The organism is Aureivirga sp. CE67 (assembly GCF_015767245.1).
Lineage (GTDB): Bacteria > Bacteroidota > Bacteroidia > Flavobacteriales > Flavobacteriaceae > Aureivirga.
In genome coordinates this window covers 57,672-115,342 of the sequence record NZ_JADOTV010000003.1, presented here as the reverse complement: position 1 = coordinate 115,342, position 57,671 = coordinate 57,672, and the positions used below count along the sequence as shown (strand labels likewise).

At 26.5% G+C, this 57,671-nt stretch carries 50 protein-coding genes and 1 riboswitch (2 of these 51 cut by a window edge); of the genes, 32 read left to right on the top strand and 18 right to left on the bottom strand.

Annotation, left to right across the window (positions count from 1 at the left end):
• A protein-coding gene (locus I0K12_RS06400; protein ID WP_196886314.1) for a peptidase crosses the window boundary here: on the top strand, nucleotides 1–296 show its 3' end. The gene continues 646 nt to the left of window position 1, outside the view; 296 of the gene's 942 nt are visible here — the last part of the coding sequence; its start codon lies beyond the left edge, outside the window; it ends in the stop codon at nucleotides 294–296.
• A 34-nt stretch (nucleotides 297–330) separates the two neighbouring features.
• On the opposite strand, the gene I0K12_RS06395 is transcribed toward I0K12_RS06400, so the two are convergent.
• The 4 genes from I0K12_RS06395 to glyA form a co-directional block, all read right to left on the bottom strand.
• Nucleotides 331–1,062: a DUF4476 domain-containing protein gene (locus I0K12_RS06395; protein WP_196886312.1), complete on the bottom strand. Its 732-nt coding sequence runs from the start codon at nucleotides 1,060–1,062 to the stop codon at nucleotides 331–333.
• Between the two features lies 1 nt (nucleotide 1,063).
• Complete coding sequence (locus I0K12_RS06390) at nucleotides 1,064–2,008, bottom strand: DUF4476 domain-containing protein (RefSeq protein WP_196886310.1); 945 nt, start codon at nucleotides 2,006–2,008, stop codon at nucleotides 1,064–1,066.
• A gap of 359 nt (nucleotides 2,009–2,367) precedes the next feature.
• Complete coding sequence (locus tag I0K12_RS06385; protein WP_196886308.1) at nucleotides 2,368–2,766, bottom strand: hypothetical protein; 399 nt, start codon at nucleotides 2,764–2,766, stop codon at nucleotides 2,368–2,370.
• 126 nt (nucleotides 2,767–2,892) lie between these two features.
• A complete protein-coding gene (glyA, locus tag I0K12_RS06380) occupies nucleotides 2,893–4,164 on the bottom strand; it encodes a serine hydroxymethyltransferase (protein ID WP_196886306.1) in 1,272 nt (423 codons plus the stop codon).
• A 463-nt stretch (nucleotides 4,165–4,627) separates the two neighbouring features.
• On the opposite strand from glyA, the gene I0K12_RS06375 reads away from it, so the two are divergent.
• From I0K12_RS06375 to I0K12_RS06360, 4 genes are all read left to right on the top strand, one after another.
• The gene (locus tag I0K12_RS06375; protein WP_196886304.1) at nucleotides 4,628–5,542 is read left to right on the top strand and encodes a hypothetical protein; all 915 of its coding nucleotides are present in this window, start codon (nucleotides 4,628–4,630) and stop codon (nucleotides 5,540–5,542) included.
• 249 nt (nucleotides 5,543–5,791) lie between these two features.
• Nucleotides 5,792–6,418: a hypothetical protein gene (locus I0K12_RS06370; protein WP_196886302.1), complete on the top strand. Its 627-nt coding sequence runs from the start codon at nucleotides 5,792–5,794 to the stop codon at nucleotides 6,416–6,418.
• Nucleotides 6,419–6,477: 59 nt separating this feature from the next.
• Nucleotides 6,478–7,170, top strand: coding sequence for a sensor histidine kinase (locus tag I0K12_RS06365; protein WP_196886300.1), 693 nt, complete (start codon nucleotides 6,478–6,480; stop codon nucleotides 7,168–7,170).
• Between the two features lie 3 nt (nucleotides 7,171–7,173).
• Nucleotides 7,174–7,842 carry a response regulator transcription factor gene (locus tag I0K12_RS06360; RefSeq protein WP_196886298.1) on the top strand — a complete coding sequence of 223 codons (669 nt, stop codon included), beginning with the start codon at nucleotides 7,174–7,176 and terminating at the stop codon, nucleotides 7,840–7,842.
• A gap of 540 nt (nucleotides 7,843–8,382) precedes the next feature.
• Here I0K12_RS06360 and I0K12_RS06355 read toward each other — a convergent pair.
• Nucleotides 8,383–9,522: a thioredoxin-like domain-containing protein gene (locus I0K12_RS06355; RefSeq protein WP_196886296.1), complete on the bottom strand. Its 1,140-nt coding sequence runs from the start codon at nucleotides 9,520–9,522 to the stop codon at nucleotides 8,383–8,385.
• An 83-nt stretch (nucleotides 9,523–9,605) separates the two neighbouring features.
• On the opposite strand from I0K12_RS06355, the gene I0K12_RS06350 reads away from it, so the two are divergent.
• Nucleotides 9,606–10,343 carry an SIMPL domain-containing protein gene (locus tag I0K12_RS06350; RefSeq protein WP_196886293.1) on the top strand — a complete coding sequence of 246 codons (738 nt, stop codon included), beginning with the start codon at nucleotides 9,606–9,608 and terminating at the stop codon, nucleotides 10,341–10,343.
• Nucleotides 10,344–10,377: 34 nt separating this feature from the next.
• Here I0K12_RS06350 and I0K12_RS06345 read toward each other — a convergent pair whose 3' ends face one another.
• The 3 genes from I0K12_RS06345 to I0K12_RS06335 are packed head-to-tail and all read right to left on the bottom strand — an operon-like array spanning nucleotide 10,378 to nucleotide 12,732.
• Nucleotides 10,378–11,559, bottom strand: coding sequence for a TlpA disulfide reductase family protein (locus I0K12_RS06345; RefSeq protein WP_196886291.1), 1,182 nt, complete (start codon nucleotides 11,557–11,559; stop codon nucleotides 10,378–10,380).
• Between the two features lie 7 nt (nucleotides 11,560–11,566).
• A complete protein-coding gene (locus tag I0K12_RS22215) occupies nucleotides 11,567–11,896 on the bottom strand; it encodes a TlpA family protein disulfide reductase (RefSeq protein ID WP_410548818.1) in 330 nt (109 codons plus the stop codon).
• On the bottom strand, nucleotides 11,878–12,732 hold the full coding sequence (locus I0K12_RS06335) for a DUF4369 domain-containing protein (protein ID WP_196886289.1): 855 nt from the start codon (nucleotides 12,730–12,732) through the stop codon (nucleotides 11,878–11,880). The genes I0K12_RS22215 and I0K12_RS06335 overlap by 19 nt, the downstream gene beginning before the upstream one ends.
• Before the next feature lie 92 nt (nucleotides 12,733–12,824).
• Here I0K12_RS06335 and I0K12_RS06330 point away from each other — a divergent pair, with 92 nt between their 5' ends.
• The 9 genes from I0K12_RS06330 to I0K12_RS06290 all read left to right on the top strand — a co-directional run bounded on the left by I0K12_RS06330 (nucleotide 12,825) and on the right by I0K12_RS06290 (nucleotide 20,549).
• Nucleotides 12,825–14,264: a hypothetical protein gene (locus I0K12_RS06330; RefSeq protein WP_196886287.1), complete on the top strand. Its 1,440-nt coding sequence runs from the start codon at nucleotides 12,825–12,827 to the stop codon at nucleotides 14,262–14,264.
• Between the two features lie 156 nt (nucleotides 14,265–14,420).
• Nucleotides 14,421–15,755, top strand: coding sequence for a hypothetical protein (locus I0K12_RS06325; RefSeq protein ID WP_196886285.1), 1,335 nt, complete (start codon nucleotides 14,421–14,423; stop codon nucleotides 15,753–15,755).
• Nucleotides 15,756–15,859: 104 nt separating this feature from the next.
• Complete coding sequence (locus tag I0K12_RS06320) at nucleotides 15,860–17,194, top strand: hypothetical protein (RefSeq protein ID WP_196886283.1); 1,335 nt, start codon at nucleotides 15,860–15,862, stop codon at nucleotides 17,192–17,194.
• A gap of 6 nt (nucleotides 17,195–17,200) precedes the next feature.
• Complete coding sequence (locus tag I0K12_RS06315) at nucleotides 17,201–17,710, top strand: GNAT family N-acetyltransferase (protein WP_196886281.1); 510 nt, start codon at nucleotides 17,201–17,203, stop codon at nucleotides 17,708–17,710.
• A 213-nt stretch (nucleotides 17,711–17,923) separates the two neighbouring features.
• Nucleotides 17,924–18,514 carry a hypothetical protein gene (locus tag I0K12_RS06310; protein ID WP_196886279.1) on the top strand — a complete coding sequence of 197 codons (591 nt, stop codon included), beginning with the start codon at nucleotides 17,924–17,926 and terminating at the stop codon, nucleotides 18,512–18,514.
• A 10-nt stretch (nucleotides 18,515–18,524) separates the two neighbouring features.
• Complete coding sequence (locus tag I0K12_RS06305) at nucleotides 18,525–19,220, top strand: DUF4919 domain-containing protein (protein WP_196886277.1); 696 nt, start codon at nucleotides 18,525–18,527, stop codon at nucleotides 19,218–19,220.
• Nucleotides 19,221–19,230: 10 nt separating this feature from the next.
• On the top strand, nucleotides 19,231–19,788 hold the full coding sequence (locus I0K12_RS06300) for an RNA 2'-phosphotransferase (RefSeq protein ID WP_196886275.1): 558 nt from the start codon (nucleotides 19,231–19,233) through the stop codon (nucleotides 19,786–19,788).
• A gap of 77 nt (nucleotides 19,789–19,865) precedes the next feature.
• A complete protein-coding gene (locus I0K12_RS06295; RefSeq protein ID WP_196886273.1) occupies nucleotides 19,866–20,126 on the top strand; it encodes a hypothetical protein in 261 nt (86 codons plus the stop codon).
• Nucleotides 20,127–20,129: 3 nt separating this feature from the next.
• On the top strand, nucleotides 20,130–20,549 hold the full coding sequence (locus I0K12_RS06290; protein ID WP_196886271.1) for a hypothetical protein: 420 nt from the start codon (nucleotides 20,130–20,132) through the stop codon (nucleotides 20,547–20,549).
• 89 nt (nucleotides 20,550–20,638) lie between these two features.
• Here I0K12_RS06290 and I0K12_RS06285 read toward each other — a convergent pair whose 3' ends face one another.
• From I0K12_RS06285 to aroB, 5 genes are all read right to left on the bottom strand, one after another.
• The gene (locus I0K12_RS06285; RefSeq protein WP_196886269.1) at nucleotides 20,639–21,166 is read right to left on the bottom strand and encodes a sigma-70 family RNA polymerase sigma factor; all 528 of its coding nucleotides are present in this window, start codon (nucleotides 21,164–21,166) and stop codon (nucleotides 20,639–20,641) included.
• A 78-nt stretch (nucleotides 21,167–21,244) separates the two neighbouring features.
• Nucleotides 21,245–21,424, bottom strand: a complete 180-nt coding sequence (locus tag I0K12_RS06280) for a hypothetical protein (protein ID WP_196886267.1) — start codon at nucleotides 21,422–21,424, stop codon at nucleotides 21,245–21,247.
• A gap of 125 nt (nucleotides 21,425–21,549) precedes the next feature.
• Nucleotides 21,550–22,323: a hypothetical protein gene (locus I0K12_RS06275; RefSeq protein ID WP_196886265.1), complete on the bottom strand. Its 774-nt coding sequence runs from the start codon at nucleotides 22,321–22,323 to the stop codon at nucleotides 21,550–21,552.
• Nucleotides 22,324–22,874: 551 nt separating this feature from the next.
• Nucleotides 22,875–25,028 carry a DNA helicase RecQ gene (gene recQ / locus I0K12_RS06270; protein WP_196886263.1) on the bottom strand — a complete coding sequence of 718 codons (2,154 nt, stop codon included), beginning with the start codon at nucleotides 25,026–25,028 and terminating at the stop codon, nucleotides 22,875–22,877.
• A gap of 129 nt (nucleotides 25,029–25,157) precedes the next feature.
• Entirely contained in the window at nucleotides 25,158–26,216 is a 1,059-nt protein-coding gene (aroB, locus tag I0K12_RS06265; protein ID WP_196886261.1) for a 3-dehydroquinate synthase, read from the bottom strand.
• Between the two features lie 86 nt (nucleotides 26,217–26,302).
• On the opposite strand from aroB, the gene I0K12_RS06260 reads away from it, so the two are divergent.
• The 7 genes from I0K12_RS06260 (at nucleotide 26,303) to I0K12_RS06230 (ending at nucleotide 37,783) form a co-directional block, all read left to right on the top strand.
• Nucleotides 26,303–27,472 carry a proline dehydrogenase family protein gene (locus I0K12_RS06260; RefSeq protein WP_196886259.1) on the top strand — a complete coding sequence of 390 codons (1,170 nt, stop codon included), beginning with the start codon at nucleotides 26,303–26,305 and terminating at the stop codon, nucleotides 27,470–27,472.
• 2 nt (nucleotides 27,473–27,474) lie between these two features.
• Complete coding sequence (locus I0K12_RS06255; protein ID WP_196886257.1) at nucleotides 27,475–28,722, top strand: metallophosphoesterase; 1,248 nt, start codon at nucleotides 27,475–27,477, stop codon at nucleotides 28,720–28,722.
• A gap of 236 nt (nucleotides 28,723–28,958) precedes the next feature.
• Nucleotides 28,959–30,314, top strand: coding sequence for a T9SS type A sorting domain-containing protein (locus tag I0K12_RS06250; RefSeq protein ID WP_196886255.1), 1,356 nt, complete (start codon nucleotides 28,959–28,961; stop codon nucleotides 30,312–30,314).
• 117 nt (nucleotides 30,315–30,431) lie between these two features.
• Complete coding sequence (locus I0K12_RS06245) at nucleotides 30,432–31,616, top strand: T9SS type A sorting domain-containing protein (RefSeq protein ID WP_196886253.1); 1,185 nt, start codon at nucleotides 30,432–30,434, stop codon at nucleotides 31,614–31,616.
• Between the two features lie 146 nt (nucleotides 31,617–31,762).
• Nucleotides 31,763–34,003 (top strand): T9SS type A sorting domain-containing protein, encoded by a 2,241-nt coding sequence (locus tag I0K12_RS06240; protein WP_196886250.1) that lies wholly within the window; start codon nucleotides 31,763–31,765, stop codon nucleotides 34,001–34,003.
• A 162-nt stretch (nucleotides 34,004–34,165) separates the two neighbouring features.
• Nucleotides 34,166–35,785 (top strand): T9SS type A sorting domain-containing protein, encoded by a 1,620-nt coding sequence (locus I0K12_RS06235; protein WP_196886248.1) that lies wholly within the window; start codon nucleotides 34,166–34,168, stop codon nucleotides 35,783–35,785.
• Between the two features lie 156 nt (nucleotides 35,786–35,941).
• Nucleotides 35,942–37,783 carry a T9SS type A sorting domain-containing protein gene (locus tag I0K12_RS06230; protein WP_196886246.1) on the top strand — a complete coding sequence of 614 codons (1,842 nt, stop codon included), beginning with the start codon at nucleotides 35,942–35,944 and terminating at the stop codon, nucleotides 37,781–37,783.
• A gap of 187 nt (nucleotides 37,784–37,970) precedes the next feature.
• Here I0K12_RS06230 and I0K12_RS06225 read toward each other — a convergent pair whose 3' ends face one another.
• Nucleotides 37,971–38,882 (bottom strand): M28 family peptidase, encoded by a 912-nt coding sequence (locus tag I0K12_RS06225; RefSeq protein WP_196886244.1) that lies wholly within the window; start codon nucleotides 38,880–38,882, stop codon nucleotides 37,971–37,973.
• Nucleotides 38,883–39,030: 148 nt separating this feature from the next.
• Here I0K12_RS06225 and lnt point away from each other — a divergent pair, with 148 nt between their 5' ends.
• The 3 genes from lnt to I0K12_RS06210 all read left to right on the top strand — a co-directional run bounded on the left by lnt (nucleotide 39,031) and on the right by I0K12_RS06210 (nucleotide 42,600).
• The gene (gene lnt / locus I0K12_RS06220; RefSeq protein WP_196886242.1) at nucleotides 39,031–40,632 is read left to right on the top strand and encodes an apolipoprotein N-acyltransferase; all 1,602 of its coding nucleotides are present in this window, start codon (nucleotides 39,031–39,033) and stop codon (nucleotides 40,630–40,632) included.
• Between the two features lie 136 nt (nucleotides 40,633–40,768).
• Nucleotides 40,769–41,692 (top strand): DMT family transporter, encoded by a 924-nt coding sequence (locus I0K12_RS06215; RefSeq protein ID WP_196886240.1) that lies wholly within the window; start codon nucleotides 40,769–40,771, stop codon nucleotides 41,690–41,692.
• An 11-nt stretch (nucleotides 41,693–41,703) separates the two neighbouring features.
• Entirely contained in the window at nucleotides 41,704–42,600 is an 897-nt protein-coding gene (locus tag I0K12_RS06210) for a bestrophin family protein (RefSeq protein ID WP_196886239.1), read from the top strand.
• Between the two features lie 31 nt (nucleotides 42,601–42,631).
• Here the strand turns inward: I0K12_RS06210 and I0K12_RS06205 are convergent, their stop codons facing one another.
• Nucleotides 42,632–44,008, bottom strand: coding sequence for a DUF2252 family protein (locus I0K12_RS06205; RefSeq protein WP_196886238.1), 1,377 nt, complete (start codon nucleotides 44,006–44,008; stop codon nucleotides 42,632–42,634).
• 96 nt (nucleotides 44,009–44,104) lie between these two features.
• Between I0K12_RS06205 and I0K12_RS06200 the strand changes: the two genes are divergently transcribed.
• Complete coding sequence (locus I0K12_RS06200; protein ID WP_196886237.1) at nucleotides 44,105–45,031, top strand: DMT family transporter; 927 nt, start codon at nucleotides 44,105–44,107, stop codon at nucleotides 45,029–45,031.
• On the opposite strand, the gene I0K12_RS06195 is transcribed toward I0K12_RS06200, so the two are convergent.
• Nucleotides 45,021–46,016: a glycosyltransferase family protein gene (locus tag I0K12_RS06195; RefSeq protein WP_196886236.1), complete on the bottom strand. Its 996-nt coding sequence runs from the start codon at nucleotides 46,014–46,016 to the stop codon at nucleotides 45,021–45,023. The genes I0K12_RS06200 and I0K12_RS06195 overlap by 11 nt on opposite strands.
• Nucleotides 46,017–46,336: 320 nt before the next feature.
• On the opposite strand from I0K12_RS06195, the gene I0K12_RS06190 reads away from it, so the two are divergent.
• The 3 genes from I0K12_RS06190 to I0K12_RS06180 all read left to right on the top strand — a co-directional run bounded on the left by I0K12_RS06190 (nucleotide 46,337) and on the right by I0K12_RS06180 (nucleotide 52,573).
• The gene (locus tag I0K12_RS06190; RefSeq protein ID WP_196886235.1) at nucleotides 46,337–49,708 is read left to right on the top strand and encodes a T9SS type A sorting domain-containing protein; all 3,372 of its coding nucleotides are present in this window, start codon (nucleotides 46,337–46,339) and stop codon (nucleotides 49,706–49,708) included.
• Nucleotides 49,709–49,722: 14 nt separating this feature from the next.
• Nucleotides 49,723–49,787: riboswitch (Fluoride riboswitch) on the top strand.
• Between the two features lie 36 nt (nucleotides 49,788–49,823).
• Nucleotides 49,824–51,101 (top strand): voltage-gated chloride channel family protein, encoded by a 1,278-nt coding sequence (locus I0K12_RS06185; protein ID WP_196886234.1) that lies wholly within the window; start codon nucleotides 49,824–49,826, stop codon nucleotides 51,099–51,101.
• A 77-nt stretch (nucleotides 51,102–51,178) separates the two neighbouring features.
• The gene (locus I0K12_RS06180) at nucleotides 51,179–52,573 is read left to right on the top strand and encodes a T9SS type A sorting domain-containing protein (protein WP_196886232.1); all 1,395 of its coding nucleotides are present in this window, start codon (nucleotides 51,179–51,181) and stop codon (nucleotides 52,571–52,573) included.
• Between the two features lie 62 nt (nucleotides 52,574–52,635).
• Here the strand turns inward: I0K12_RS06180 and I0K12_RS06175 are convergent, their stop codons facing one another.
• Nucleotides 52,636–53,712, bottom strand: coding sequence for a cytochrome-c peroxidase (locus I0K12_RS06175; RefSeq protein WP_196886230.1), 1,077 nt, complete (start codon nucleotides 53,710–53,712; stop codon nucleotides 52,636–52,638).
• Nucleotides 53,713–53,859: 147 nt separating this feature from the next.
• On the opposite strand from I0K12_RS06175, the gene I0K12_RS06170 reads away from it, so the two are divergent.
• On the top strand, nucleotides 53,860–54,852 hold the full coding sequence (locus I0K12_RS06170) for an alpha/beta hydrolase (protein ID WP_196886228.1): 993 nt from the start codon (nucleotides 53,860–53,862) through the stop codon (nucleotides 54,850–54,852).
• A gap of 76 nt (nucleotides 54,853–54,928) precedes the next feature.
• A complete protein-coding gene (locus tag I0K12_RS06165; RefSeq protein WP_196886226.1) occupies nucleotides 54,929–55,951 on the top strand; it encodes a YhcG family protein in 1,023 nt (340 codons plus the stop codon).
• A gap of 42 nt (nucleotides 55,952–55,993) precedes the next feature.
• On the opposite strand, the gene I0K12_RS06160 is transcribed toward I0K12_RS06165, so the two are convergent.
• Nucleotides 55,994–56,656, bottom strand: coding sequence for a hypothetical protein (locus I0K12_RS06160; protein ID WP_196886224.1), 663 nt, complete (start codon nucleotides 56,654–56,656; stop codon nucleotides 55,994–55,996).
• A 167-nt stretch (nucleotides 56,657–56,823) separates the two neighbouring features.
• Here I0K12_RS06160 and I0K12_RS06155 point away from each other — a divergent pair, with 167 nt between their 5' ends.
• On the top strand, nucleotides 56,824–57,671 hold the beginning of the coding sequence (locus tag I0K12_RS06155) for a DEAD/DEAH box helicase (RefSeq protein WP_196886222.1). It continues 1,951 nt past the right edge of the window; the window shows 848 of its 2,799 coding nt (coding positions 1–848); its start codon is at nucleotides 56,824–56,826; its stop codon lies off the right edge, out of view.

Genomic DNA, 57,671 nt, shown 5'->3' with positions numbered 1-57,671 from the left:
TATTAGAACAAAAAAAAGGGGATTCTTTTGGAATAATCATGGATCATGCTGCAAATGAAGAAAATCATGCTAAAATAGAAGAATTATTTTCTGAAGTAAATACAGTGTTTATAGAAGCTTTTTATAAAGATGAAGACAAAGAAGCTGCAATGTTAAATTATCATAGTTATGCAAGTGCTTCGGGAGAAATAATGAAAAGATGTAAAATCAAAAACCCAATTCCTGTTCATTATTCTAGAAAATATAACACTGAAGAAGTGGAAGAACTTAAAAAGGAATTTGTAAATAGTTTATAAAAAAAAGACCTCTAAAAAAGAGGTCTTTAATTTTTTATTGTTGTTTTTTGATGTAATTCTGAAGAGATTCAATAGAAGAACTAAACGAAAAAACATCATTAATTTTATAGTAATTCTTTTGATCACTTGTTTTAGAATACATATATTTTGCCATTTCTAATTTCCCACTCTCAAAAGTAAAAAGTTCTAACATTTGTAAAACCTGATTCGTATCAAAACAGTTATGGTCAATGATTTGTTTTGCTACTTTCTTCTTCGTATCAGCAAATGATTTTGATTTAATAGAAGCAATTGCAGTGTCAAATTCATCTGCATCCATAGAAGTACAAACATCTTCTTCAACAACCTCTATTACCTCTACAACTTCAATCTTTTCTGGAGCTTCTACTTCATCAACTTGATTTTCAGAATTATGATCGAAATCTTTCATTTCATCAGGAATTTGCGCATAAAGTTTTAAAAAGAAATCTCCACGTTTTTTTCTTTTAATTTTATATACAATTTCTCCCGACTCATCAGGCATTTTAACTTCTTCCTGAAAAGACTTGAATTTTGAATTCTTAAAAATAACCATCAAATTATATTTTCTAAGATTCAAATCATGTACAGTTACTTCTGTAGAAGGATCATCATTTTGTTTGATTCCGTTAATAAACAAAGTAAATTCTTGATTTTTCTTATTAAAAACAGTTAGTTCATAATTTTTTTGAGCAAAAGAAACTACTGAAATTAATAAAGCACAAAGGATTAAAATTTGTTTTTTCATACTATTCTTGTGTTTTGATGTAATCTTGTAAATCTCCAATTGTCATTTCAAACTCAAAAGCATCGTTCACTTTATAATAATTTTCTTTGTCAGTTGTTTTATTATAAGCATATTTTGCAATATCTAATTTTTCATCTTCAAAAGTAAATAATGACATTAAGCTTTTTACTTGTCCAGCATTGAAGCAGTTATTATCAATAATTTGCTTTGCAACTCTTAATTTTGTGTCAGAAAAAGTTTTTGAAGAAATTGATTGTTTTGCTCTATTAAAATCACCAGTTTCTATAGGCTGACAAGAATCTTCTTCTACATATACAACACCTATTTCTTCTGGCTCTGATGTAGTTGTTGTAGTAACTGTTTTGGTAATCGTGATTTCTTCTGAAGATTCATCCTCATCTTCACCATCATTGACATTCACATTTAGACCAAAACTATTATCTCCAATATTTACGCTGATACTTCCAGATTTTCCGTTTCCTTTTTTCTTAGATCCACCAGCTGTAACCGTTTTTGTAGTTGTAGTTACTGAAACAGTATTTGAACTTGGTGTTCTTTCTACAGGAGTGTACTTTACAACACTTTTATCTTCTTTTTGAATTACAGATTCTTGAATTGGAACAGCAGAGAATAATCTCATAACTAATTTTCCATTTCTTTTCTTTTTAATTCGATAAGTGATCTCAGAAGAGTTTTCTGGTAGCCAAAGTGTTTTTTCTAAAGGTTCTTGTTGATTTTCAAAAATAACTTTTACAGCATAGTTTTGCGCTTTCAAATCCGTAACTTTTACGTTTGTTGACGCTTCTTCATTTTGTTTAATTCCATTTAATGTTAACCAAAAATTTTCACCTTCATTTGTATAAACTATTACATTATACTTTTTCTGTGCAAATAGGTTTGCTGAGAAAATAATTGCTAAAACTAGTAATACGTACTTTTTTTTCATTTTTAAAATATTTATTTAGTATTTGTTTGCTGCTTTTCAAACTGTGTGCCATTTTAAATATTACTCAATGAAAATGTTATTTTATTATGATTTAAATATTAGTTTTAACATAAAAATCATCTACCCCATAAAAAAACATTTAAAACATAAAGCATTAAAATTTAGTAGCTTAAAAAGCGATACCAAAAGTATTAAAAAACTTAATGTATCTATTAGAATCTTTTCAATTTACATTAATTATAAATAGAGAAATAATTAAATAGCTAATAGATTTAAAAATATTTATCAGAAATTATTACAAATAAAAAGGACTAACTCAAATATGAATTAGTCCTTTATAATTTAAACTTTATTTTGTTTTAAGAAGCTGAATTGTACTTACTAGCTAATCCTTGTAAGTTTTGCTCCCATTTAGTTTCTAATTGCTCAATAGCAGTAGTTTTTTCAAGAACTTCTCCTTGATTTCCATTTTTTAAAGAAGTTAATTTATCTTGAATTTCTTGGTGAGAATACATTTCCATGTAAGTTTTAGAATATTTTGAGAATAAAGATTTCAATTGTCTCTTTCCTTGTCCATAAAAAGTTTCTTTAAACTTACTTTGTACAGTATTTTTAACAGATTTAATCGTAGACTCATATTGCTCTTGGTAAACCATCTCTACTAACTCTCTAGTATCTTTTTCATATTGAGTTGGTTCTTGAGCAAATGCTCCTAAAGTGAATACTGAAAATAATAAAGTAAAAATAAAATTCTTCATAGTTTAATAGTTAAATTAGATTTATATAAAAACTGGTTTAGTAAGATAACTAAACCAGTTTAATTTTAAAACGGCAATTTAAAATTTTTGTTTAAAAAATAGCATTATTTTACTATTTTTTTTGATTTATTGAAATAAAGGTAAATCTTTCATTAAATCATTTACTTTATTAGAAACGCTTTCAATTACCTCTGTATTGTCTACATTTGATAAAACTTCATCCATTAAAGCAACAACTGTTTCCATATCAGACTCTTTTAATCCACGAGTTGTAACTGCTGCTACACCAACACGAATTCCAGAAGTTACCATTGGAGATTCTGTGTCAAAAGGAACCATGTTTTTATTTACAGTAATATCTGCTTGAACTAAAGCTTCTTCACCTTGTTTTCCTGTTAAATTTTTATTTCTTAGGTCAATTAACACCATATGGTTGTCAGTTCCTCCAGAAATTAACTCATATCCTCTCTTAACGAAAGCCTCCGCCATAGCAGCTGCGTTTTTCTTTACTTGAACTTGATAGTGTAAGAATTCATCCGTTAAAGCTTCTCCAAAAGCAACTGCTTTAGCTGCGATTACATGCTCTAAAGGTCCTCCTTGTGTTCCTGGGAAAACTGCAGAGTTAATTAAAGCAGACATTTTCTTTAATTTTCCGCTTTTCCATTTTTGTCCAAATGGGTTTTCGAAATCTTTACCAATCATGATAATTCCTCCTCTTGGACCTCTTAATGTTTTATGAGTAGTTGTTGTTACAACATGACAATGTGGAAGAGGATCAGAAAGTAATCCTTTTGCGATTAATCCTGCTGGGTGCGAAATATCTGCCATTAAAATAGCTCCAACCGAATCAGCGATTTCTCTAAAACGAGCAAAATCCATATCTCTAGAATAAGCAGAAGCTCCAGCAATAATTAATTGTGGTTTTTCTTCTTTTGCAATTCTTTCAATCTCGTCATAGTTTAATCTTCCAGTTTCTTTATCTACACCATAGAATACATTCTCGTATAATTTTCCAGAGAAATTCACTGGCGAACCATGAGTTAAATGCCCTCCGTGTGATAAATCAAACCCTAAAACTTTATCTCCAGGTTTTAAAACTGCAAGATAAACAGCAGCATTTGCTTGTGAACCTGAATGAGGTTGTACGTTTACATATTCTGCTCCAAAAAGTTCTTTTGCTCTATCAATTGCAATCTTCTCTACTACATCTACTACTTCACATCCTCCGTAATATCTTTTATCAGGATACCCTTCCGCATATTTATTTGTAAGAACAGATCCCATTGCTGCCATTACTTGATCACTTACAAAGTTCTCAGAAGCAATAAGTTCTAATCCTTCTACTTGTCTGTCTTTTTCGTCTTCTATTAAATCGAATATTATTTTGTCGTGTTGCATGTTTTTTGTTTTTTAAAAGGCTAAAAATTAATTCTCAAATATATTAAAAACTGTACAATCTTTATTCTTATTTAATTCTAAAAATTGAGATTTATTGATAAAAATCAGAAACTTTTTTACCCTTGATTTAGTCTAAAGTTTTAGGAGATTGAAAACTGACTATAAATCAAGAATCTAAATGTTATACTTTTGATAAAATCTTATTTTAATCGTAATCGGGCATACATTTTGTGCTTAATTATTTCTAAAAATAAAATAAAGTCGTATTTGAATTATTAATTTCTTTTACATGAAAAAATATTAAATAATTCTCCATATAAATATTTCAGAAATAAGAAATGTTTTAGGGTTTACTAAGAGGTAAAGTGTTATAAATTAATAAGAATGAATTAAAGAAGGTCGTACAATACTTTACTTCTGTATTTTTTATTAAAATCACTAATCATATAAACTCCACTTTCCGATGAAAAATCTAGTTAAAATAGCTGTAATTGTTCTTTTTACAGTTGTGTCTTGTACAAAAGATGAAATGATCGAAGAAAGAACAGCTGCCACAGAAGAAAATCAACTAAGAAGTACAGAATTTACAAGTAGAGTAGACGGCTCAAAAGTAAATATTCTTGAAGTGAAAGATAATTCCTTTCTAGAACCTACATCTATAGATGCTGCTATAAAAGTTGCTTGGGAATTTGAAAACAACACAGGTTATTTAGAGTTAAACGGTTTTCAGATTTTATTAGGAGATGAAAACTATAATCCTTATAAAAATACAGGAACATTTTTAGGAGGAGCAGATGTAGGAAAAGATACGCGTGAACATTATCTAATTATCTCTACTTATGCTAGAGTGAAATCAATGAAGTTAACTCTTTTCATTATACCAATTACACCACAATTTACGATTTTTACACCAGATGTTTCTTATCAAGGTTTAGCATTAAAGGATAATGAATTCCATTTTAATTATGGAGAAATGGAACTTGAATATGATTGTTCAAAAATTAAAAACCCTGATGAGGTTTGTGAATGTAATTCAGGAATTCCAGATTGGGTTCCGTATAGAGCATATCCAAAAGGTTCTTATGTTCTTTATAATGGTTTAGTTTATGAAAATATAAGTTATGTAAACCTTGGAGTTGTAGATCCTGAGAAAAATCCACTTTGGCAAGAAAGAGGTACTATAGAGGACGAAAATTATCCGATTTTAGAAGAAAACTGTGATTCATATGAAGTTTGGAATCCAGAAAACACATATAATATAGGCGATAAAGTTTTCCATAAAAAAGGAATTTATGAGGTTCATACAAAAACTCATACGAAATTAGCACCTAATGAAGAATATGGATTTAAGTTCTTAGGTGTTTGTAATTGTTCTTAAAACAAACCTATAAAAAAAGCTCTTCAAATAAGAGCTTTTTTTATAGGTTTGTTTAATCATTTATTTATAAGGTTTGGTTGATTTTAAATTATGTTAAAAAACCAATATACTTTCAGGTTTAATTGTTTTATAATTAAAGTATTTTATATTTTTGTTAAAAATATGATTTTTGTCAGAGTTTTGTAAGCATGATGTTAAATTAACATATGTTGAATATTTGCTTTATACAAAGATTGAAAAGATAATTTAATGGATTATAATTTTTATAAAACACTAGTGATTCTAGCTGATTTTATTTTAGCTATTGTTATTTTTTTTGGAGTAAAGACAGTTAAAGAAAAAGACACTCCAATAAAATATTATTTAGGGTTTTTATCTTTCTACCTAATAGTTGAGGTAATATCTCTAATTTGTAAGGAATTAAAAATGTCGAATCAATTACTCTTTCCATTTTATATTTCTGGTGAATTCTTTTTTGCATCTCTATTTTTGACTTCTAGTTTTAAATATAATTTAAAAAAATGGATTACTTTATTTTCGATTTTAATTCTTTCTGTTTCTTTTTTAATTTGGGATGTTTATAATTATTCATATATAAATATAGTAAAGGTTTCATCACAATTTTCACTATTAATTATTTCTATAATGAGTTTAGTGGTATTATTAAAAGGAACAGAGAAGAATAAATTATATCGATATAAAAACCTTATTTTAGGTTTATTATTTTATTATTCATTGTCTTTATTAATGTTTTCAGTTTTAAATCAATTGATCAAGAACCCAAGAATATTATATTTACTATGGCCATTAAATATTGTTTTTTTAATCATACTTTATATTGTTTCATTTAATACATTTAGAAAATTATCGAAATAACTTTACATATATATCATTTTGTATTAATTCTATTGTTTTTTTTGATTATAATTGTTTCAATGATTGTGATTTATCATGTTTATATTAAAAGGATAATTGAAGAGAAAAACTTTCAAAAGCAACAAGAATTAATTTTTCAAAACAATTTATTAGAACAAAATATTCAAGTTCAAGAATCAGAAAGGGAACAGATTGCAAAAAGAGTACATGATGATTTGGGAAGTAAAATAAATATTCTTTCTTTATTATTGCAAAATATCAATAATGAAAATATAAAACAAAGTAAAGAACAATTAACAGGTTTAGTAAAGGAGTTATCAAATACATCTCGAAATATTTCGCATACGCTTTATCCTGTTTATTTAGAAAGATTTGGATTGATAGATTCTATAAATGAGGTTCTTTTTAATGTTCAAAATATATTAAAGTTGGATACACATTTTAATGTTTCTACTTGTAGCTATTTTTCAATAGAAGAGGAATTAAATATTTATCGTATTCTTCAAGAATTTATTTCGAATACTATTAAACATTCAGAATCAGAATCAATTATTTATCATTTTAGAGAAACAAATAATTATATTGCCATTCTTATTGGTGATAGTGGAAAAGGAGTTGATGAGGAAATGTTTAAGAAAAAAGGAATGGGAATTAAAAATATAGAAACTAGACTTCAGTATTTAAAAGCTAATTTTAAATGGAAAACTAAAAAAAATAGCGGTTTAAAACTGATGTATTTAATACAAAAATAAAGCATGAAAATAGCATTAATAGATGATGAAATAATGTATGTGCAAGCATTGAAATTATTATTGTCTTCTGATTTTAAAGAGAAAGATATTTACATTTTTTCTAAACCAAGTGATTATTTAAATCATTCTGAGATAGAAAATTTTGATGTAGTTGTTACAGATTTACAAATGAAACCAATAGATGGATTTCAGCTTGTGGAAATTATTAAAGAAAGAGATATAAAAAGCCATATAATAATTTTATCATCGCATTATAATAATTCAAATTTTAGACAAATGGTAAAAATGGGAGTTTCTTCTTTTATACCAAAAGATGTAGAGAAGAAAGTATTTGTCCAAGCAATAAATGAAGTTTATAAAAAAGGTGTCTACTTTACAGAGCAAGATTGTTTGATGCTTTCAAATTTGGTGAAAAATAAAAATCAACAAAAACAAATTTTTGATGTAAAAGAGAAATTAACCAAAAGAGAAGTTGAAATTTTAAAATTAATCTGCGATGAAAAAACAAGTCAAGAAATTGCAGATGAAATATTTTTAAGCAAAAGAACAATCGAAAGTCATCGGAAAAATATAATTGCAAAAATTGGCGCAAAGAATACAGCAGGACTTGTTATTTACGCTATAGCAAATGAAATATATACTCCCAATTTAAAGTATCAAATATCCGTATAAATACGGATATTTTTTTTTAAGTAAAAATACAGTTCCTCAAAATTAACTAAATGTACAAATTTGTGATATTCAAATTAGCTTATAATTCAAGTTTAAAAGTCAAAATTAAGTTTACAAATAATAATGTCATTACTTTAAAATACGAATTAAAGGTTTTAAGTTTTTGAGTTAAAAAAATTTCCATTTAAAAGTTTGCAGTCCTCAGGAATCATGTATTTTTTGTAGAAGAAGAAGTTAAAATTCATCTAATACACACTCGAGTTAGTAATAAAATAATGTCAACATGATACTTTTGCTTACTTTTTATTATTGTTTAAATTCTAAATGAAATTGTGGGAGGTTTCTGAAGAAAAAGAAGAATTTGAATTCGAGTTAATTTGAATAATTTTTTATAAAAAAATATCATAGAATAAAAATAAGGTTAGAAAAATTACTCTTTTGTAATATTCAATTCTATGATTCAAGGTTTTTTATAATAAGGTAGAAAAGGGGAAAAACTAGTTCGAAAGAACTAGTTTTTTTATTTATCTAAAAAATTACTTATTTAAAATATGTATTCATTTTTTTCTTCAAACTACCTTTACCATATCCAAACCATTGATCAACAATTTTTCCTTCTTCATCAATTAAACAAAAAGTAGGAAATCCTTTTACTTGATAAGCTATTATCGTTTCAGAATTATGACCTTTTCCATCCCAAAGAGTTTTCCAAGGGAAATTATCTCTTTTATGAGCAGCTTTCATATATTTTTCATTTTCATCACCAGAAAAAGTAACAATTTCGAGATTGTCTTTATAATTCTCTGCTATTTCTTTAAGTTCTGGAACCGACTGAACACATGGCCCACAATAAGCAGTAGAAAAATCAATCAATGTATATTTTTTTGATTTTAAATCTGAGAATGTAATTTCGTTTCCTTCTATATCTTTTGCAGTGAAATCAACATAAGTATCGCCGATATTTACAAGTTTTGTATTTAAAATGGTGTTAATATTTATACCATTTTCACTTTCTTGAATATCTTTAGGAAAATTTTGAAATAGTTTTTTTAGTTCTTCTCTGGATATTTCATCTTTCAAATAATAAAGTTCGTTTATACTTGTATAAGTTTTTGGATTATTTTTAATGAATTGAAGAGTTTTTACTTTTTTTATTGAATCAATTTTATTCAGCTTTGTCATCAAATGATTGTAAATACTATCAATTTTCACAGGATCTATTTCATTGATATTTTTTAATTTTGTAATTAAAATATCAAATTCTTGATTAAGATCTTTTAATAATTGATTTTTTTTATTTTCAATATCATGATATTTAGAACCTTTTACATTAGTTGTATATTGAAAATCTTTTTTAGAACTTTTAATTGTCACATTTTCATTACCAATTAAAATATATTTTAATATAAAGTCAGTAGTTTCATTTGAAGAAGTATTGATGAATAAACCGACAGGTTCTTTTTCTAATTTTCCATCAAATTGAAATTTTTCATTGATTACCATCGCACTATCTAATATCCCCAAATTAGGATTATTTAAAAACAAATAAGTGCTATCTTTTACACCTGAAAGTTCTACATTAATGGTAAACCCTTTTTCTTGTTCATTTTTTTTAAAATTAGCTTCATTACAAGCAATTAAAGTACTTATTACTAAAGCGCTCAAGATTAGTTTTTTCATAGTTTTATTAGTTATTTATTTAATTATTGACAATATTACAAAATAAAATCAGTTAATATAAAAAAATCAACAAACATAATATTATGAGAAAATTATTACCATTATTTTTAGTTTTAACAGCATTAAATCTTTTTGCTCAAAATAAAGAAATTGCTCAGAGATCCATAGAAGTTACAGGAAGTGCAACAATGGAAATTGTACCGGATGAGGTAAGCGTCGAAATTGTTTTAAAGGAATATTTCAAAGAAGAATTTGAAGGGAAAAAAGTGAAACGATTTAAAACAAAAGTTAATATAGAAACTCTTGAAAATGAATTATTTCAAAATCTTAAAAATAAAGGTGTAAAAAATGATGAGATTGTTATTTCTGCTTTATTAGATTTTGGTAGCTATAAAGGGAAAGAAACACTTATCGGAAAATCATACATTATTACTTTAAATAGTTTTAAGAAAGCAAATGATTTAATAAAAGGGTTGAATTTTAAAGGATTAGAGGATATCAGAATTTCAGGTTATGATCATTCAAAAATTACAGAATATAGAAAGCAAACAAAAATCAATGCGATAAAAGCAGCAAGAGATAAAGCACAATATTTATTAGAAGCGATTGGAAGTAAATTAGGAAAACCAATTGAAATTAAAGAAGATGTAGATACAGGATATGATTGGAATACTACTTCTAGATCAAATATAATAAGTTCTAATAATAGTAATTCTTATGCTGGATATAGTTATGCAAAACCAAGTTCTAAATCCAAATTCGCCCAATCTAAAAAGATTGTTTTGAGATATGAAATTTATGCGCTTTTTGAGATAGAATAAAATTAAATCCCTCCAAAATAGGAGGGATTCTTTTTTAATTTAAATATTTTCCAAGTCTTCTTTTTAACATACCATCACTATATCCTATCCATTTGTCAATTATTTTCTCATTATCATCAATTAAAACATAAGTCGGATATCCTGTAATTTGATATTTAACTAGAACCTCACTTTTTCTTCCTTTTCCATCCCAGAGACTTAACCAAGTAATGGAATCTTTTTTTATTCTATTTTTCCATACTTTTTTGTCACTATCTACAGAGAAAGAAATCATTTTTAAAATATCTGAATATTCAGAATTTAATTTTTTCATTTCTGGAATAGACTTCTTACAAGGACCACAATTTGCCGCAGTAAATTTTAGAAGAGTATATTTTTGCTGAACTAAATCTGAAAACTTTACCTTTTTCCCAAAGTTATCTTTAGCTTCAAAATCCGCATAATCATTTCCAATTTCTAAAAGATCAAAATTTAAATAATTTCGAATCTTGATAGCATGTTCACTTTCTTTTATTTCTTCTGGAAATTGTTTATATATATCGTTAAGTAGATCTTTAGAAAAATCTTCTTTTATATAACCTAAACGAATCATAGCATAATAATTGTCCGTATTGTTCTTTATATAATTTAGATTTTTAACTTCTCTTTCAGCTCTTAAATTATCTATTTCATTCCAGATTGAATTTTTTAAAGTATCATAAGCTAAAGGATCGTAAACTGGTAAAAATTTCCATTTAAAAGTTAGTGAGTCAATTATTTTATCATAAGGATTCATGATTTTTTGATAATCACTCATATTTTTATGAAATTCAGAACCTGTAACGTTTGTAGAGTATTCGAAATTATCTAGATTACTTTTTATAGTTACATTTTCATTACCAACTAAAATATATTTACTAATAAAAAAATCAGAAAATTTTGTGTTAGCATTAATATTTTCAATTGAAAATCTTCCTCTATTTCCACTACTTATTTTTAAGTATTTTGGTTCTGAATCAAATTTTCCAGAAAAGTTGAATTTTCCATCAATAATATAAGTACTATCAATCTTTAATTCATTTTCTTCCAAATAAATTATAGTACTGTCTTTAGCTTCCGCATTTTTAAGTTCTACAGAAATTGAATATTCTTTCCCCTTCGGATTTTTTTTAGAATTATTTTCATTACAAGAAACAATAACAATGGATAATAAAACGTAGAGTAATAATTTTTTCATAGTAATATTATTGAATGTATTTATTTAGTTTTTTCTTTAACTTCCCATCACTATAACCTGACCATTTTTCTACTATCTGATTATTTTCATCAATTAAAATAAAAGTTGGGTATGCTGTAACTTGATTTTGAATAACAGTTTTACTTTTTGAACCTTTTCCATCCCAAAGATTTAACCAAGTTGGAGAATCTCTTTGAATACTTTTTTTCCAATCTTTTTCATTTTTATCAGCAGAAAAAGTGAAAACGTTTAATTTATTTTCATAGGTTTTTACAATTTCTTTCAGCTCTGGAATAGATTTTACACAAGCACCACAATTTAAAGTTGAAAAATCAATAAGTGTATATTTTTCTTTTCTAAATCGTAGAATTGTATTGTATTTCCAAATTGATCTTGCGCTGTAAAATCTGAAAATGAATTATCATAAGTTGGTTTAATGCCTATATAAGTTCTTACTTTTTCAGCAAAGTCGCTTTCTTGTATTTCTTTAGGAAATTGGTCAAAAAGTTCTTTCGCTTTCTCTTGTTGAAAATTTTGAATTAAATAGCTCAATTCAATCATTCCAGTATAATTATCTGTATTCTCTTTAATAAACTGCATTCTTTTATCCTGCACTTCCTCTTTTATAGCATCCATTCGATTGGTTATAAAAGATTTTAAACTATCACTGTATTCTATAAAACCACCAGACATCAGCTGATATTTCCAAAAAAGAGCACTTCTTTCATTATTTAATTTTCCAATACTCTTTATTTTTTTATTATAAGAATCATTGTATTTAGAGCCTTTTGCATTAATTGTCATGTCAAAATTTTCTTTTGTAGCATCTATTATTATGTGTTCATTACCAATTAAAATAGCTTTGCTAATTGCTAAATCGGTAGTTCTAGTGTCTTTGTTTATCTTATCAAAGTCTAAATTGAAATTTGTAGAAATATTTAAAAACTTAGGTTCCGAATCGAATTTTCCAGAAAAGCTAAATTTTTCATCTATTACATAAGCGCTATCAATTGTAGTTGCATGATTTATATCTTTAAGATACATAAGAGTACTATCTTTTAATCCAGATACTTTTGCTTCTATTTTAAAACCTTTATTTTTTCTATGATTTTGAGTTTCCGTACAAGAAATAATAACAATGGATACTAAAACGAAGAGTATTAATTTTTTCATATAAGTTTGTTTTTTTGAAATACAATTATAGTTAAAATATTGATATTAACATAAATATAAAATTGTATATTGGCTTTATTTAAAAATATACTATGATAGTTGAGGTTTTAATTTTATTAATAAGTATTGTTAATTCTCTAATTTGGATTAATTATTTTAAAACAATAGATATTTATGAAAAGGAAAAATGGATAACACTTCTTTCCGCATTTGGGTTAGGAATTTCTTTAATAGGTTTAATTTGGGTATATGATGTTTATTTATCTGAAGCCACAATTGATTTTATAAATACACAACTCGTAAAAATAACGGGAACAGAAAAAAAAGAAATGATCTTTTCCTCAGAATATTATTCTATAGAACCACAAACAATTGAAATTGAAGTTTCCAAAAAATCACCTTTATTAGATTTGTTCAAATATGTTTTTGAAGAATTTGTTTTACGAATAATTCTAGTATTTATAGTTTTTCATTTTTTTAGATTATTATTTAAAAAACAATTAAACGAACCTTTAGATTATATCATTTCTGGAGTTTTAATTGGTGTAGGTTTTTTCAATGCAGAGTTTTTCTTGATTGCAAGAAATATAAAGTCACAAGCAATTTTCACTTTAGATACTTATTTTATTTATGAAAGTGTAATCTTTTTATCTAGTTCAGCTTTGATTGCTTATGCGTTTGTACTATATAAATACAAAACAAAAAACATTTTATTATTTCCTTTATATTTTATTTTTTCAATTGTTTTATATAGTCTTTATCCGGTAGTTGTTTTTTTAAATGATTTTATATTCTTACCATTTTGGCCTTTATTTCAGGCTATTTATGTGCTTTTTTGTATTTCTGTTTTTTCTACAATTATTAATAACTCTCTAAATAATAGTCCGTTTTTTGATAAAAAGAAAATCCTAAACTCTAAGAGAATAAGGAACCAACTTTTATACATGTTTGGAACTTTGTTTTTTCTTCAATTATTATTAAATGCTGAGATTGAAAACTTAAAATTATCTGTTCATTATCTTGTAATTATTATTCAATCTACAGGTTTTGTTGCTTTTGTTAGTGTTGTCGTTTTGAGTTATTATAAATTAATTCAAGGAAAATGGTATCCAATTCGATTAGAAATTCCAATCTATAAACCAGGTAAAAAAAATATTGCAATTAAAGGTTTTTCTAGAAATGAAAGTGATTTTATTCCTTTCTATGATACAGAGTTTAAAATGTTAGATGTAAGTCAAAATTCAGATTTTCTATCGAATCAGAAATTTAGAATTCTTCAAAAACTATATTTTAAAGGAGATGAATTAGGGTTTTTAGCTGAAAGTGTAAATGATGCTGATAACGAAAAAATCATTTTATATCCAAAATTAGATGGAGTTATCACTATGGAAAATAAATATCCAATTGTAGGGATTTACTATTTCGACGAATCAAATGATTTAAGCAAACATATTTTAAAAATTAAACACTTTCAGTTTCATGGCTGGAAAAAAATGATTCCTATAGAAAAGGAAGCTTTAGTTTTTAATTAGAAATTATCACATTTGATTTTGTTTAAAAAAATAGATTATCAAATTCCCCTCTCGAGAGGGGCTAGGGGTGTGTTTTAAATTACATAAAACATTCTCATAAGAATTATTTGTAAATATGTTTATTAAGTAATTTTTTTATATTGCATTAAAAAAGATATGATATTGTTTTTGATTGCTATTGCTTTAGCTAGTATTTTCTTATGGGTGAATTATTTTAGAACTATAGATATTTTTGAAAAAGATTCCATTTTAGATACTATTATTTCTTTGCTTATCGGTATTTCGTTGGTGTTTGTGATCTTTTTATATGATCAATATTTGTATGTACAATTTGAAGGAACTAATAAATTTCTACATTTTGTTGAATTTTTGATAAATGATGCTTTATTAAAAACAATATTGTTATTTGGTGCTTTTTACCTTTTGAATAAATACAATAAGAAAGTAATCAAAGAACCAATTGATCAAATAATGCATGCGAGTTTGATTTCAGTTGGTCTTTTTAATGTCGATTTTCTTTTAAAATCATTGCAATTTACTTCAACAGATTTATTTAGTATAGATTCTATTTTTACGATGGATTTGTGTACAAATGTTTGTGCTACTGCAATTTTCACTTATGGATTTGTCTTAAAAGAATATAAGAAACCAGCTAACAAAAATTACGTAGCAATATTTCTTGGATTATCTTTTATTTATAGAGCAGGCTATCTTTATTTTAAAGAAATTGATTATTTAATAGGTTTTCCTTCTTCATTTTCGCTGATGAGTTTGCTGTTTTTTATTTTTACAATGCCAATTCTAAGGATTATTATTAATAATAGTTTAAACCAAAGTCCATTTTTTTCTTTTAAAAAGACAATCAATAGTAGAAAAGTTAGGACACAAATGTTGCTTAATTTTACCTTAATTTTTTTGCTTCAAAATATCTTAATTATCAGAGAAACTAGTTTTGAAGATTCTTATTTTTATCTAATGATTATTTTGTTCTTTACTGGTTATGCTGCAGCGATCACTTCGTTTAGTCTTAATGATTTTAAGCTGATTCAGGGAAAATGGCTTTCATTTAAATTAAAATTTCCGATTTACAGAAGAAAACAGGGAAATCTCGGAATTAGAGGTTTTTCTGGAGAAGAAAGTTATTTTATTCCTTTTTATGAAGAGAATTTCTTTTTATGTGATATCAACCAAAATATATCACAACTAGGAGGTAACCAAGTTCCTACAAGGATTATTCAAAAAATATATTTCGAAGGTGATGAATTAGGATTTTTAGCTGAGGTTCAAGAAGAGTTTAAGCAAAGAAAAGTTATACTTTATCCAAAACTAGACGGCGTTTCAATCATGGAAAATAAATATCCAATCGTAAATGTTTATAGTTTAAATCAGAATTTAGATTTCACAAAAGATAATTATGATTTAGATGATTTTATATTTCTTTATCCGCAGAAAATGGTTCCTATGGAAAAGGAAGTTTTAGTTCTAAATTAAAATAACATTTAAGTTAAAAAGGAATGAATTATTAAATTTACTAATAGGAAATCAAGATTAGCTTTAAATTAAGTATTTTCTATATATTGCAGCAAAAAAGAAAAATGACTTTAATTTTTATTGCAATTGCACTAGCAGGTATTTTTTTATGGTTAAACTATTTCAAATCTATTGATGTTTTTGAGAAAGAATCTATAGTTACAATTATAATATCGATTCTTATTGGTGCTTCTCTCGTTGGTTTTGTTTATATATATGATGCTTTTCTTTATGTAAAAATTGATGAATACAACGATTTTAAAACTTTTCTTGAATCGTTTATCAATGATAATTTATTGAAAACAGGTCTATTATTTGTTGCATTTTATTTGTTTCAAAAATTCTTTAAAAAGGAAATAAATGAACCTATAGATCAGATATTGTATGCTTGCATGATGGCAGCTGGTTTTTTTGGTGCAGAATTCATTTTATATTCAAATCATTTTACTTTAGCTGAAGTTTTAAATATAGATTCCATTTTTACAATTGATTTATTTGTTACTATTTGTTCTACAGCAATTTTCGCTTATGGTTTTGTATTAAAAGATTATAAAAAAAATAAATTTTCAGTACCAGAGTTTTTGATCTATTCTATATTATTTAATGCTTGTTTTACGCTCGTTAGAATTTTAGATGATTATTTTGAATTACCGAGATTAATAGCTGTTTTTAGTTTAGTATTTTTCCTTTTTTCGGTTTCTATTCTAAAACATATTATCAATAATAGTTTAAACCAAAGTCCATATTTTTCAATTAAAAAGATTATAAATAGTTCTTTAGTTAGAAATCAATTATTAATAATGTTTGGAGTAATATTTTTACTTCAATTTATTCTAATTGTTTCTTTTGCTGATACTGGTCATGCAGTTTCTCACATTTTATTTATGGTTTTTTCTACCGGATATATTGCAGGAATTGCTTCTGTGAGTTTATGTCATATGAAGTTGGTAAAAGGTAAATGGTATGCGTTCAAAATTCAGTTACCATTTTATCCTAGAGGATACGGAGGTAAATTAGCAATAAGAGGTTTCTCTGGAGATGAGAATGATTTTTTACCTTTTTATGAGGAAAATTTTAATCTTTTCAATGTGAATCAAAATATTTCAACTGCTCAGAAAAATGAAGATTATGTAAGAATAAATCGAAAATTATTTTTTGAAGGAGATGAATTAGGATTTCTAGCAACTATTTACAAAGATGAAAAAGAAACAAAAGTTATTCTTTATCCAAAATTACAAGGTGTTACAAAAATTGATGAAAAGCATCCTGTAGTAGGAGTTTATAGTTTGAATAAAAGTATAGATTTAAAGGAGGAAGAATTAGATATTGAAGATTTTGTATTAATGTATTGGCAAAAAATGGTGCTTTTAGAAGTGAAAGAAGAATTAATTTTAAACTAAAAAAGGATGATGGAAATATATGAAACAGAAAGACTAATTTTAAAATCTTCTACCCTGGAGGATTATGATCTAGTTTTAAAATTGACAAATTCTCCAAAGTTTATTCAATTTATAGGAGATAGAAATGTCAAATCAAAAGAAGATGCCGAGAATCATATCAAGGAAAAAATGCTGCATAAGTATGAAAAATATGGGAGTGGATCTTTTACAGTTTTTATTAAAGAAAATAACATTCCAATTGGTACTTGTGGAATTTATGATAGAAAAGAATTAGATGGAGTAGATATTGGTTTTGCTTTCTTACCAGAAATTGAAGGGAAAGGTTATGCTTATGAAAGCGTTGCAAAACTTAGAGATATTTTCGTTGAAAAAGGATTGGAAAAATTAAGCGGAATTACTTTGGAAGAGAATTTTGGTTCCCGAAAACTTTTAGAAAAACTAGGTTTAAAATTTCAAAAAAATATATCCATAGGCGATGATGAGGAAGAACTTATGCTTTATGTTTGGGAAAAGTAGAAATTTGATTTTTAGATTAAACTTAATCATGTTAGACTTTATTTAAATTATGTAAGATTGTGAATTTCCCATCTTGAGAGGGGCTAGGGATGTGTTGAAAAAATATTTATAAAAGGTGCTTTTGAAAAATTACATATTGCTAATGAATTTATGTTCAAGATAGAAATGTATGATTCATCTGAACAAACACCACTTTTAATTATTGAAAAATAAATGAAAAAAATTACTACGTTATTTAAAAAAAATCCAGAAGATCTGGGAAGAGTTATAAATGAATTAAACCCTGAAAATACTTGGGTTTTAGAAAATGGAATTGCTACTAGAAAATTTGATGGAACTTCTTGCGCTATTTTTCAAGGAGAATTATTTAAAAGATATGACGCTAGAATAAATAAAAAGACTGGAAATTATAAAAAGCCGATTCCAGAAAATGCGATTCCTTGTCAAGAAGCAGACTTTAAATCAGGACATCATCCACATTGGATAGCTTGTGATAGAAATAATAAAGCAGATCAGTATCATTTTCAAGCTTTTGATTTATTAGAGAATAAAATTGACGGAACTTATGAATTGTGTGGAGAGAAAGTGCAATCAAATCCTGAAAATATAATTGGTCATCAATTGATAAAACATGGTTCCGAAGTTTTAGAAATTCATGATTTATCTTATGAAGGAATTCAAGAATTTTTAAGTCAAAATGATATCGAAGGAATTGTGTTTATAAACCCAGAAACTGAGGATATGTGTAAAATTAGACAATCGGATTTTGGTTTAAAAAGAAAAGAAAAAGAAGTATTAATTTAAAATTTATATTATGATTAAAAAATTACTTTTATTAATTACATTGTTTTTTTCCATTTATAGTTTTTCTCAAAATAAAATTAAATACAAAAAACCAAATTATAAGTCAATTAAGAAACAAACCTTGAATGAAAACTCAGAGTTTTATTATGAAAAGTTGTTGAAAAAATTCAATGATAAAGATGCTGAACTTTCTTTAAAAGAAAAAAGACATTTCTATTATGGATATCGTTATCAAGATGCATATTCTCCAAATTTCGGTAAAGATGTGTTTACTGATAGTATTTATACAATTTTAAATAAAGAAAAATTAGTTCAGGAAGACTATAAGAAAATTGTAGAATTGGCTGATAAGGTTTTAGAAAAAGATATTATAAATTTAAATGTATATAATTATCAATTGTATTTTTTAGAACAACTAAATAATGAAGGAGATAAATATAAATTAAGATCAAAGCAATTTAAAACTTTAGTTGGTGCCATTCTTTCATCTGGATCAGGGAGAAAGCTTAAAGATCCTTTTTATGTTTTATTAATATCTCATGAATATTATATATTAAATATGCTAGGATATGAATTTGGTGGAACTCAACAATTAATTAAAAAATGTGATTTTTTAAAAGTGCAAGAAAATGAAGATGGTATAAAGGGGTTTTATTTTGATATTAGTCCTTCATTGGATTATTCAAATGACCTTTTTAAAGAATAAAAAGTAGAATATGAAACCAGATAAAAATAATAAAAGAATAAGTAAGTTTTTAAGTCTTGTGCTAAGACATCAACCAGAAAAATTACATTTAGAAATGGATGAAAATGGTTGGGTCTCTGTTGAAGATTTAATTTCTAAAATGAATAAATATCAGTATAAAATAGATTTAAGTTTATTAGAAAATGTTGTTGCTACAAATGATAAAAAACGATTTTCTTTCAATACTGATAAAACAAAAATTAGAGCAAATCAAGGGCATTCAATAAAAATTAACCTTGGTTATGAAGTGAAAACTCCACCTTTGAAATTATTTCATGGAACTGCTTCAAAGTTTACAAATAGTATTTATAAGGAAGGTTTAAAAAAGAAAAATCGTCATCATGTGCATCTAAGTAAAGATATTGAAACTGCTAAAAAAGTAGGAAGACGTCACGGAAAATTAGTCGTTTTTGAATTAGACACTACAAAAATGGTAGCGGAAAATATTCAGTTTTTTGAATCTGAAAATGGAGTTTGGTTAACAGATGAAGTTCCTGTGAAATTTTTACAAGAAATAATTCGTGAATAATCAAAAACTATCCTTACGTGTAGTAAAATATGCTTGACATTTTCATATGTTTAGCAAATATTAAAAATTAGATTATTATGAGGAAAAGATTTAAAAATAAAAACCCAGAAGAAATAATAAAATATTATAAAGGAAAAGGTTGGATAATAGAAGGTTTGATTTGGGGAGCTTTTATGCTGGTGTTTAATGAGTTTTTATTAAATTATTTAATTTATGATTCAGAGTTTACACTTAAAAGTATAATTATTTCTATTTGGATATTTGTTGGTTTAATTTTTGGTTATTTTAATTCAAAAATTATCGTTAGTACACTTAAAAATAACTTAAAAACTCAATAAAACATGAACGAAGAAAATAATATAAGTAAAACTTTACTTACAATGCTTATTTATCTTGGAAGTCCATTTGTATTAGGAATTATTTACCCTTTTATTCTTGGAATAGGACTAAGTTTAGCTTCATTATTATATTTTTCATTATTTCCACTTATCATTGGAGTAACTAGTTATTTCACTCGAGAAAAGTCTAATTTTATTCACCAAGATGTTAATGGAAATAGAGTTATATCCAAAAAATATGCACGTTTAGCAAAACCATTTTCAATAATATTTTTTATTATCACTTCTTTGATTACAGGAATATTTTGGAGTGAATTATTTTGGAGAATCTTTATAATTAACTTAATAACCGGAATAGGAATAGGATATTTAGTTCATTATTTATTTTATAAAGGATATTTCGAGACACAGAGTTTTTTCTAAAATCTTCGAAGACAAAATTTGAAACACGATTATTTAAATCGTGTTTTTTTGGCTTAAACTGAAATAACTACAAAAAGTGTAGCGAAAATTTAATCACAATTTTTATTTGAGCATTTATGATCTACAATTCTACCTTTTTCATTTTGAATAATATCACAACAATCAGAAATAAGATTTTGTAATTTTTTTCTTCCTCTTTGAATTTTAGATCGAACTGTAGTATAATTCATCTCGAGATTTTCTGCAATATCTTTCTGCGAGAAATCTTGAATTTCCGACATTTCTATAACATCTTGATATTCTTTTGGAAGTTTGTCAATAAATTTAAAAATACAAGTACAAATATCATTTGTGATTCTAGGTGATTTTTCATCTTCCGAAAATTTAAAATCTGTAATCTCTTCTGTATAAATCTTCTTTTTTCTATAATAATCAATAATCGAATTTTTTGCTATTCGATATAGTAGACTTTTAAAGTTCGATTTTTCATCAAAGGCTGCTTTAGAAAATTTATAAAATACCTCCTGGGTAATATCTTCAGCATCCTCTCGATTATTAATTCTTTTTTTTACAAAAGATAGGAGAGGAGCGTATATTTCATCAATTTCTTTATTCATAATCAAATTCATTCTTTCAATAAAATTAAATAATAAAAGTTTGTGAAGAGCGAATCCTCACAAACTTTTAGATTTTAATTAACAGCAAGTTTTGTTTTCGCTATTACAACAATCATCCGTTCCGTTATCACAACATGCATTGTACTTTTCATCTGAACAACAATCTGCTGAACAACAAGTACAACAATCAGGTGGACAAGTACAACAGTTAGTATTTGAATTTAATTCTGCGTTTCTGAATTTATTTAAATCTTTCATAAGTTCTAATATTTAATTGTTTTCACTTATAAAGACGAAGGTGTAGAAAAATGATGCAGGTTTTGAAATAAAAAAACGAGATTTATTTTCTAAATCTCGTTTATCACTATAAGTTTTAATTAAAATTATTTCAATTTAACCTCAAAAGACATCGTTTCAGGTTTATCTAAAACAACTTGTAAATCATAATTGATTCTTAGTGTTTTTCCATCTTCAGAAATCATAGCTTTATCTGTAGAAACTTTTTTAATTTTTCTAGGAAAAACATATTCAATTTCATAATCCATTGTTTTTCCAAGCATTTTTATCATTTTCTTGAATCTATCATTATCTTCTTTATTTAAATCATCTTCATTAGATTCTTCATTTTTTGGTAAAGCTTTAGAAGTCCTTTTAAAAGTTCTTCTTTTATAAGAATATTCAACATTATCATTTACTTTCGGCGTTCCTTTTGATTTTTTTTCAATTCCATCAATACCCGAGTTTTGTTTTGATTTGTCCATTGCATAGTTAAAATTTTGATGCATTAAATTCAAATCGTCCATGCTGTCAAAATCCTTGTAGACTTTTATAAAAGCTTCTCCGCTTTCTTCATTAAACTTAGATTGCATTGTTAAACCTTTAAGCTTACTTAATCTTTGTTTCTCTGGGGAATCTAAACTGTCTTTATAAAGCTCAATGAAATCATCGAAGTGAGCAATAGTATCATAAGTTAGATTTTTTTTCTTAGCGTCATTTTTACTACCACCTCCCATAGAATTAGCAAATTCTAGCATTGGTGTTAAATCAATGGACATTTCATATTTTCCTGTCATGTCTTCATTGAATACAATTCGCTCTTTCATACTACAAGAGAATAGAGCAACAGAGGTTACTAATAAAAGTAAAATTTTCTTCATTTTTCTATTTTTTAAAATTTTTCAAATATACTCTTAAAGTATAGAATATAAGAATTGAATATGTTCTTTTTTTCTTTTTATAAAAGAAGAAACTACATAAAATGTAGCGTAAATTATACAATTTTTTAATGTTTATATTCGAAAGGGATTGTAATGAAAAGCTTTTGTTTTTGAGGAATTAGAAGTTTTTAAGAAACGGAGGCGACCTAAGAAGCCCACGTATTCTTTAAAAATTCTTTTTCTAAAAAATAAAACTTGCAATGTAAAGCCCGACCTTTTTCTGCATTTTTTAAAATGAAGAAAAATGGTTTCGACCAAATGAACTCCTTTAAACAAGTTCAATGAAAAAAAGAAAAAATACTAGAAATTTCTATTTAAAAAAGGGAAGAACTCTTCTCGAATTCTTCCCTTTTTATATAAACTCTTTAAAATATAAAATTAAGGAGTTAAATTTAAATGGATTAAAATATTGAACTCCTTTAGACTTTTTAACTCAAAATTCGTTTCAAGCATGTTCATAACTGGCTTGTGAAAAATTTTAAATAAGTTCATTATCCTCTATTTAAAAGAGCAAGTCCAACTCGGATTTTATCATAAGAAATTTTCTCTTCTAAATAAATAAAGAAATCCTTCATTCCAGATGGGTCTTTGACTTCATTCACTGCTTTTTTAACTTTTGCAAATTCGTCATCTGTAATAAAATCAGAAATTTTTAATTCAAATCCCATTTCATACATTTTAAGAAGATGTCCTAGAATTGTTGTTTTTGCTAATTTTCTTTCTTTTGCAATTTCTTCTATAGAAAGTCCTTGTTCATAAAGATTATAAGATGTTTTATAAGTACCACCTTTTTCTCTTTTTTTTCTTTCTTTTTTAGGAGTTGCTACTTCTATAGTTGTTTTTTTAATTTCAATATTATTTTCTTCTACATATTTTTTAATTTCAGAAATGAAAATTTCTCCGTAAGTATCTGCTTTTTTCTGACCAACTCCTGAAACTTCTAGAAATTCAGTAACATTCAAGGGAAGTTTTTTCTGCATATCTCTCAGAGCAGCATCTCCAAAAACTAGATAAGGAGCAATGTTTTTTTCGTCAGCAATTGTTCTACGAAGCGTACGAAGAATTTCATAAAGTTCTGCATATTCTGAAGAATCAACAATAACTTCGACTTGTTTTGTTTTCTTTTTATTAAAGTCTTGAAGTGAAGTTAAAGAAACTTTTGTTCCTTGAAATAATACATTTCTTCCAAGTGGTGTTACTTTTATATGATTTGATTCATGGAATGCAACTTCACAAAAACCTAAATTGATCAATTGAATCATATATTGTTGTAAATCCTTCCATTTTATATCAGAGATAATTCCATACGTTTTTAAATTCTGATAATTTTTTTCTAGAATATGATAATTCTTTGAACCTTTTAGAAAATCAATAACAACATTAAGAGGTTCTTTTTCTTGTAAACGCATAATTCCAGAAAGAATCTTTTGCGCTAAAATGGTTCCATCAAAAAATGTTGGTGGATTTTTACAAACATCACAATTTCCACAATCTTTGATAATATGCTCACCAAAATAATTTAATAAAATCTTACGACGACAACTTAATGCATCCGCATATTGTTTCATTCGTTCAATTTTAGAAAGTTGTACCTCAGCGTTTTTAGAATCTTTAGCAAACTTTTGTAGTTGAATTACATCACCATAACTATGAAAAAGAATTGTTTCCGAATCTAAACCATCTCTTCCTGCACGACCTATTTCTTGATAATAACCTTCTACATTTTTTGGTAAATTATAATGAATTACCCATCGTACATTGGATTTGTCAATTCCCATTCCGAAAGCAACAGTTGCACAAATAATATCAATTTTATCTTGAATAAATTTTTCTTGAATATCTGCTCTTTTTTCATGATCAATCCCTGCATGATAACAGGCTGCATTAATCCCTGAATTTTGTAATTTTTCAGCAATACTTTCCGTTGTCTTTCTACTCAGACAATAAATAATTCCACTCTGATTTGGTCTTTGCTGAATAAATTTAACAATTTGCTTAATACGATCATTTGCTGGACGAACTTCTAAAGAAAGATTTGGTCTATCAAATGAAGATATAAATTTTGAAGCATTAGGAATTTCTAACTGTTTTAGAATATCTTCTCTTGTAGCTTTATCTGCTGTTGCAGTAAGAGCAATAAGAGCTGCTTTTGGAAATGCTTTTTTAAGAAAATTCAATCGTGTATATGCCGGACGAAAATCATGACCCCAAGCAGAAATACAATGTGCTTCATCAATTGCAATTAAAGAAACTTCTAAAGTTTTCAGAAAATTATCAAACATGGAAAGACTCTCTGGCGCTATATATAGAATTTTTAATTCTTTTTTTTCTGCTAAATGAAAAACCTCAGCTTGATCTTCTTGACTTTGACTACTATTTAAAAAAGCGGCTGTAATTCCATTTGCATTTAAACCATCTACCTGATCTTTCATCAAAGCAATTAAAGGAGAAATTACAATCGTGATTCCTGGAAGTAGCGTAGAAGGTAATTGATAACAAATAGATTTTCCTCCTCCTGTTGGCATAATTACCAAGGAATCATTTTTAGCAAAAATATTTTTTATAATATCATATTGAAGTGGACGAAATTCATCGTAACCGAAATATTTTTTAAGTGCGTCGTAAATTTCTCTTTTTTGAATCATGTATTTTTCTCTTTAATAACTATTTCAGTTTGGTTTATTTCGGAGACTGAGCGAAGTCTAATAAATTTAAAATTAGATTTAAATCCGACTTCGGCTTCGCTCAGTCTCCAAATGAAAAGATAACTAATTTTATTTACTATAAAAATCTAAAGCTTCCACAAGTAAATCATTTTCTACCTGACAATCGATTTTATATTTTTCAACGTTTTCTAATAAAACAAAATTCACTTTTCCACCAACATTCTTTTTATCATGTTTTAGTAAATCTAGAATACCATCATAATCTTCTGATTTTACTTCAATTTTACCGTAAATATTATGTGAAATAGATTTTAGTTTTTCTACAAGTTCCATAGGGAAGTCAAGCAATTTACTAGAAATATAACATTCCATAATCATACCAAGAGCAATAGCTTCTCCATGTGTAATATTTTCTTTCTTATCAGAATCTAAACAATAAGATTCAATAGCATGACCAAGTGTGTGACCAAAATTTAAAATTTTACGTAAACTTTGTTCTTTTGGATCTTGAAGAACAACTTCGTTTTTAATTTCAATACTTCTATGAATCAAATGATCAACATCCAAAGTATCTAAATCATAAAAAGCTTCCCAAACTTTAGCATCATAAGTCAATCCATATTTAATAACCTCAGCAAGTCCAGAACGTAATTCTCTATCTGGAACTGAACCTAAATAATAAGTATCTATAAGAACCATTTCAGGATTTGCAAAAAATCCGATTTGATTTTTCAGCACACCTAAATCAACTCCTGTTTTTCCTCCAACGGAAGCATCTACCATACTAAGCAAAGTAGTTGGAATATTTATAAATGGAATTCCACGTTTGAAAGCAGAAGCAACGAAACCTCCTAAATCTGTAATTACACCTCCACCAAGATTTATCACCAAACTTTTTCTATCACCTTTTAGCTCTGTAAAAGCTTCCCAAATATGCGTACAAGTTTGAAGATTTTTATTTTCTTCTCCAGATTCAATTTCAATAATTTCCAAAGTAGCCTCTGTAGCCATTTCTTGAAGAAGCTTTGGCAAACAATTATCATTCGTATGTTCGTCTACAATAATGAAAATTGTAGAAGGTTTTTTATTTGCTAAATAGCTATTTAAATGTTTATATCCTTCCTCTTGAAAATGTATCGAATAATCTACTGCCTGAATCGTTTTCATATTTTATATTTTAACACTGCAAATTACGTTGAAATTATTGATAAACTCAAAGCTAGTAAGTATATTTGTGAAAACTTTTTTAAGACATGGATAGAATTTTTAACAACACAGAGGTAGCGTTCAAATTAAAGTCTGATTCTGAGTTAAACAGAGCTTACTTTTTATTTAACATGATTCAAAAAGAATCATTAGTGAAAATAGGAACTTCTTTAACAAACTTTGCTTTAAAAGCAAAATTACCAGTTGAAGGTTTGATTAGGACAACTGTTTTTGATCATTTTTGTGGAGGAGTAACAGAAGATGATTGTCTACCTGTAATGGATAAAATGTATGAAAAAGGAAATGTTTGTTCTGTTTTAGATTATTCTGTAGAAGGAAAAGAGGAAGAAGAACAGTTTGATAATGCTATGAATATTACGTTAAAAATTATCAAATTCGCACAAGACAAAAAAAATATTCCTTTTGTTGTATTTAAACCAACTGGATTTGGAAGATTTGCTTTATATCAAAAAATCACAGAAGGAAAAGAATTAACAGATGCTGAGAAAAAAGAATGGGAAGTTGTTGTGAATAGATATGATACTGTTTGTAAAGCATGTCATGATGCAGGAATTCCTATTTTGATTGATGGAGAAGAAACTTGGATGCAAGATGCAGCAGATGATTTAGTAGAAGAAATGATGGTGAAATATAATAAAGAGCAAGCTATCGTTTTCAATACACTTCAATGTTACCGTTGGGATCGTTTAGATTATTTAAAAGAATTACATGGAAGAGCTAAAGAGCAAGGATTTTATATTGGTATGAAAATTGTTCGTGGTGCATACATGGAGAAGGAAAGAGAAAGAGCTCAAGAAATGGGATATAAAGATCCAATCTGTGCTACAAAACCAGATACGGATAATATGTATAACAGTGTAATGACTTATATGTTTGAAAATTTAGACATGATGTCAATTTTTGCTGGAACACATAATGAAGATAGCTCTTATCTTTTAATGGAATTAATGAACAAAGCAGGTGTGAAACACGATGATAAAAGAGTATTCTTTGGACAACTTTATGGAATGAGTGATCATATTTCTTATAATTTGGCTGCTCATCAATATAATGTTGCAAAGTATCTTCCGTTTGGACCTGTTCGTGATGTGATGCCATACTTGATTCGTAGAGCTGAAGAAAATACTTCTGTTGCTGGGCAAACAAGTAGAGAGCTTAACTTATTGAAGACAGAGAGAGAAAGAAGAAAAATGTAAGAATGGAATTATTATTTTTTATCGCTTTTTTACTAGTTTTTCTAGGAATCGATATTTATATATTAAGAGTTTACCATAGATTATTGAAAAGCACGTTGTCAAAGCGTGTTTTTCAATATTTATATGTGATTTTTGGAATTATAGCTTATGTTGGAGTTATAAATATTTACTTATTAAGATTTGTTTTAAAAAATGAATCATTCAATGCTTCGATTTTTAAGAACATTACAACTGGTGTTTTTATATCCTTTTTTATTTTTAAAATACTACTAGCATTATATCTGTTTAATTATGATATATACAGATACATAAAATATATTTATTTAATAATAAAAAGAAAAAAAGGAGAAAAGAAAGTAACACTTAAAGAACGAAGAAAATTTATTGGTCAATTAGGACTTTTAGCTGCTTCGGTTCCTTTTGCTTCTATGATTTATGGAATTTCAAAAGGAAAATATCGTTATACTGTAAAAAATGTAAATCTGAAACTAAAGAATTTACCAGATGCTTTCAAAGGATTCAAAATTGTACATATTTCAGATGTACATGCAGGAAGTTTTGATAGTAAGGAAGATGTGCAAAGAGGAATTGATTTAATCAATGCACAAAATCCGGATGCTGTATTTTTTACTGGAGATTTAGTAAATAATGATGCAAGAGAAATTACAGAATATGTGGATGTTTTTAAATCTATTAATTCGAAATTTGGGAAATTTTCTTGTTTAGGAAACCATGATTATGGAGATTATAAAGATTGGGGAACTAAAGAAGCAAAAGAGCAGAATATGCAACTTCTTTTTCAACAACATGAAAAAATGGATTTCCAATTACTAAACAATGAAAGTAGAAGAATTCATAAAGATGGAGCGTTTATCGATATTGTTGGTGTGGAGAATTGGGGGAGTTTAGGAAGATTTCCAAAAATTGGAGATTTAGACAAAGCTCTTACCAATACAGAAAATGATAGTTTTAAAATTCTTATGTCACATGACCCAACACATTGGGATGAAAAAGTTTTAGAGCACCAAACACATATTGATCTGACTTTATCTGGGCATACACATGGAATGCAATTTGGAATTGAAATTCCTGGATTTAAATGGAGTCCTTCGAAATTTATCTATCCAAGATGGGCAGGACTTTATGAAGAAAAAAATCAATTTCTTTATGTAAACCGTGGATTTGGATTTTTAGGTTTTCCAGGAAGAGTTGGAATTTGGCCAGAAATTACGGTTATTGAGTTGAGTTAAAAGAATTAGTTATAATAAACTTTAACAAATATTTATAGACATTTCACTTTTATTAGTGGAATGTCTTTTTTTTACAATATTTTGTCTTTTTTGTTAGTTTTTATATTTAACCATAAATGTAGTTTTGATTGAAATTAATTACTACAAATATGTAAAAAAATTATTTTAAAAAAGCGCTAATCTTACTTTCGATTCCAATTTATTCTTTTAGTCAATGTGATGATCCTAATATAAATTTGTCTAGTCAAGCTGAGATTAATTCTTTTTCTACAAATTATGCTGAATGTACGGAACTATCAGGGAACTTAACAATTTCGGGCGAGGATATCACGACCTTAGAACCACTTCAAAATATCACATCAATTGGAGGAAACCTTTTCATTTCCAACACTTCCATTACAGTTTTAGATGAATTATCTAATTTAGAAACAGTTTCAGGATTTTTGAAAATTACGAATAATGCGCAATTGACCGAAATTTCATTAAACTCCGAAAATTTAAATGATCTTTTTATTAGGTTAAATCCAAATCTTGAAAAAATAAATGCTACTGGTCTAGAGTCTGCAAATGAAATTGATATTTATGGAAATGCTTCTCTGAATACTTTAAATTTATTTGATCTTTCTACAGTTTATAATTTATTAATTGGAAATAATGATAATTTAGAATCTCTAACCTTTTTAAGCCTAGAAAATTCTACAAATAATATTCAAATTTATCAAAATGATGAACTTAATGCTGTGAATTTTCCGAGTTTGACCACAGCTGATGATTTTACTGTACATAAAAATGATTCTTTAATTTTACTTAATATTAGTTCTTTAGAAACTGTTGAAGACTTTGATTTTATCTCAAATGAATCTATGTTGAGTCTAGATTTAAATTCAATTACCTCAACTTATATTTTAACTATTGAAGAAAATTTGAATTTAGTTGAAATAAAAACACAAAACTTAAACTCAATTCACAGAACTGTTATTGAAAATAATAATGAATTGAAAAATATAACTTTTAATAATGTTACTGAAATAGGTCCAATTAAAGTAGAAGGAAATTTAAATTTAGAAAAAATTGAATTTGGGAATTTAGCTGAAATCACAGGAGATTATCCAGGTTATATTCCTTTAGATTTACATATTAAAGACAATAATAAATTGGAAGATATTTTATTTTCAAATCTAAATTCAGTCGAAAGTATTAGAATCGAAGAAAATCCTTCGTTGACTAATTGTACGATTGATTGTTCAATTTTTGAAGCGTTAAATACAAATACTATTGAAGATGATTTATATTTTCAGAATAACAGTAGTTTTTTAAATGATATTTCGGATTTATGCCCACAAATTGGAATTGAAGAAGAAAATATTGAAAATTTAATTATATTATTTCCAAATCCAGTAAAAGATTATATTTCAATTCAATCAAAAAATGATATTTCTAAAATTCAAGTTTTGGAAATAACTGGTAAACAAGTTTTGGAGAAATTAAAATCGAAAAGTATAAAAATCGAAAACTTAAAGAATGGTATTTATATAATTAAGGTTTTTGATACTAATAATAATATATTAACAGATAAATTTATTAAAGGATAGTAATAGAAAATTAATTATTCTAAAGCGATTAATATTATTAATCGCTTTTTTAATTTTAAATAATTTAGTAATAATGTTAAAATATTATATTTGTCTTGAAAATTTAAAAAAACAAATATGAAATTTTTTTCAAAAAAACTATTGCTATTAGCAAGTGTAATTTTATTTTCTAAATTTACTTTTGCTCAATGTCCAGAAGGAGATGTAATTTTAACTACAGCAGAAGAAACAGCAAACTTTAATTCTATTTATCCCGATTGTACTGAAATAAATGGAGATTTAATAATTGATGGGGATAATGCATATGATTATTTTAACCATTTTAATCAGATTACTTCAATAAATGGAGATTTAATACTGAAAAATACAAATAGAGATGAATTTTTCTTAGATGCATTAACTAGTGTAGATAAAATAATACTTGATAATAATGATGGTCTAGTCACAATCGAGATATTTGAAATAGTCAATATAAATGAAATAGTAATTAAAAATAATGATACATTAGAAATTATTTCATTGAGTGGGCCAAATACAATAAATAATATTTTTATAGAAAATAATTCTTCCGAATATGAATTTAGTTTTGATTTTTTTGATTTAGAGATGGTTACGGGTAGTGTTGTTTTTAAAAATAATATACAACTTATAGCTACATCATTTCCAGATTTGATAAGTGTAAACGATGTGAATATTGAAGACAATAATTTTATAATGGATAATAATTCTGAATATGATCAAATTATTTTCCCAAAACTAGTGTCTGCTAATAATATCTATATTAAGGATAATAATCACCACTATCATTCTAATTTTTCAATACTTGAATCTGTGAATAAGTTTGAATTTATTAATAATAATGATGTTGTAGATTTGAATCTTTCAAATTTGAATGATGCAAAGTTAATTAATGTTATATCTAATAATCAGTTGAGTGAATGTGATTTCTATTGTCCTTTATTATCTGGTCTTTATTGGAATTCTATTGATACAGACCTTTATTTTTATGAGAATAAAGAAGGGTGTAGTAGTGTGATTGAAATATGTCCTGAGATTTTAGATGTAAATGAAGAAAGTAAGTTACAGTTTTCTATTAAACCAAATCCAGCAAAGAATACGATTTCAATTCAGACTGAGAAACAAATTTCTAAAATCGAAATATTCGATATTACCGGTAAGAAAATTATTCAAAAATATAATACTGATCAAATAAATGTTCAAAATTTAGAAAATGGAATTTATTTTATAAAGATTTTTAATTCTAGAAATAATATAATAACAGAGAAGTTTATTAAAGAATAATAAATTAATTTATCTAAAGCGATTAACATAGTTAATCGCTTTTTTATTACGTAAAAATACTTAATATTGAATATAATTGTGTTTATAGTGTTTTTTTAACTAAATATGATTTATATTTATAAAAAAATATTTTAAAAATTAATTTTATGAAAAAAAATACTCCAAAAAAATTGCTTATTGCTCTTTTTTCTATTTTTAGTTTTAACTCTTTTGCTCAATGTCCTGATGGGGATGTTACCTTAAATTCTCAAGAAGATATAGATCAATTTATCATTGATTATCCTAATTGTACAGAGATTTCTGGTGAATTGAAAATTATTTCAGATTCTAATTCTGAGATTTTAAATTTTAATGGTCTAAATAATATTTCTACTGTTACAGGGAAATTAATCATTTTAAATAATTCACTTTTTGAAAATTTCGATGGGTTAAATTTCACTTCTATTGGTGGGTTAGAAATTAAAAATAATGCCCTTGAAGATATATTTATACCGTTTACAGAAATTAATGGTGATTTAATAATTAAAGATAATGATCACATATTAGATTTAGAAGTACTTCAAAATATTATATCAATTGAAGGTGATATATTAATTGAGGGGAATTCTTTATTACACCATGCTGGTTCTATTCAATCTTTGCAAAACTTTGATGGAAATATTACGATTAGAAATAATGATAATTTAAGTAGTATGATTTTTGATACTGGTATTTCCATACAAAAATTTGAAATCGATGCAAATGAGTCGATGACCTCATTAAGTATTACTAATGATAATTTGATTATTGATGAATTAATCATTACAAACAATACTAACCTTTATGAACTAAATTTAATTAATAAAATTAATAGTCAAATTAAAATAATCAATAATCCTGAAATTGATACAATTGATTTTTCCGAAATTATTGGCTCTGAAATAGGAGCTATTGAAATTACGGATAATGCTTCTGTTCAGTCTATAAATTTCACTAATTTAAATGCTATAAATGGAAATCTAATTATTAATGATAATAATGAGTTAGTTTCTATTAATTCAGAATCTATTACTGATTTACAAGGAGGTATTACAATTGCTGGTAATGCATTATTAAACGAAATAGGTTTAAGTAATGTGACAGAACTTCACGGAATTAATATTAGAGATAATAATGCATTAGAAACTATAAATATTGCTTCAAACAGCAGTACTATTTCAGATGTAGAATTGACAAATAATGATCATTATTATGGAGGTAGTCCAGGTCCTGAAGTTTATAACAATAGTTCCTTAAAGATTTTTACAATTGGAGGATTTGATAAAATAACTTCGAATACTATTAGAATTAGTCATAATCCTTTATTAGAGAATTTAACTATTTTAAATTTTGAAAATGGAATTGAAAGTGAACTAGATATTATTGATAATGGTAATGGAATGAATTTAGATTTACCTGATTTAAAAAAAATTACATATTTATTATTTGATCAAAATTCTATAGCATCTATTAATATTCCCAATCTAGAAGAAGTTGAGTTGTTCTTTGAAATAAGTGAAAATAATTTTATTGATAATTCAGTTTTAAATCTTCCAAATCTTAATTTTATTGGAAATGTAAAATTCATAGGTAATGAAAATCTAGAAGAAATTAATTTCCAAAATCTTAATGAGTTAACAAATGTAGATGATTATTTATTTGATAGTAATAGAATAGAAAACAATTCAGGATTAAAGAAAATCAATTTTTCTTCTATATTAGAATTTAAAGATTTTATGCAAATATCAGGTAATGAAGAGATTGAGGAAGTTAATTTTGAGTCATTAAAAAAGTCTGTTGGTATTAATATTAATGGTGAGGAATCGTTGACAACACTAGATTTAGATGCTTTAGAAGAGGTGAATGAAGTACCACATGATTTTGATATATGGTATTCAGAATTTGGACTAGTAATTAATAACACTAAAATTGAAGATATAAAATTAAATGCTTTAACTATTAATGTAACTAGATTAGAAATCAAAAATAATTCAGAATTACAGAGCTTAGAAATACCATGTGAGGTTTTATCAAGCTTATATTGGAATGGAGAGGCTTTAAGTATTGTTATAATAGAAAATGGTGAATATATATTTGATATTGAAGAATATTGTCCAGAGATAATTAATATTGAAGAAGAAGTAATACATGAATTTTCAATTTTACCAAACCCTGCAAAAAACAAAATTAGGATTAATACAGATCTAGATATTTCTCAAATTAGTATTGTTGATCTAACTGGAAGAACGGTTTTGAAAACTAAAGAAACTCAAAATATTAATATTATATCACTTGAAAAAGGTGTGTATTTTTTGAATATTTCAGACTCTAAAAACAATACAATGACAGAGAAGTTTATTAAAGAATAATAAATATTAACAGATTTATTTAAAGCGATTAACAATGTTGTTAATCGCTTTTTTACTTATATAATTTAGTAAATTATGTAGAACTACTGGGAATTTAAAAATATGATATAAATTTAACTGAATATTTGTATATTTAAAAAAAAACAATTAAAAATTAATTTTATGAAAAAAAATACTCCAAAAAAATTGCTTATTGCTCTTATTTCTATTTTTAGTTTTAACTCTTTTGCTCAATGTCCTGATGGAGATGTTACCTTAAATTCTCAAGAAGATATAGATCAATTTATCATTGATTATCCTAATTGTACTGAAATCTCAGGTGATTTGAATATTATCAGTTTTGATGCAGAAAATTTAAGCGGATTAGAAAATATCACCTCTGTTGCAAACTCTCTAAATATTCAAAATTTATTTAATATTGAAAATTTCAATGATTTGAATATTCAGACTGTTGGAGAACTTGTTATTAAAAATATAAGTTTAACGAATTTAGAAGGTTTAAATATCACAACTGTTTCTGGAGATGTTACAGTCGAAAATAATAATTATTTAATTTCATTTGAAGGGTTGAATCTTTTAACTTCTATTGGAGGGAATTTAATTATAGAAAATAATGATTCAATTTTAAATTTTGAAGGATTTGATATGCTAGAATCTATAGGTGGGGATTTTCATTTCTCTTTTAACGAAGAGCTTTATGACACCACAGGATTTGATAGTTTAACAACAATTTCTGGAGAACTTTTTCCTGAAGGAAATCCAACTTTAATAAATTTAATTTTTGATTCTATAATAACTATAGGAAGTTTAAGAATAGATAATAGTGATTTGAGTATATATGATACTTATACTCACTTTAATGAAGATCTGACAAATATTTCTTTTTCAAATTTAGAAATAGTAGATAATTTATTCTTATACTTTAAAAATGATAATGTTATAGGTTTAAATAATACTTTTTCAAAATTAACAACAAGTGAAGAAATTAACATCAGAATTGCTAAACAAGATTTTTTTTACTTTGAACCTGTTTTTCCAATGATACAAAATTGTAAAACATTAAAAATATATAATTATCATGGTCAAGTAAGTAATTTCAACGAAATAGAAAATATTTCAGATTTGGAAAATTTATATATTTCTGGAAATTTTATGTTTGAAAATTTAAATAGTTCTTCTTTAAAAGAAATTTCTATACAAAATAATGTAAGTATTGAAAACTTAACAATTGAAAATTCAGGAAGTTTAAACAAATTAACTATCGAAAATACCGAAGTTCTTGAGAATTTAAATATTAGCAATACAGATAATTTATATGAATTAAAAATTATTGAAAATGATCTATTAGGAAGTATAAATATTCCAAATTCAGATGAATTAACTTTAATTGAGATTATTGATAATCCTAATTTAGATTTATGTTCTATTGATTGTGATAAAATATCTGAATTGTATCATAATTACTATAATAATGATATTTTTATAGAAAATAATGGAGAGAATTGTTCTATAGATTCAATATGTCTTGATATTATTATAAATGTAGATGAAGAAGAATTAATTGAATTTTCTATTCTACCTAATCCTGCATCTAAAGAGATTACAGTTGTTTCTAATTTAAATATTTCTAAAATTGAAATATTCGATATTACCGGTAAGAAAATTATTCAAAAATTTAATACTGATCAAATAAATGTTCAAAATTTAGAAAATGGAATTTATTTTATAAAGATTTTTGATTCTAGAAATAATATAATAACAGAGAAGTTTGTAAAAGAATAATAAATATTAAAAGGTTTATTAAAAGCGATTAACATAGTTAATCGCTTTTTTATTTTTATAAAATGATATTTTATTATCATATTAAATTGTAATCAAATATTAGTTTTTTAATTTATGTTAAAATCATATATTCGCATAAAATAAAAAAATATTAATATGAAAAAGTATTTTAGAAATACGATGAAACTGATTTTTGTTCTATTTTCAGTTTCTTTCTATTCTCAATGTCCTGCAGGAGACGTAATTATTTCATCTCAAAATGAATTAAATGATTTTATTTCTAATTACCCTAATTGTACAGAAATAAATGGAGATTTAATTATAAAAAATACAGATATAATATCTTTAGAAGAACTACCGAATTTACAAGATATACAAGGTACTTTTAAATTAGAAAACAATAACTCTTTGATAAATATTGGTAATATTTACAAAGCAAGCGGTGTAGAAATATTAGATAATGATGCATTACAAAATATTGTATTATTTATTGATAATTCTAACGGATATTCGTTAAATGAACGTCTTGAAATAAAGAATAATGATTCATTAAAGAATATTGTATTTAATGGACTTACTAATTACCAATCTGAATTTTCTAATAATAATTCTCTTGAGACTATAATTTTTTTAGAAGAAGCTTTTTCTGGAAATATAACTATAAAAGATAATCCTGTTTTAATTGATGTTGAAGGCTTAGATGAATTTATTCAATTAAAAGTTTCAAATAATTCAAAATTAAAAGAAATAACAACGCCTAATGATTTTGATGCAGATAATGATTTACAAAATATTAATAATGTAAATATATTAAATAATCCCAATCTTGAAACCATTCCAACTATTTCTCACTTATCAACTTTACAAGAAATTAATATAACAAATAATCCGAAGTTAGACTATGATATTAATTTTGAAGGATTACAAAGTATTGAAAGTTTAAGTTTAGAAAATAATAATGTTACAAATCTTAATTTAGAATTCCCAAATTTAAATAATGTAGGGAATATTAATATTAATGAACCTACTGCAAATAATGTTAATATTTCAATGCCTTTAGTATCTACAATAAATTATTTGCAATTTCATAATTTAAAAATTGAGACATTAAACCTAAGTAATTTAACTCTTATAAATTCAGGTTTTTATTTTACAAATAATATCTTTTTAGAAACACTTAATCTAAATTTAGATATTGAAAAAATGGGTAGATTTAAATGTATTAATAATGAAAATTTACAAAGTATCGTTTTTCCAAATTTATATAAGATTGATACAAATTTTGATTTTCCTATTTCAATTAATTATTCTTTTAATATATCTGAAAATAATGCACTTGAAGAAATTTCTTTTCCTATTCTAAATTCTGTTTATGTTCCCATGTATATAAATGGAAGTGCTTTAGAAATTCTGAATCTTCCAATTTTAAAAAGTGTAATCAATTTAAATATAAATAATACGAATCTTTCAAGTCTAAACTTGCAAAGTTTGTTAATAACAATTGGTAGTTATAATACATTAAGTGATGAATTTTCTCATGATATTCAAATTCAAAATAACGACAATTTAAAGTCGGTTTATCTAGATAATCTTGTAATAAATTCTTCTCTATTATTCATAAACAATTCTGTTTTAGAAGATGTATTTGTCAGTTGTAATATTGTAACAGATTTATATGAAAACGAAATTGAAAATGACATAATTATTGTTAATAATTTTAAAGATTTCAATGCTGAATATTTTTGTTCAGATTTAAATATTTCAGTAGAGGATAAATCAAATCTTTTTATTTATCCAAATCCAATAAAAAACACATTATTTATTGAAAATATCTCAGAAGTAAACACTATTCAAATACAAGATTTATCGGGTAAATTAATAGTACAAAAATCTAACTCGAATTCTATCAATGTTTCAGATTTGACAAAAGGAGTTTACATTATAAAAATATTTGAAGAAAATAAAAAATATACGTTTCATAAATTCCTAAAACAATAATAGTCCATTTTATACATAAAATTGTCCAAATTTTACATTTTAACAAACGAAGTAAATTGTAACTTTGACTTAAGTTTTATTTAAAAAATATTAGTTGTCTAATAAAAACGATTATTATTAAATTATAGCGTGAAAAATTTAGTATTAAATTGAAAGGAAAAAAGCTACCAAATGGTAGCTTTTTTATTTATAACTGAATAAGCGTTTGATATAGATTATCAATTACTTTTGACATTTTATTTATATCCAAAGTTTCAATAGTATCACTGTGTTCGTGATAATTTTTATTTCTGAAAAAAGCAGTATCTGTAATCATAACAGCATTAAATCCAAATTTCCAATAATTTAAATGGTCTGAAAAATCTATTCCTTGCACACTAGATGGAGCGACAATAGGGAAGGCCTTAATAATATTTTGATTTACAAAATGCTTCATAAACTTCGTATTGAATTTTGACTCTCCATCATTGGAAACAACAGTGATGAAATCTGCTTTTGTTCCAAACATTTGTTTCATTTCTGGTGAAGGGTAGCTTTGTGAGTTTTCTTTATTATCAAAATAACCAATCATTTCTAAAGAAATCATTCCAAAAACATCTATTTTATTTTTCTTTAAAGATGCTGCATGAATATAACTTCCCATATTTTTAGTTCTAAAAAAAGGTGGTTCTTCTAAAGAGTAAGCTACAAGTTCAACTCTATAATTTAACTTCTCATTTTTCAAGAGTCTTGAAAGTTCTAAAAGTCCAACGACACCACTTGCATTATCATCCGCTCCATCTTGATCTCCACAAACATCATAATGTGCCCCAATAACAATTGTCTTTTTATCTTCAGGACCAAAATATGCGATTACATTTCTATAATTATTTTTGTTTACTTTATAATCTTGAAATTTAACTTCAGCTGAGTTTTTACAAAATTCATCATAAATGTATTGACTAACTTCATTAAGTGTTTCTACATTTTTATAATTTCTGGGTTTTTCAGTATTTATAATTTTATCTAAATGATTTTCGATTTCAGATGTGCTAGTCTGAGAAAAAAGATTTAAACTAAAAATTGAAAAGAATAATAAAGAAAAGTAAGTTTGTTTCATCATTTTTATTTTAAAATATTAACGAAATAGGACTCATATTATTTTAAAAAATGACTAAATTAAAAATATAAAATTAATACATTTGATTTTTTAAAATTCCCTTGAAAACACAGGGTTTATTTCACATAATGAAACGTGTTAAAATTTCATGAAAAATAATTTATTATTAGCGATATTATCTGGAGTATTGTTAGCTTTAGGTTGGCCAACGTACGGATTTCCAGGATTATTATTTATAGGGTTCATTCCTTTACTATTTGCAGAGAAGAATATTAGAACGAAATTTCCAAATTTCACCAAAAAGAAATTATTTGGAATTTTCATGTTAACTTTTCTGATTTTTACTTTCATCACTACATCTTGGATTAGACATGCTTCCGTTTTCGGAATGTTTGCTGCCATTATTATCAATTCACTTTTGATGAGTTTAGTGTTTTTAATTTTCCACATAATTGCCAAAAAGAAAATAATTCCTTCCAGTTATTTATTTTTAATGACAGCTTGGATAGCTATTGAAAAATTCAATATGCATTGGGATTTATCTTTTCCTTGGTTAAATCTAGGAAATGGATTTGCTTCTTTCCATAAATGGATTCAATGGTATGAATTTACTGGAATATTTGGAGGTTCACTTTGGGTTTGGATTATAAATATTGGGTTATTTAAAGCTATAGAACAATTTCTTGAAACAAAACACAAACCTGTTTTAATCAGAAAAGTTGTTTTTTATATTTTATTAATTGTGATTCCAATTGGTTTTTCTTACAAAATTTATAATGATTATGAAGAAAAAGGTGAGAAAATAGAAGTGATTGCTTTACAACCAAATATAGATCCATATACAGAAAAATATAGTAAAACAAATGGGCAATTTGCTTTTGATTTAGTTGAACTAGCTAAAGAAAAAATCACTCCAAACACAGAATTTATTCTTGCTCCGGAAACAACTTTACCAGAATCAATTACATTAAGTCGTTTTAAAAATTCAAATTCTTATAAATTGATTAAAGATTTGGTAGATGAATATCCGAAAGCAAATTTTCTTTCAGGAATTACTTCTGTAAAACTTTATCATAATAAAAAGAAACAACCAACTGAAACTGCAAGAAAAAGAAATAATGTAAAGTTTGATTGGTATGATGTTTATAATTCAGCAATTTTAATCAATAAATCAAATAACATTCAGGTTTATCATAAATCAAAATTAGTTGCTGGTGTAGAACAAATGCCTTTTCATAATGTGTTGAATCCTATTTTAGGAAGTTTGACACTTGATTTGGGTGGAATTACAGGTTCTTTAGGAACTCAAAAATACCGTTCTACTTTTGAATCAGATAGTTCTACAAATACTGTTGCTCCTGTTATTTGTTACGAATCCGTTTATGGTGAATATGTTACAGATTATTTAAAATTAAATCCAAGTTTTATTGCTGTAATTACAAATGATGGTTGGTGGGAGAACACACAAGGGCATAAACAACATTTATCTTTTTCTAAACTTAGAGCAATTGAAACGAGAAGAGGTGTTGCTCGTTCTGCAAACACTGGAATCTCTGCAATTATCAATCAAAAAGGAGATATTTTATCTTCAATTCCTTATGGAGAAAAAGGTGTAATTAAAGGAGATATTATTTCAAATGATAAATTTACATATTATGTGCAACAAGGAGATTATATTGCAAAAGTTTCTGCTTTTGTAGCTATTTTACTTTTAGTTGTAACTTTCACAAGAAGAAAAGCAATGATGTAAATTTTTTAAAATATACAATTTAAAAATCCATTTCTATTTTTTTAGAAATGGATTTTTTATTTTTTAACACTCTGATTAATAGTTTTTTAAATAAATTTCTCTCATTTTTTTGTAAATTGAAGTAAATGCAAAAAATATGATTACCAAAAATCATCTTAGGTCCCATACTTTAATTTTTCTTGCAAATACAATTGTAGGAATTACTTACTTATTAGCAAAAGAAGTAATTCCAAAAAACATTGCAGCAGAATCATTTTTCTTTCTACGTATTTTGGGAGCTACGATTTTATTTTGGAGTATTTATATTTTTAGAAAAGAGAAAATTGATAAACGAGATTATCTCCGTATTTTTTTCTGTGGTCTTTTAGGTGTTACGATTAGTAAACTTGCATTTTTCAAAGGATTGGAACATACTTCTCCTATAGATTCCTCCATCATTAGTACACTTACACCAGTTGCAATTTTATTTTTTAGTTATTTTCTTTTAAAGGAAAAAATGGGATTTCTAAAAATTCTAGGAATTATTTTAGGTTTTGGAGGAACATTTCTACTAATCTGGTTTGGAAATCATGAATCTGGAGGTACTTCATCTATTTATGGAAATCTTTTGACTTTATTGAAAGTATTGAGTTATGGAGCTTATATTGTAATTGCAAAACCTTTAATGCAAAAATATCATCATATTACTGTAATTAGCTGGGTGTTTTTTGTTGCATTAATTACGAGTATTCCTTTTAGTTATTCTTATGTTATTCATACGGACTGGACGCTGATTACTCCATTTGCACTGTTTGTAATTTTATATGTTACTGTTTGTTCTACTTTTCTGGTGTATCTTTTCAATCTTTATTCGTTAAAACATTTACCAGCTTCTATTATCGGAAGTTATATTTATTTACAACCAGTAGTTACTTATATAGCGATAGAAATATACGAATCAATCACACATAGCCCTGCATATACTGAAGATTTATCTGTTTTAAAAATAGTAAGTTGTTTAATGATTTTTGTTGGAATTTTCTTAGTATCTAAAAAGAAAAAGACGATAAAAATCAAATAATATTATAAGTTATGATTTTAGATAAAAGTATTCCTATTCCTTATATTATTGGTCAAATTCGTGTGGATTTGGTTTATGTTGTAGGTTTTGCAATTGCAATGTTCGTTATAGAACAATTTATCACCTTAAATATTCCGCTTACCATTCCTGCTTTTCTTGGAACTGCAATTTCTCTAATCTTATCTTTTCGCCTAGCACAATCTTATCAAAGATGGTGGGAAGCTCGAAAAATTTGGGGAGCAATTGTAAATGATTCTCGAAGTTTAGTTGTTCAGGTTAAAAACTTTTCTAGGTCACATCAAACACCAGAAGTGGAAAATATTATTAAAGAAATAGCAAATATTCAAATAGCTTGGTGTCATGCGCTTTCTAAAAGTTTACGTAAACAAAATGCTACAGATTTTCTGGATAAATATATTTCAAAAGAAGAAAAAGAACAGGTTTCGAAACATAGTAATGTTCCTTTAGCTTTAGTGGATTTGAATTCTAGTAAAGTTCAAAAGTTATTTGCGATGAATGTGATTAATAATTTTCAATATGTAGAAATTGATGCAACTTTTGTGAGATTGGTTGCTTCTATGGGAAAAGCTGAACGAATTAAAAATACAGTTTTCCCAAAAATGTATTGTCTTTTATTACACGTTTTTATTTATGTATTTTTATGTATTCTAGATATTGCGATGGTTGATATTCATCCAGTATTTGAGTTTTTGATTATTCTTGTGATCGCTATGACTTTTTTTCTTTTAGAAAGAACAGCTTTTAACCTTCAAGATCCTTTTGAAAATAAACCAACAGATACACCAACAACGGCAATTTCTAACACGATTGAACTAAACCTAAAACAATTGGTAAATGAGAAACATGAAATGCCCAAAACAGATGAAAAACAATTTTATTTATTATAAAAAAAGACCACAAATCGTGGTCTTTTTCATTTTATATTGTTTCTTCTTGTTTTGATATTTCTAAATTCAAAGCATTTACAAAACTCTTCCAATCATCTTGCACACAATCTGCATAATTAAAAGCTATTTCTCTAACTGTAAATAAGAATTTTTCTTTTTCTGCATTAATTTTTGAAACTAAATATTTAGAAAAAATAAACGAATCATAATTTTCATGTAAAGCATAAGCAGCTCTTTGATGTTCGGTAGCTAAAATTTTCCCCCATTGTTTTGAAATCATATAAAAATCATCTTCATCTTTCAATTTTTCTGTTGGAAAAGCTTCTTTAAAAGGCGAACGTTCTCTAACAGAATAAATTTCCCCTTCAAAATCTAGCCAACCCAAATATAAATCAGGATGCTCTGCTATTGCTTTAAAAGCCAAGAGATGTCTTTCACCTTCGTGTTGAAAAGTGTTATTATATTCTTCTATTTCTTCCTGATTCATTTTAGCACAAGCTGGTGGTGTTTGTTGTTTTTTTACATCTAAAATAATTGGAAGATTATTGGTTTCTTCATCTCCTTCAATTAAAACATAAAATCTTTTTGTTCCAAGAGATCCTGTTCCAGCTCCTTGTCGCTCTGCAATATCTAAAATTTTGAATTGCTCATTTTTTAAAGAAAACAACTTACAATAATCTACAAAACTCTCTTGAATCTTCAATTTCATATCAGTAGAAATCTCTGAAAGTTTTTCCAATTCAGTGTTGAATTTTCTTTCTGTTCCTTCACCAATAGTCCATTTATCCAACATTTTCAAACGACTTTTCTTTTTCTCTACTTTTTTCAAGAATTTCTTTAATTTACCATCTGTCGTTTTTTTAGTATAATGCCATTCTGTCCAATTTTCTCTTTCTGAAAAGAAAGTAATTTTCTCTAAATAAGCTTCAACAAAAGAATCTAAAGCTCTTTTTTGTTGCTTAAAATCAAAATAACCATTGACTCTAGCATCCAAAACAATACTGATTGCCATACGCCACAAATCATATTGATAATCTGCAACAATACTATCATCAAAATCATTTAAACCATAAATAACTTCTCCTTGATGATTAGAAAAAGCTCCAAAATTATAGATATGCGCATCTCCTTGAACCCAAGTTAAAGTTTCAGGTCTTCCACCAAAAAATCGAAAACGCCAATCATTGAAAAAATCTTCCCAATACAAATGGTTTGAACCTCTATAGAAAGCATAAGGATTTTGAGCCATTTTGAAATATTTCTTCATTTTTGAATCAAAAGAAATTGTATCGTTTTGCTCTCTTATTTCATGTAAAATTTTATGAATTCTATTATGTAAGGTAAGTGTGTGTTGCTTCTTTATATTTAGATCACTTTGATTGTTTATTTCTATTAATTGGTGTTTCATGTTTCGTTTTTTAAAAGAGATGCTAAAATTAGCAAAATCTAGCTTTTCATCATTATTTATCACTATCTTTAATAGAAGTGATTAATATTTTTTTGAATGCAAAAAGAAAATTTGACAAAATATCATACTGCAGTGATTTTGGCCAATGTATTTTTTGGTTCCAATTATTTATTCATAAAAATGTTAATGCCCGAAGTTTTATCTCCACAAGTATTTCTTTTTATTAGATCCTGGGCAATCGTTCCTTTTTTATTGATTCTATTTTTTTCTATAATTCAAAGAATAAAACGAGAAGATTTTTTAATGTTTCTATTGTGTGGAGTTCTTTCTACAACTATCAACCAAGATTGTTTTTTTAAAGGGTTAAATCTAACATCACCAGTTGATGCATCTATTCTTGCTACCTGTGCTCCAATTTTTGTTTTATTTTTCAGTGTATTCTTAGGATATGAAAAGAATTCAAGATCTAAGACCCTTGGAGTAATTCTCGGATTTTTAGGTGCTGCTTTTTTAATATTTGAAAGTTCTGCCGAAACATCAGTACATGCAAGTTTGGAAGGAAACCTCATCTTTTTACTTTCAGCTATTGCCTATGGTTTATATATCGTCGTATCAAAGCCATTAATTGAAAAATACAATGCACCGACAGTTATTTTTTGGGTGTTTTTTATAGGAGGTTTTACTATTATTCCTACAACAATAGAACCCGTAATTAATACAAATTGGGGAGAAATATCAGGAATGAATTATTTATTAATTCTGTATGTAGTAATTTTCGGAACACTTCTAGGTTATGTCTTTGGAGTTTTTTCATTAAAAAAATTGAATCCTTCCGTTTCTGGAGCTTATATTTATTTACAACCAATTACAGCTTTTTTGTTAATAATTATTTTAAGCTTTTTTGTTACAGATAAAAACTTTATTAAAGATTTTACAGTAGCAAAAATAATAGCTTGTTTAATCGTTTTTATTGGGGTTTTATTAGTAATTCGTGGACAAAAGAAAAAACATTCTATTTGGTGAAAACATGTTTTTCTAAAATTGAATCTACAATATTTTGTGTGTCATCTGTATAATTAACATCTAATTGTTGAGGTGAATTTATCCAGTTTCTAATTATTTCTGAGTGATTTAAACATAATTTGTCCAAAACTGGAACTCCAATTTTTCGAAGACTTTCTGCATTATAATGTTGCTCGTATTGATTTTTCATTGGGATTACCAATAATTTCTTTTTCAAATAAATTGCTTCAGCTGGAGTTTCAAAACCTGCTCCACAAATAATTCCTTCACAAGAAGTAATACTTTCTTCAAATAATTTTCCTTCTATAGGGTGAATTTTTATGTTTTTATATTGATATGTTTGATCTGAATGTTTTGAAAATACCTGCCAATTAATTTTCTGAAACTCACTTAAAGTCTCAATAATATTTTTATCACTATAAGATGGTAAATAAACTGTATAATGATTATTTACTGTATTGTTACATTCACGTATTCCACTTCTAATTATTGGATGATGAATATGATTATCATATTTTTCAAAATGAAAACCGTAATGAGTTTTTGTAGGAGCATAGTATTTCAACATCATTTTACCTAAAAAATCTTTAAAATTTGGCTGTGGAACTTTTTCTGATAAAAGCGCACAATGATGACTTAAAGAAATAGATGGAACTTTTTTAATTCTACACGCCCAAGCAGTAATTGGTTCGAAATCATTAATAACTAAATCATAATTTTCTACAGGACAATTTCTTATTTCCTTTATAAATCTAGGAATACTATTCCTCTTAAAAGTTTGATATAAATCTACACCTCCTTGTTTACCAAAAATCCAACTCAAACCCTTGTAATGATATTTTACATCAAATGGAGCTTTTACTTCCGTTTGAATTCCACTTAGTAGAATATCCATGTTAATTCTTTTTAAAAATGCTGGTACAATTTCTTTTGCTCTACTAACATGTCCATTTCCAGTTGCTTGAATTGCATAAAGTATTTTCATATCTATAAGTTTTGAAAAATATTCACTTAAATTACTTATAATCAATATTTTAATTAGTTAAACAATTCTCAAACTTTTCAAATTAAAAATAAGATTTAATACTTTTATTTTCAGCTATTTAGAGTTTTCTAAACCTTAAAGAAATCCAACTATTTTCCTAAGAAAAAGATAAAAGAAAACACTTCCATCTGGATTTAACAAATCCTTACAAACTGTCTCATTTTTAAAGAATTAATTTTATTAAACAATAAAAAAGAGAGATTGTTCCCCCGCAATTTGATTTTTATTTCAGTCGTATAAAAACCCTAAAAGTGTAGATTATGAAATTTAAAATCAGCTCCATATTAATCCTATTTTTTGTTTGTTTTATTTCTTATTCACAAGAAAATGATCAAAGAGAATGGTTTGAGTTGTTGGATGACCCTTCAGTACCTTTTGAAACGATACAGAACAAAGCAGATGCTTATTTTGAAGTGGTTGGAAAGAAAAAAGGTACAGGTTGGAAAGCATATAAACGATGGGAATATTATAAACAACAAAGATTAGCTCCAACAGATAATGTTACTTCACTAAATAAGACCAGAGAAATAGCCAAAGAATATTTTCAGAGATTTTCGAATAATAGGAGTTCTATACAAGGTGATTGGAAAATAATTGGTCCAATTGATTTACCTAAAAATGGAACCTCACAATCTAATGGTGCTGGTAGAATTAATTGTATTGCTTTTCACCCAACAGATGATAAAGTAATTTATGTTGGAACTCCTTCTGGAGGGATTTGGAAATCTTCTGATGGAGGATATAATTGGGAAGATTTAAGTAATGATTTTGTACGTTTAGGAATCAGTAGTATTGCTATTAATCCAGAAAATCCAAATATTATTTATGTTGGAACTGGAGATCGTGATGCTGGTGATGCTCCAGGTTATGGTGTTTGGAAATCAACAAATGGAGGTAATTCATGGAGTCCTTCAAATACTGGAATGGGTCATATTACCATTAACGAGGTTATAATTCGTCCTGATAATTATAATAAATTAATTGCTGTAGCCAGTGGAAGAGTTTTTACTTCAGATGATGCTGGTGCTACATGGACACAAACTAGTATTACTTCAACAGCAAAAGATTTAGCATTACACCCAACTAATCCAGATATTGTTTATGTGGGAGGTAATAATATTTTAAAATCTAGTGATGGTGGTCAAACTTTTACAGAAGTTTATTCTAACCATGATAGTGCACAAAGAATTGCTTTAGCAGTTACAGAAGATGCTCCAAATCGATTATACGGGTTAAGAGGAGGTTCTAGTGGTATGAAATCGCTTGTGATGTCTGATGATTCTGGTGACACGTTTACCGAAATGTCTAATTCTCCAAATATTTTAGGATACAGCTCTTCAGGAAATGATTTTAATAGTCAAGCTTGGTATGATTTAGTTTTAGCTTGTGATCCAAATGATAAAAATACTTTATATGCTGGTGGTATTAATGTATGGCGATCAAAAGATGCTGGAGTTACATGGGAAATGATGGGATATTGGGTTACGGAAATTCATGCAGATCAACATGCCTTTGAGTTTTCACCACATACGAAAGAATTTTATGCTGGTAATGATGGAGGAATTTATAAACTAGATGAGTCAGATGATTCTTGGATAAACTATTCATCAAAATTACCTATTAGTCAGTTATATAAAATAGGGCAAAGTCAAAGATCAAAAGATCTTGTTATTAACGGTCATCAAGACAATGGAACTACCGTTTTCGATAATGGAGCTTTTAGAACTGAAGTTGGAGGTGATGGTATGGAATGTGTCATAGATTTTGAAGATGATAATTATATGTATACTGCTCTTTATTATGGAGATATAAGAAGATCAGTAAATAGAGGACAATCTTTTAGTAGAATTGCAAGAAGTGGAACAAATGGTATTACAGAATCTGGTTCATGGGTAACACCTTATAAAATTGATCCTAATAATACTAATAGAATGTACATTGGTTATAGTAATGTTTGGGTATCTGACAATATAAAAACATTAAATACTTCTGATGTTTCTTGGAGAACTGTAACTCCTTTTAATGGAGGGACCAAAGTAAGAGATATTTCAATAGCTCCAAGTAATTCAGATATTGTCTATTTTGCTAAAGGTGATTTATATAAAATTACAAATGCAACAACAAGTTCTCCTGTAACTACTGAAATAAATAAACCAGCCGGAAATATTAATGATATAGAAATTAATCCAAATAATCCAGATCATTTGTGGATTTCTATTGGTACTTCTATTTATGAATCTATAGATAGTGGAGATAGTTGGGAGCATGTAGATGGAACTTTACCTAATTTATCAATTAATACAATTGTATATGATCACAGAAGTACAAATGATGCAATATATGTTGGTTTAGATGTTGGTGTATATTATACAGATTCTGATTTAAACGATTGGATACCTTATAATAATGGTTTACCAAATCTTGAAGTTACTGAGTTAGAAATTTATTATGATCAAACCTGTGAAGGAAAAGATATGCTTAGAGCATCTACTTATGGAAGAGGTCTTTGGGAAACTCCACTTAAAAACCCTGGAGATAAAGCCCCTGTAGCTTGTTTTGAAGTAAGTAAAACAGAAGCTTGTATAGGTGAAACTATCCAACTGATTGACTTTTCTGCTTACGGACCTACAGAATGGGAATGGAAAATTACTCCTAATAATTATGAATTTATTGAAGGGAATAGTGAATCAAGTAAATCTCCTTATATAAAATTTACAAGTGCAGGTTCATATCATATAACTTTAAAAAGTACAAATACTTTAGGTTCTGATGAAAATATAAATGAAATTACTGTTGAGGTTCAGGGTGAAAGTTATCCTTTACCTTATTCTGAAGATTTTGAAAGTGCAGATGTGTGTCAAGCAGGTGTAAATTGTTTTACAAATACATGCGTTTTACCAAATGATTGGACGAATGCAACAGGAACAGATGACACAGATTGGTTAATAAATGCAGGTGAAACAGTTTCTGAAGAAACAGGGCCGATAGTTGATTATAATCTTCAAACTCCCGAAGGAAAATATGCTTATATTGAATCTTCGAATTGTAATAACCTAGAAGCTTTTCTTGTGACACCATGTCTTGATTTTTCAACATTTGATTTTATAGAAATGAGTTTTGCATATCATATGTATGGAAATGCGATGGGAAGTTTACATGTAGATATTTATCATAATGGTGAATGGAAAACAGATGTAATGGCTCCAATTGTAGGAGATAAAGGACAACAATGGCAGGTTCAGAAAGTTAATTTAAATGATTATGTTGGAAGTGTTGTAAAAGTTAGATTTAGAGGTTTGACTGGTAGTGGATATACTTCTGATATTGCAATTGATGCTATTCAAATTTATGAAGGAGAAGAAATCATAGGAACAGAAGAATATGAAGAAACTCCAGAAGATTTTATGATTTATCCAAATCCTTCTAATGGTATTTTATATATTCAAAACAATACTTCACAAATCATAAATGAAGATATAAGGTTATTTAATACTCTTGGACAATTAGTTCATAATGTTGAAAGTAAGAAAATTCCTAGTAGTGATCTTGTTAAACTAAACATTTCACATCTAAGACAAGGAATGTATATTTTAAAAATTAACGGTAATTCTTATAAGTTTTTTAAAAAATGATTTATATTTGCAGAAAATATATAGGCAATGATGTCTGCCTTGAACCGCCACACTAGTGGCTGATGACTTCTACTTTAAATAATTTTTATTACGAAATTAAATAGAAGAAGTATATATGAAAACTACAAAAATTACCAGAAAGACATCTTTAGAAATTTTACCAACGATTTATTATGTCTTAAAATGGTTATTAATTTGTACCATAATTGGAATACTAGCAGGCTCTGCATCCGCAATATTATTAATTTCACTTAATTGGGCAACGGACTGGCGAGAAAGTCACCTCTGGATTATTAGTTTGTTGCCTATAGGTGGAATTATTGTTGGTTTAATGTATCATTATCTTGGTAAAGATGTTGTAAAAGGAAATAACCAACTTTTAGAAGAACTTCACTCACCAAAAAAAGTAATTCCATTTCGAATGGCTCCACTTATTTTAATAGGAACTGTCATAACGCATTTCTTTGGTGGTTCAGCTGGTCGAGAGGGAACTGCAGTACAAATGGGAGGTGCAATTGCAGATCAATTTTCAAAATATTTTAAATTAAGACCAAGAGACAGAAAAATTCTTCTATATGCGGGAATTAGTGCAGGTTTTGCTTCTGTTTTTGGAACACCATTAGCTGGAGCTGTTTTTGCTTTAGAAGTTTTAATTATAGGTAGAATTAAATACGATGCAATTTTACCAACTTTCTTAGCAGCTGTATTGGCGAATTATTTTTCTCATTTTTGGCATGTTGAACACACGCATTATGAAATTCCCTTTACACCTGATGTAGATTTCTTAGGAGTTTGTATTGCTATTTTTGCTGGAATACTTTTTGGTTTTTCTGGAAGAATCTTTTCGAAATTAGTTCACTATTTTGGAAATTTATTTAAAAAAATAAAATATCCACCACTTCGTCCATTTTATGGTGGAATTGTAATTGCTTTGGCAGTTTACTTTATTGGAACTACAAAATATATTGGACTTGGTGTTCCTACTATTGTGGCTTCTTTTACAGAACAACAAGCTTTCTATGATTTTTTTATAAAAATACTTTTTACAACTTTCACAATTGGAGCTGGTTTTAAAGGTGGAGAAGTAACACCACTTTTCTTTATTGGAGCAACTTTAGGAAGTTTTCTTTCTTCTTTTCTTCCTTTGCCAATGGCGCTTTTAGCTGGAATGGGATTTGTTGCAGTTTTTTCTGGAGCAACAAATACTCCAATTGCTTGTACTTTAATGGGAATTGAACTTTTTGGTATCGAAGCAGGAGTTTTTATTGGAATTGCTTGTGTGAGTGCTTATCTTTTTTCTGGTCATACAGGAATTTATAGTGCACAAAAAATTGGAGTTCCAAAAAATAATTTACTTGGAAAAGATCAGGATAAGTTTTTGAATGAATTATAGTTTATTTAATAATAATGTTAAAAACTTGTATTTTGTAAAATAATTATATTTTTGCTGTCTAATTAAAAAATATAATTATGAAAAAAATACAATTACTAGTTTTTATTTTATTATCGAACTTTTGTTTTTCCCAAGAAATTCAATTTACTGAATATTCTACACCTGTTAATTATGAACAAAATTTTGATCAATTTTATTATTGTTCTGTATCAATTTCTGATATTGATGGCGATAATGACAATGATATAATTTTTGCTGGAGCAGATACTAATAATTTAGTTAAAGTCTCAATATATTTAAATGATGGTAGCGGTAATTATGTTTTAGATGAAAATACTTCATTTTTAGGATTAAGTAGACCAAAAATAGACCTTTCAGATATTGATAATGACAATGATTTAGATATTATTATTTCAGGTTATGATTTAACACCATCAGAATATAAAAATAAAATCCTAGTCTATAAAAATGATGGTAACGGTAATTTTGAAGAACACCTTGAAGCATTTAGCCAAGAATATAGCTGTAAAAAATTTGTAGTTAATGATTTTAATAATGATGATTTTAATGATATTTTAGTTTATAATGGAATTGCTCCTAAAATATTATTTAATGATGGTTCGGGTACTTTTGAAGAATCTTCTTTTGATTTTAATCAATTCAATAAGTGTGTAGCTGAAGATTTTGATAATGATGGTGATATTGATTTGGTTGCAAAATTTTATCATTTAAACGATGGTTCTGGAAATTTTGTTACAAATGAAGATTTTACTTTTAAAAATACGTCATTAGGCTCGATTAATTCAATTGATTTTGATAATGATGGTGATTTTGACATTATTATAACGGGTAGAGATAATCAACAAGTAATAGTTAGTCTTTTATATTTAAATGACGGAAATGGTAATTTTACTGAAGAAAATTCTCCATTTGAGCCAGTTTATCAAAGTAAATGTTTAGTTCTAGATATAGATCATGACAATGATGATGACTTTATAATTTCTGGAATTAATGAAAATAATAATACCATCACTAAATTATATATTAATAACCAAAATGGTAACTTCATTGAAAACGAGGATGTTTTTTTTGAAGGAGTAGCTTATTCTTCTATTTCATATGATGATATTGAAAATGATGATGATATAGATATTTTAATAACAGGATTAACAGAAGATGATGAAGTAATAACAAAGTTGTACAAAAACACCACTGGTGAAGTTGTTTCTGTTGAGGAAAATTCTGTTGATTTTTTTGAATTGTTACCTAATCCTGCTTCAAATATTTTGAAAATTAAAACAGAAAAACAAATTAATAAACTTGTAATATATGATACATCAGGAAAAATTATAATGGATAATAATAATTTTAGAGGAAGTAAAATAGATATTTCAAAGTTCACTTCTGGAACTTATTTTATAAAAGTTGATTTTAAAGACTCTTCTATTATTAAACAATTGGTGATTGAATAGTGCCTATTTGAAATAATAAACAAACATATCCCAGTATAATTTTATACTGGGATATTTTGTTTTTACTCAAAAGGATCTGAATATTTTGGATTTGTAACTAAATCATAATCTGTAAGTGTTTTTAAGAATGCAATCAGATCTTTTTTATCTTGTTCATTCATTTTAGAACCTTCATTTGCTAAACTTAACATGGTAGGATTTAAAGTCGTAGAAAGTTTTACACCCGAATTATAATGATCAATTACCTCCTCTAGAGTTTCAAACCTACCATCATGCATATATGGAGGGGTAAGTTCAATATTTCGAAGTGACGGAATTTTAAAAGTACCTCTATCTACAGCTCTTTCTGTTACAGCTCCACGCCCCAAATCTGTCATTTCCTCATCCGTATCTAAACCATTATTCATATAACTATCATTTTCAAAATTTGCTCCACCATGACAGTCTATACAGTTTCCAAACGCTTGATTTGGTTTTAAAGGATCATAAGCTCTAAAATATAAAACACGTCCTCGTTCTTCAGAAGCTGATAAGTTTGCTTTATTTTGTAGAAATTTATCATATTTACTATTATTCGACACAATCGAATTCATAAACTGTTCTAATGCTAGAGAAATGTTAAAAGAATTAATTTCACCATCCTCGAAAACATCCTGAAAACGTTCCACATAATCAGCATTTGCTTTTAATTTTAAAATAACATTATCCAGAGTTTCATTCATTTCTAAATGATCTTGAATTGGTAGTAAAGATTGATCTCTAAGAAGATTTGCTCTTCCATCCCAAAAAAACTTATTATCGTTCCAAGCCATGTTGAAAACTGCCATCGCTTGTCTTTTTCCAGGTAAACCTTTTACACCTTCAGAAAATCTTCTTATATCAGAAAAAGCGTCTTTTTGTACATGACACGAAGCACATGACATAGAATTATCTTCACTCAAAGTTTTTTCATAAAAAAGTCTTCTTCCCAGTTCTACACCGTTTTTTGTTAGTTTATTATCTTCAGCAATATTTGGTTTTGGTAAACCTGTATATTCTAAATTGTATTTATTTCCGTTTGAATCATTTCTTGAACCTTCATCATCTTTTGAACAAGAAAATAACAAAAGCGTTATTCCTAAAATTGTAAAAATCCTCATATCTCTATTGTTTTGTAATTCAAAATTAAATTGCTGTTGCAGATTTTATTTTGACCTAAATCAAAAACAAACTCAGATTTTGTATAATTGTATAGAAATTTTAAAATCTCTGATAATTATCATCTTAATCATTTAATTATACTTGTTATGAAACATATTTACATTCTGTTTTTTCTATTTTCATTTTCTATTTTTTCTCAATCTCATTCATTTTATACAAAACCAGATACACTAGAAATTAAATCTTCTGTTTTTAAAAAGAATCGAAAAATTACGATAAGTAAACCTTTAAACTATAATAAAATAAATACATCAAAGCATTGTGTTCTTTATACGGATGCAAATGATGAAGAAATAACAGCAACAGTTTTACAATCTGCAAATAATCTTTATTTATACGACGAAATTCCACAATCTATACTGATAGGGATAATTCATGAAGACAGAAATAAGGAATTAACGGAAAAAGAAAATCTAGAGAAATTTATTGTTGATGAGGTTCTTCCATTTTTAAAAAAGAAATATAATGTTATGGATAAAATGACTTTAATTGGTCATTCTTTTGGAGGATATTTTATGACAAATCTTTTTTTAGATTATAATGACAAATTTAATTCTTGCATTGTTATTAGTCCAGCTTATTGGCCAAATGATGGAGATGTACAAACTAAGCTTTTAACTACAGATGCTTTAAAAGGAAATTTATATCTAGCAATTGGAGATAGAAGATGGGATGACATTTCTATAAAAAAATATTATGATTTATTTGTAACGGAAATTAATACTAGAAATTTCAAAGATTTACGTTTTAAAAATCAATTATTAGAAGGTTTTAGTCATAATTCTACTCCAACAATTGGTATTCCTTCTGGACTAAATTTTTGTTTTGATGCTTGGGAATGGAATTATATTGTAGAAGAACAAAACCAAAGAATTAAAGCGTTTCCAGATTTCTGGAGACATTATAAATTAAAAGCAGAAGCTCTTGAAAATTTAAATAAAAACAAGGAAGCTTTAGAAGTTTATAAACAATGCTTAGAGAAAATAGATCAAGATAGAGAAATTACAAAATTAGAAAAGAAATATGTTGTGAAAAGATTAAAGAAAAAGATAAAATACTTACAAAATAAAACTAATTAAGCTTAAAATAATATAACATTCTAGCTCTTATAATCTTAAAAATAACTAAATTGAATTCATAATTTAAAAAATAGAAATGACTAAAATTGCCTATAATCAAGAAGAATATAAGAGTTGGATTCAAACTTTAAAATCTCGAGTTCAGTTTGCCAAGCAAAAAGTTGCTCTTTCTGTAAATCAACAGTTGATTGAACTTTATTGGGAATTAGGAAAAGAGATTACTACAAAAATGGAAAACGCAAAATGGGGAAGTGGAGTTATTGATAAAATTTCTTCGGATTTACGAATTGCGTTTCCAGACATGAAAGGTTTTTCTAGACGAAATATTTATGCTATTAAACAATGGTATACTTTCTATTCTCAGAAGTATGCTTTTGTGCCACAGAGTGTGGCACAAATTCCGTGGGGACATCATAGAATGATCGTTTCTAAAATTAAAGATATTGATGAGGCCATATTTTATGTAGAAGAAACTGCTAAAAATGGTTGGACTAGAGATACTTTAGAAATTCAAATTGAGAATAATTATATTGTTCGAAAAGGAAGTAAATCCAATAATTTTAAGAATACACTTCCTGAGGCACATTCTAAAATTGTGTCACAAGCTTTAAAAGATCCTTATAATTTTGACTTTTTAAGTTTACAAGAAGAAGCTTTGGAAAGAGAAATTGAAAATCAATTAACACAAAATATTACAGATTTTTTATTAGAACTAGGAAAAGGTTTTGCATTTGTTGGAAGACAGTATAAGTTGGAAGTTAGCGAAACAGATTATTTCATCGATTTACTGTTTTATCATATTCCTTTGAAATGTTATGTAGTGATTGAGTTAAAAGCTGGACGATTTAAACCAGAATTTGCTGGAAAATTGAATTTTTATCTTTCTGCTGTTGACGATCTTTTAAAAACAGAAAATGAAAATCCAACGATAGGTTTGTTACTTTGTAAGAAAAAAGATAAGATTGAAGCTGAATACGCTTTACGAGATATTCATAAACCAATGGGGATAAGTGAATTTAAAATTACAGAAGCAATTCCTAAAGAGATCAAAACAAAACTTCCATCTATAGAAGAAATTGAAAGAGAGTTTTCGGAATAAATAAAAGGCCACGAAATTCAAATCGTGGCTTTTTGTTTTTGATTATAAGTTTAATCGGAGTATAAAACCGAAAGTGTTTGTTCCGATGATTTTTTGTTTTTGATTTGAATTCTTAGATTCAAATTTTGTAAAATCTGATTGTCCATTATAAGAAAGTCCAATACTTGAGTTAGAACTAGTTTTATATAAAATGTCTAGTCCGATACCTGTTCCAAAATTCCAACCTTCATAAATATCTTCAAGGGTTACACCAACAAACTGATATTCATCAAAAACAATAGTTTGTGTATAAACACCAAACCTACCTTGCATATTTAAATTATCGTTTAATTTGTATTCATAGGTGAAATTCAAAGGGATTTTAATTACACCTCTACTATGGTAGAAATTTTTATTGTAGGAAACATCATTATAATTAAATACTTGATCAGTACCATTTCCACTCATATATGTATAACCAATACCTGAAGAAAAACCTAAATTTTTATAAAACTTATAGTTAAGCAATATTTCTCCACTATTTACATCTAGATTATAATTAATTCCATGATCAGGATTTATTGTTGCATAACCTAAATTAGCATATACGGAAATACTAAATTTTGAATCTTTATATTCTGTATCGTTTATTTCATCTGTTTGAGCATTTGTTTTAATTGTAAGAAGGAATAATACTACAATCAATAAGTAATTTTTTGTTTTCATAAGGTGATTTTTAATTTAATACCGAAAATATATTATTTATTTCAATTAATCTATAATGATTTCTAAATATTGTTAAAAATTGAAATTTGACTTTTAGAAATAAGAGTTATTTATACGTTTTAATGATTTTTATAAATATATTTAGGCCTACAACTCAAATAGAATATATGCAGAAAGAGATAGATATTAAAAACCTAATTAAATATTATAGAAATTGCTATCAATCGGATAATAGAGATACTATAATCACAGATTTTCTGAATCCAAAAATTATAAATAAATATTGTATTGAAACAAGAGAAGAGTTACTAACAGGAGATTCGCCAATAATTCCAATTCCGGAAAAGAAAGCTGCTGCAATTCTTAAAAAAATTGAATTGTATGACAGAGAAAAAGAATTTATTTATGCTTCCTTTTTCGTTACAGGATATTTATTAAAAAATGAAAAGAAACAAAAAATTACTGCGCCCTTATTTTATTATAAAGCTACTATAGAGCAAAGAGAAGATTTGTATTTTATTTCTTTAGATATAGAGAGTAGAAAGATTAATTATTCTCTTCTTCAACTATTAGAAGAAGACGATGTAATAGATTACGAAGCTTTTTATAAAGAATTACCAAAATCATTTATAACTTATGAAGAAATAGGAAAGATTGTAAAGCAATTGAATAAATATTTTCCTATGATTAAATGTGATGAGGTTTATATGTATCCAGATAATATAAAAGCTTCAAAACTTAAAGCGTATCTTAAATCTATAGAAGATTCAACAAGTACGAATCTTTCACTTTTAGCTGCTAGTTATATAGGACTTATAGATAAATCAAATGCAGCACGAGGAATTCTAAATGAATTAGAACTTATAGCAAATTCTGAAGATTATTCAAAACCATTAAAGTCACTATTTCTAGAAGAGAAACATGAATTTGAGAATTATAAAAGTTTTGATAAAAGAAATATTCCACTAGGATTAAGTAAAGCACAAGAATCTATTATAGAAGCTGCAAAGAATTA

Excerpts from the sequence above, each read along its gene's own strand:
- I0K12_RS06395 (WP_196886312.1), bottom strand. The coding sequence starts at position 1,062 with ATGAAAAAACAAATTTTAATCCTTTGTGCTTTATTAATTTCAGTAGTT.
- I0K12_RS06390 (WP_196886310.1), bottom strand. The coding sequence starts at position 2,008 with ATGAAAAAAAAGTACGTATTACTAGTTTTAGCAATTATTTTCTCAGCA.
- I0K12_RS06385 (WP_196886308.1), bottom strand. The coding sequence starts at position 2,766 with ATGAAGAATTTTATTTTTACTTTATTATTTTCAGTATTCACTTTAGGA.
- glyA (WP_196886306.1), bottom strand. The coding sequence starts at position 4,164 with ATGCAACACGACAAAATAATATTCGATTTAATAGAAGACGAAAAAGAC.
- I0K12_RS06375 (WP_196886304.1), top strand. The coding sequence starts at position 4,628 with ATGAAAAATCTAGTTAAAATAGCTGTAATTGTTCTTTTTACAGTTGTG.
- I0K12_RS06370 (WP_196886302.1), top strand. The coding sequence starts at position 5,792 with ATGGATTATAATTTTTATAAAACACTAGTGATTCTAGCTGATTTTATT.
- I0K12_RS06365 (WP_196886300.1), top strand. The coding sequence starts at position 6,478 with ATGATTGTGATTTATCATGTTTATATTAAAAGGATAATTGAAGAGAAA.
- I0K12_RS06360 (WP_196886298.1), top strand. The coding sequence starts at position 7,174 with ATGAAAATAGCATTAATAGATGATGAAATAATGTATGTGCAAGCATTG.
- I0K12_RS06355 (WP_196886296.1), bottom strand. The coding sequence starts at position 9,522 with ATGAAAAAACTAATCTTGAGCGCTTTAGTAATAAGTACTTTAATTGCT.
- I0K12_RS06350 (WP_196886293.1), top strand. The coding sequence starts at position 9,606 with ATGAGAAAATTATTACCATTATTTTTAGTTTTAACAGCATTAAATCTT.
- I0K12_RS06345 (WP_196886291.1), bottom strand. The coding sequence starts at position 11,559 with ATGAAAAAATTATTACTCTACGTTTTATTATCCATTGTTATTGTTTCT.
- I0K12_RS06335 (WP_196886289.1), bottom strand. The coding sequence starts at position 12,732 with ATGAAAAAATTAATACTCTTCGTTTTAGTATCCATTGTTATTATTTCT.
- I0K12_RS06330 (WP_196886287.1), top strand. The coding sequence starts at position 12,825 with ATGATAGTTGAGGTTTTAATTTTATTAATAAGTATTGTTAATTCTCTA.
- I0K12_RS06325 (WP_196886285.1), top strand. The coding sequence starts at position 14,421 with ATGATATTGTTTTTGATTGCTATTGCTTTAGCTAGTATTTTCTTATGG.
- I0K12_RS06320 (WP_196886283.1), top strand. The coding sequence starts at position 15,860 with ATGACTTTAATTTTTATTGCAATTGCACTAGCAGGTATTTTTTTATGG.
- I0K12_RS06315 (WP_196886281.1), top strand. The coding sequence starts at position 17,201 with ATGATGGAAATATATGAAACAGAAAGACTAATTTTAAAATCTTCTACC.
- I0K12_RS06310 (WP_196886279.1), top strand. The coding sequence starts at position 17,924 with ATGAAAAAAATTACTACGTTATTTAAAAAAAATCCAGAAGATCTGGGA.
- I0K12_RS06305 (WP_196886277.1), top strand. The coding sequence starts at position 18,525 with ATGATTAAAAAATTACTTTTATTAATTACATTGTTTTTTTCCATTTAT.
- I0K12_RS06300 (WP_196886275.1), top strand. The coding sequence starts at position 19,231 with ATGAAACCAGATAAAAATAATAAAAGAATAAGTAAGTTTTTAAGTCTT.
- I0K12_RS06295 (WP_196886273.1), top strand. The coding sequence starts at position 19,866 with ATGAGGAAAAGATTTAAAAATAAAAACCCAGAAGAAATAATAAAATAT.
- I0K12_RS06290 (WP_196886271.1), top strand. The coding sequence starts at position 20,130 with ATGAACGAAGAAAATAATATAAGTAAAACTTTACTTACAATGCTTATT.
- I0K12_RS06285 (WP_196886269.1), bottom strand. The coding sequence starts at position 21,166 with ATGAATAAAGAAATTGATGAAATATACGCTCCTCTCCTATCTTTTGTA.
- I0K12_RS06280 (WP_196886267.1), bottom strand. The coding sequence starts at position 21,424 with ATGAAAGATTTAAATAAATTCAGAAACGCAGAATTAAATTCAAATACT.
- I0K12_RS06275 (WP_196886265.1), bottom strand. The coding sequence starts at position 22,323 with ATGAAGAAAATTTTACTTTTATTAGTAACCTCTGTTGCTCTATTCTCT.
- recQ (WP_196886263.1), bottom strand. The coding sequence starts at position 25,028 with ATGATTCAAAAAAGAGAAATTTACGACGCACTTAAAAAATATTTCGGT.
- aroB (WP_196886261.1), bottom strand. The coding sequence starts at position 26,216 with ATGAAAACGATTCAGGCAGTAGATTATTCGATACATTTTCAAGAGGAA.
- I0K12_RS06260 (WP_196886259.1), top strand. The coding sequence starts at position 26,303 with ATGGATAGAATTTTTAACAACACAGAGGTAGCGTTCAAATTAAAGTCT.
- I0K12_RS06255 (WP_196886257.1), top strand. The coding sequence starts at position 27,475 with ATGGAATTATTATTTTTTATCGCTTTTTTACTAGTTTTTCTAGGAATC.
- I0K12_RS06245 (WP_196886253.1), top strand. The coding sequence starts at position 30,432 with ATGAAATTTTTTTCAAAAAAACTATTGCTATTAGCAAGTGTAATTTTA.
- I0K12_RS06240 (WP_196886250.1), top strand. The coding sequence starts at position 31,763 with ATGAAAAAAAATACTCCAAAAAAATTGCTTATTGCTCTTTTTTCTATT.
- I0K12_RS06235 (WP_196886248.1), top strand. The coding sequence starts at position 34,166 with ATGAAAAAAAATACTCCAAAAAAATTGCTTATTGCTCTTATTTCTATT.
- I0K12_RS06230 (WP_196886246.1), top strand. The coding sequence starts at position 35,942 with ATGAAAAAGTATTTTAGAAATACGATGAAACTGATTTTTGTTCTATTT.
- I0K12_RS06225 (WP_196886244.1), bottom strand. The coding sequence starts at position 38,882 with ATGAAACAAACTTACTTTTCTTTATTATTCTTTTCAATTTTTAGTTTA.
- lnt (WP_196886242.1), top strand. The coding sequence starts at position 39,031 with ATGAAAAATAATTTATTATTAGCGATATTATCTGGAGTATTGTTAGCT.
- I0K12_RS06215 (WP_196886240.1), top strand. The coding sequence starts at position 40,769 with ATGATTACCAAAAATCATCTTAGGTCCCATACTTTAATTTTTCTTGCA.
- I0K12_RS06210 (WP_196886239.1), top strand. The coding sequence starts at position 41,704 with ATGATTTTAGATAAAAGTATTCCTATTCCTTATATTATTGGTCAAATT.
- I0K12_RS06205 (WP_196886238.1), bottom strand. The coding sequence starts at position 44,008 with ATGAAACACCAATTAATAGAAATAAACAATCAAAGTGATCTAAATATA.
- I0K12_RS06200 (WP_196886237.1), top strand. The coding sequence starts at position 44,105 with ATGCAAAAAGAAAATTTGACAAAATATCATACTGCAGTGATTTTGGCC.
- I0K12_RS06195 (WP_196886236.1), bottom strand. The coding sequence starts at position 46,016 with ATGAAAATACTTTATGCAATTCAAGCAACTGGAAATGGACATGTTAGT.
- I0K12_RS06190 (WP_196886235.1), top strand. The coding sequence starts at position 46,337 with ATGAAATTTAAAATCAGCTCCATATTAATCCTATTTTTTGTTTGTTTT.
- I0K12_RS06185 (WP_196886234.1), top strand. The coding sequence starts at position 49,824 with ATGAAAACTACAAAAATTACCAGAAAGACATCTTTAGAAATTTTACCA.
- I0K12_RS06180 (WP_196886232.1), top strand. The coding sequence starts at position 51,179 with ATGAAAAAAATACAATTACTAGTTTTTATTTTATTATCGAACTTTTGT.
- I0K12_RS06175 (WP_196886230.1), bottom strand. The coding sequence starts at position 53,712 with ATGAGGATTTTTACAATTTTAGGAATAACGCTTTTGTTATTTTCTTGT.
- I0K12_RS06170 (WP_196886228.1), top strand. The coding sequence starts at position 53,860 with ATGAAACATATTTACATTCTGTTTTTTCTATTTTCATTTTCTATTTTT.
- I0K12_RS06165 (WP_196886226.1), top strand. The coding sequence starts at position 54,929 with ATGACTAAAATTGCCTATAATCAAGAAGAATATAAGAGTTGGATTCAA.
- I0K12_RS06160 (WP_196886224.1), bottom strand. The coding sequence starts at position 56,656 with ATGAAAACAAAAAATTACTTATTGATTGTAGTATTATTCCTTCTTACA.